This is a genomic window from Nocardia sp. NPDC004568 (assembly GCF_040609955.1).
Taxonomy (GTDB): Bacteria; Actinomycetota; Actinomycetes; order Mycobacteriales; family Mycobacteriaceae; genus Nocardia.
Genome location: NZ_JBEXLL010000001.1, coordinates 1 through 56,677, shown reverse-complemented (window position 1 = coordinate 56,677; position 56,677 = coordinate 1). Strand labels below are relative to the sequence as shown.

Genomic DNA, 56,677 nt, shown 5'->3' with positions numbered 1-56,677 from the left:
GTGTCGTCGCGGGCCTCTCCCGCGCACCGGTATCCCTCGGGCTGCTAGCGGTGATCTGGGTCCTCGCCGTGGTCACCGGAGCCTGGGCGACGGGACCGTCGCACGAGCTCGCGTCGCATGTCTCGCTCGGCCTCCCGACCCTGGACGCAGGATACGTCTGGACCCTGTGGACCTCGGGGCTGTTCGCCTCCGGGCCGGGCGGTTATCTGCTGGCGAGTGTGTTCGTCCTGACTGTCGCGGTGCCGGTGGAACAGCGCATCGGCAGCCGGCGCTTCGCGATCGCGGTATTCGCCGCGCAGGGCGCGGGCGCCGCGCTGGCACTCGTCGCGGCGAAGCTCGCGTCGGCGGTGCCGAACTCGTGGGGTCTGGAACTGCACGGCCACCTGACGGCGGACCCGCTGCCCTGGGTCTTCGGGGCGCTGCTCGCCGCCAGCGCGGCGATGCACACCCTGTGGCGGCGGCGGATCCGCGCGCTGCTGCTGGTGATCCTGGTGACCACGGCGCTGTTCGCCGGCCACCTACCGGATGTGACGCGCCTGTGTGTCGCGCTGGCGGGCCTGCTCGTCGGACCGCTGCTCTTCGGTCGCGCCGCGCGCAGCCCGGTCCTGGGTGGAACGATCCGGGAGCGCCGCACACTCGTCGCGCTCGTCGTCGCGGCCAGTGTGCTCGGCCCGATATTCGCCGCGTTCTCCCCGCACGCCATCGGACCGCTGTCATCCCTGCGTGAGCTGTTCGACCAAGTGCCCTACAGCGCGCGGGAGCTCGTGGACGTCTGCGCCGACCCGGCCCTGCACGACGAGTGCCGCAAGGGCCGGCAGGCACTGCGCCTGTCCGGTATCGGGCCGCTGATCATGAACCTCCTGCCGTCACTGCTGCTGCTGGTCGGCGCCGAGGGATTGCGGCGCGGCCGGCGCGCGGCGTGGCTGCTCTCGGTCGGCGGGCATATCGTGCTCCTCGGCCTCGCCGTCGTCAGCCTGATCGTGCGGACCATCGAACAGGACGAGGCGCGCTGGGTGCTCTACGGCATCCATCGGCACAGCTCGGTGTACCGGGATTTCGCGCCGCTGCTCGCGTTGATCGCGGTCCTGGCACTGCTGCTGGCGACCCGGCGGCTCTTCGATGTGCGCGCGGCGCGCGGGACCTATCGCCGGGTCTGGCTGGGGACACTCGCGGCGGCGGTCACCGCGCTCGCGGTCTATGTGGCGCTCGGGACATTGCTCGCCGACGGCTTCGATCGCGATCCCGGGGCCGGGACTCTGCTGCGTGATGCCCCGTTGCGGCTGCTACCGCCGACCTACCTCCAACTCTTCGAACCGTCTGTCCTGCCGCTGACCCCGGCGGCGACACTGTTGTCCGAGTGGATCGGCGTGCTCGTCTGGATGACGCTGTGCCTGCTGATGCTGCGCAGTTTCGTCACGCCGCCGGCCGGATACGACCTCGGCGGTGAGCGCCGGGTGCGGGAGTTGTTGCACGACCCGGGCGGCGGTTCCCTGTCATGGATGACCACCTGGGCCGGCAACAGGTACTGGTTCAGCGCGGACGGTCGGCACGCGGTGGCCTACCGTGTGCATTCCGGTGTCGCGCTGACCACGACCGATCCGATCGGTGAGCGCCGGGGTCTGGCGGAGGCGACCGACGAGTTCGCGGCCTGGTGCCTCGGCAACGGGTGGACGCCGTGCTTCTATTCCGTCGGAGCCGATACCGCGGCCCTTGCCCGGGAGCGCGGCTGGAGCTGCCTGCAGGTGGCCGAGGAGACGCTCGTCGACCTGGCCGATCTGGCCTTCAAGGGTAAGAAGTTCCAGGATGTGCGGACCGCCCTGAATCGTGCGGGCAAGGAGGGGGTCGAGGCGAGGTGGACGACCTTCGCCCAGGCCTCACTGGCGGTGACCGAGCAGATCGTCGAGATCTCCGAGGAATGGGCCGCCGACAAGGGGCTACCCGAGATGGGTTTCACGCTGGGCGGCCTCGCCGAACTGCACGACCCGGAGGTCCGGTTGCTGCTGGCGGTCGACCGCGACGACCATGTGCACGCCGTGACCTCGTGGCTGCCGGTGTACCGGGACGGTACCCTCGTCGGTCTCACCCTCGATTTCATGCGGCGCCGCTCCGACGGGTTCCGCGCGGCGATGGAGTTCCTCATCGCCTCGGCGGCGTTGTCCGCTCGGGAACAGGGGCTCGAGTTCCTCAGCCTCTCCGGAGCCCCGCTGGCCGCGGCCGAGACCAGCGAGCCCGACCTCGACCGGGGCGCGCTCGACAGTTTGCTCGAGTTGCTGGGCCGCACCCTGGAACCGGTCTACGGCTTCCGGTCGCTGCTCGCCTTCAAGGCGAAGTTCCAGCCGCGGCACCGGCCCATGTACATGGTGTTCCCCGATGCGGCGGCGCTGCCGACCATCGGTATCGCGGTCGGCCGGGCGTACCTACCGCATCTGTCGCTGGAGCAGAGCGGGCAGTTGCTGACCCACCTGCTCCGCCGCTGACCCCGGGAGACGGATCGGCGGTCAGCGGCGCAGAGGCGTCTCCTCTCCCAGCCGCGCGAGCTTGTCCGGGTTCCGGACCGCGTAGAGCCCGGTGATGAGGCCCTCGTCGATGCGGAGCGCGACGACGGTGTCGATCCTGCCGTCGAGTTCGACGATCAGGGCCGGATGACCGTTGACCCGGGCCGGACGCAGGACCGCGGCACCCGCGATCCGGCCGAGAACCTCGATGACCGTTCCGGCGCCCAGTACCGGCGTCGTCGCCGCCCGCACGACTCCGCCCCCGTCGGTCAGCAGTACCACGTCGGGGGCCAGGATATCGAGCAGGCGCCGCAGGTCGCCCGTGTCCACCGCCCGGTGGAAGGCGGTGAGGGCGGCGCGGGTCTCGGCCGCCGAGACCGCGCCGCGCGGTCGCCGCGCCGCGATATGGGAGCGGGCGCGGTAGGCGATCTGGCGGACCGCCGTCGGGGTCCGGTCGACGGCCTCGCCGATCTCCGCGTAGTCCAGGCCGAACACCTCACGCAGCACGAATACCGCACGTTCGACGGGGGCGAGCGTTTCCAGCACCAGCAGCATCGCCATCGATACGCTGTCGGCGAGTTCGATGTCCTCGGCCACATCGGGTGCCGTCAGCAGCGGCTCCGGAAGCCACGGGCCGATATAGGACTCCCGGCGGCGGCCGAGCGTACGCAGCCGATCCAGCGCCTGCCGCGTGGTGATCCGCACCAGGTAGGCACGGTGGTCCCGAACCGTGCCGAGGTCGACGCCCGACCACCGCAGCCAGGTCTCCTGGAGCACGTCCTCGGCGTCGGCGGCCGAGCCGAGCATTTCGTAGGCGACGGTGAACAGCAGGTTGCGGTGGGCCACGAAGAGTTCCGTGGCGGGGTCGGGGCCCGCGGCAGCGGCATCCTTCCCGGCCGGGGTCTGCGGTGAACCGTCCATGGGTGGCTCCTGCTTCCTCTCGACAGTGTCACCATCAGACGCCGCTCCCGGCGGCGCCGTAACACCGCGCGGCAGTGGTTCACATCACACCCCGGGTTGTGACGACCGTGCGGATCGACCTCGTCGCCGCGTGGCGCGAGGCCACGGTGTTCACCGCGGCCGACCGGCTGGGCGTGATCCTGCGCCGGAAAGGCGGTTTCCTGGAGGCCGGCACGGTCGCGACCAGGACGAAACCGATCGGGCGCCTGGTCCCGTCGCAGCCCGGGCTACCGGGGACCGAGCCGCGACGCCGCCACCTCGAGCACCAATTTCCCTGTAGTAGAGCCTGATTCGATGCGCCGGTGCGCTTCGGCAGCCCGGTCCAGCGGGAGGGCGGCCGTCCGCACGATCAGTTCCCCCGCGGTCACCGCGCCGACCGCACGCCGCAGCGCGGCACCGGTTTCCGCGGGATGGGCGGCGGCGAAGGCGGCCAGGTTGAACCCGGAGACCGTCTTGTTCGTGAACCACAGCTCGTTGGCGGACAGACCCACATCGGCGGCGCCGGAAGCATTGCCCATCACCACCATCCGGCCCATCGGCGCGAGCCGGTCCAGGCTCGCGCGGCGGGTGGCGCCGCCCACCATATCGACGACGATATCGAATTCGCCCGCGGCGGCGAGCTCGTCGCGCAGGATCACCTCGTCGTAGCCGAACTGCGCGGCGATCTCCCTCTTGCCGGGGCTGCCGACCGTGCCGACCACCCGGCCCGCGCCGAGGAGCTGCGCGGCCCGGCCGAGTTGGCTGCCCACTCCCCCGGCCGCCGCGTGCACCAGAACGCGCTCGCCCGGCTCGATCCGCGCGACCCGGTCCAGCACCAGGAACGCGGTCGTACTGTTGGACGGCACGGCCGCGGCCACGTCCGGGCCCAGCCGCGTCTCGTCGAACGGGACGACCAGATCGGCGTCGGTCACCACCACCTCGGCGTACCCGCCACTGTCCACGATGGTCAGGGCGACGACCGGATCGCCCACCGCCAGGCCCGTCACTCCCGGCCCCAGCGCGCGGATCCGGCCGGAGACCTCGATCCCGGGCACGAAGGGCAGCGCGACATCCACCACGCCCTGCCGGTACAGGATCTCGGCGAAGTTCGCTCCGGCGTAGGCCACCTCGACGGCCACCTGCCCGGGTCCGGGCTCCGGGACGGCGACGGCCGTCTGCCGCAACACCTCGGCCGGGCCGAACTCCGGGATGATCACTGCCCGCATCTGCTCATTGCTCATGACAGTGATCCTGCGTGCTCGGCGAAGCGACGGGCAGTGTCAGTTCATGGTGGGTGTGACACCACCAGGCTGGGAACGCATCAACTCGTCGAGCCGGTCGCCGGTGCCGGTCCCGGCGACCGGGTTGTGCAGGATCAGGTGGTGGCCCGGGAATTCGGGCAGCGGGAAGAGGGTGGCCTCGAAGGTCAGTGTCCCGGCTTCGGGATGTGCGACGGCCTTGATGGCGGTGGTGTGTTCGGCCGCGTCGTGGCGTGCCCACAGTTCGGCGAATTCCGGGCTGACCAGAGCCAGATCCCCGGCGAGGCGGTCCAACTCCGGGTCGTCGGGATAACGCGCCGAGTCGGCCCGGAAACCCGCTACGGCTTCGGGCGCGATGCGCTCCCAGTACTGGTTCAGCACCCGGAAACGCGCATTGGTGAAGAAGGAGACCAGGCAGTTGTGGTCGGTGTCCCCGTAGCCGAACACCACCCGTGCCGCGTCGTTCACCGCGGTGAAGTTCCAGTGCCGGTCCCGGATGTACGCCGGCCGGGGTGCCCAGGTCGCGAGCAATCGTTGCAGCTGCGGCGAGGGCGGGATCGAGGCGGCGGCCTGTCGTTGCGGCGGCTCGAGTCCGGCCAGGCGGTACAGATGGGCGCGCTCGATCTCGTCGAGCCGCAATGCTCGCGCCACCGCGTCCAGTACATCGTCGGAGACCTTGATATCGCGACCCTGTTCCAGCCACGTGTACCAGGACACCCCCACGCCGGCCAGCACCGCGACCTCTTCCCGGCGCAACCCCGGTGTCCGGCGCCGTCCCGTATCGGGCAGCCCCGCCGCGGTGGGGGTCAGCCGTTCGCGGCGACTGCGCAGGAACTCGCGGAGTTCGGCCCGCCGCCGATCACGTGCGGCCGGGCGCCGCGGCCGGTCATCGGTGCTCACGTCTCCACGATAGATCGGGCCGCAGTGGGGGCGGTGACACTGTCCCAGGCGTGCATCGCATGGTCCACCACCCGCTGAGCGTCCGCGCGCGAACAGCCGTCGCGGGTCCGGATCGCCAGACCGTGCAGGACGGTCAGATAGAACGAGGCCACGGCATCGATATCCGCTCCGGCCGGGATATCGCCGTCGGTGCGCCCACGCTCGAGCCGGGCGAGGAGTTCGGCACGATCCCGGGCCCGTAGTTCCGCGAGCATGTCCCGAACGTGGACGTTGTCCGGGGTGACGTTGGTGGCCGCGAGTACCACCATGCAGCCCAGCGGCGTCGCCGGGTCGAGGTTGGCGTCCACCCGTTGCCGCAGCATCGCCTCGACCGCTTCCCGGGCCGTGCGCAGCCGGTCCATGGGGCGCGGGGTGGCGCTCCCATAGAGCGCGACGGCCTCGCGGAACAACTCCTCTTTGGAGCCGAAGGCGGTGTAGAGGCTGCGCGCGCCGATACCCATGGCAGCGGTGAGGTCGCTGATCGATACGCCCTCGTGGTGACGGGCGGGAGCCGGGGCATCGGCGCCGCGATCGCACAGCGACTGGCCGCCGACGGCGCGGATATCGCGCTGACCTACAACACTGCGGCCGGACCCGCCGACGAGGTGGCCGCGCGGATCCGCGAGACCGGCCGGCGCGCGCTGGCCGTGCCGACGCCCGCCGCCGACCCGGCGGCGGTCCCCGCGGCGGTGGACCGCACCGTGGCCGAGTTCGGGAGGCTCGACATCGTGGTCAACAACGCGGGCATCTTTCCCTACGGCACCATCGACGAACTGACCATGGAACAGTTCGACGAGACGATGAACCTGCATGTCCGCGCCGTATTCGCCGCCGCGCGGGCGGCGAGCCCCCATCTGGGCGAGGGCGGCCGCATCATCAGCATCGGAAGCAACCTCGCCGGACGGGCCACCCGCCCGGGCCTGAGCCTGTACTCGATGAGCAAAGCGGCGCTCATCGGCTTCAGCAAAGGTCTCGCGCGCGATCTGGGGCCGCGCGGGATAACGGTCAATGTCGTGCAACCGGGTTCCACCGATACCGATATGAACCCGGCCGACAGCGCGCCCGCCGATGCGCAGCGCGCGGCCACCGCCCTCGGCCGGTACGCCGCGGCGACCGAAATCGCCGCCGCGGTCGCCTATCTGGCCGGCGACGGCGGCGATTTCGTCACCGGGAGCACGCTCACGGTCGATGGCGGGGCCAACGCCTAGCGGCGCCGGCGACGCGACCTCTACACGTCGGCGTCCGTCTGTTCCTCGATTCGGCCGAGCGCCTGATAGATCTCGCTCTCCAAGGCGAGCAGTTCGATATCGCCCTTGCGCCGCGGCCGCGGCACATCGATGGAGAACTCGCGGTACACCCGGCCCGGCCGCGGCGACAACAGGATCACGCGGTCGGCCAGGTACACCGCCTCCCCCACATCGTGGGTGACGAAGACGACCGTCCGGCGGCGGCTCTCCCACAGCGCCAGCAGATCCCGTTGCAACTGGATCCGGGTGAGGTGATCGACGGCGCCGAACGGTTCGTCCATGAGCAGGACCGCGGGTTCGGTCGCCAGTGTCCGGGCGATCCCGGCCCGCTGCCGCATACCACCGGACAGCTGGTGCGGATACTTGCGTTCGAAACCGGCCAGCCCGACCTGGGCCAGGTACTCCGCGGCGGCCGCGCGCCGCTGCGCGCGGGACACCCCACGGAACTCCAGGCCGAGTTCGACATTGCGGGCCACGGTGCGCCAGGGATACAGCGACGCGTCCTGGAACACCACACCGATCCGGCGGTTCGTCCCGGCGACCGGCTCGCCCTCGAACAGCACCTCGCCCTCGGTCGTGTCCTGGAGCCCGGACAGGATGTCGAGCAGTGTGCTCTTACCGCAACCGCTGGGGCCCAGAAGGACGACGAACTCGCCTTCGCCGATGGTCAGGTCGATCCCGTCGAGCGCCCGGACCGGCGGGTCGGTGGGGAATTCTTTGCCCACACCACGTACTCGGAAGGTTGTCACGGACATACCTCGCTGATCGTGTCGTGCTGTCGCGGGGTCAGCGCGCCGGCCGCGGGTAGGTGAAATCCTTCACGTACTCCTGCGGGATGAACTGGGTATCGATGTACTTGTCGGCGTCGTAGCGCACGTCCTGCAGACCCATTTCGATCTCGATGTCCTGGGTGTCGCGGATCGCCACCGGATCCACGGCCGGGTTGTTGTCCCAGATATCGTCTTCCTGCCGCAGGGCCAGTTCCACGGCCTTCGGATCAATGGTGCCGAGCTTGGATTTCAGCCACGGAAGGTACTCGTCGTAGTGCTCTTTCGCGTAGGTGTAGGCCTTGAAGTAGGCGCGCAGGCTCCGGCGCAGCAGGTCCGGATCGTTGTCGATCACGTCTTTTCCGGCGATGAGTACGCCGGTGTGATAGGTCGGCAGATAGTCCCAGCCGCGGGCCAGGGTCACCGATTTGCCCTGGAGTTCACCCAGCGCGGGGAAGGGCTGGTGGATGATGGTCGCGTCCACCTGACCACTGGTGAGAGTGCCGTAGGCCTGCTCGTTCACACCGTTGGCGACGAAGCTCACCTCGTCGGGATCGACACCATTGGCCGTGAGGATCTTGCGCGTGTAGGTCTCCATACTGCTACCGGCCGTGGCGATCCCGATGGTCTTGCCGCGCAGATCGGCGAACGATGTGATCCCGCGGCGCGCGATGAGGAAGAACGGCCCCTTGCTGCGGAACGCCGAACTGATGATCTCGATCGGTGCACCCTTCTCGGCCGCGCGCAGATAGTTGCTGGTCGGGCCGAAAGCGAAGGTCAACTCACCGGTCGCGACACCGGTCACCGCGTCCTGGACCTGGGTGAATTTCACATCGAGGTTCTCGGCGTCGAAGAAACCCTTCTCGACACCGAAGCGGATCGGCAACTGCGTGTAGGAGGTGCTGTCCTGCAGGGTCAGCACGCTGCGGCCGTCGGCGGCGGAACCTCCCTCACCCGCCAGCGATTCGACGGTACCGGAGCAACCGGTCGCGGCCAGGACAAGCGCCACCGCGCCGGCGAGAAGGGCCAGAGATCTCTTCTTGAACACAGTCGTTCCTTCGCTATGGGAGTCGGCGATGCCGGAGGTCAGGTGTACTTCCAGCGGAGAAGGACTTTCTTCTCCAGCAGATTCACGGCCGCGATGATGAGCACCGAGAAGACCGTGATGGACAGGACCAGCGCGAACAGGGTCGCGGTGTCGTAGACGCCGATAGCGCGATTGAGCATATTGCCCAGTCCCGCCTTGGAGGCGATGATTTCCGCGAACAGGGCCGCCACCAGCGCCGTGCCCGCCTCGATCCGCAGCGCCGCGACAATGCTGGGCGACGCGGACGGCAGGATCACCTTCACGATCGTCTGCCACCGGGAGGCCCCGTTGGCCCGGGCGACCTTGAGATGGCTCTCCTGGACCTGCTTGATTCCGGCGATCGTATTGAACACGAACAGGAAGTAGCCGAAGAGGAAGACGATCACGATCTTGTGGTTGACGCCCACGCCCAGATACAGGGTGAGCAGCGGGATGATGGTGACCTTCGGGACGGCCATGGCGCCACCGATGAACGGGTTGAGGAACCGCTCGGCGATCCGCGAAAGGCCCATATAGATCCCGGTCGCGACACCGAACACGGACGCAAGGGCCGTCCCGACGACCGCCTCGTACAGGGTGATCAGCAGATTGCCGAAGAGATGCTCCTCGGTGACGAGCCTCGGAAACACCCCGAGCACCTGCGTCGGTGAAGCCAGATAGATCGATTCCACCCGTCCCGAATCCACCAGCCACTGCAGGATCGCCAGCACCACGGCGACGACCGCGAGCTGGCCGGCGACGACGGCGAGATTCCGCGGGGACACCGCCGCCCGCAGCCGCGTGCCCGCGGACTGCTTCCGGGTCCGCACCGGGGCCGGGCGTACGACTATTGCCTCGGCTTGGTCGAGAGCCACCGTCATGGTCCTTTCAGTTCGGTTCCGACAGGAGCGGACGCCGGTTGTCGTGCCGGTTGCCCGGGCGTTCGAGACCCAGATGATCGCGGAATGTCGTGCCCGCGTATTCGGTGCGGAACAGGCCGCGCCGTTGCAGTTCGGGCACCACCAGTTCGGTGAACGCCTGCACCGAGCCCGGCACGAAATCGGGAAAGATATTGAACCCGTCGGCCGCGCCCTCCTCGAACCACCGCTGGATGTGGTCCGCCACTTCGACGGGGTTTCCGACCACGGTCCGCGAGCCGACGGTGATGCCGTTGATCAGGTCGAAATAGGTGATCGGCGGCGCGCCCGCGACGGTGCGCCGGGTCGTCTCGGTGATGCCGGCGAAGACCTTGCGGCCCGCGGGAGCCGAGGAATCGAACACCTCCCGGGACACCGGGTCGTCGATGCCGTATCCGGTCACGTCCACCCCGAGTACCTGGGAGACCGAGGCCAGATTGCGTTTCAAGCCCTGCCCGAGACCGCCGAAACGCACCGAATCGACGGTTTCGTGGGCGGGATCCAGCGGTACCAGCGAATTCAGCCGGTCATAGATCCGCACCGCCTCCGTGGTGGTGGGGGCCACCACCACGCTCAGCCCGGGCAGGATCTGGATCTCGTCGGCGGTGCGGCCGTACCGGGCCGCGCGCGCCTTCACATCGGCGTAGTACTCCTTGGCCGACTCCAGATCGGGCTGGCCGGCGAAGATCACATCGGCTTCCCGGGCGCCCAGTTCCCGCGATCGATCCGATGTGCCCGCGTGCAACAGGATCACCTGGCCCTGCGGGGGCCGCGCCACGTTCAGCGGTCCCTTGACCGAGAAGTGTTCTCCCACATGGTCGATGGTGTGCAGTTTGGTCTGGTCGATATAGCGCCCACCGGTCTTGTCCCGGGTGAACGCGTCGTCCTCCCAGCTGTCCCACAGCGCGCGCACCACATCCACGAACTCGTCGGCCCAGTCGTAGCGCTTCTCGGTGTCCCAATGGCCGTCCCGGCTGAAGTTGTACGCCGCGGCGCCGTCGGCGCCGGTCACCAGGTTCCATGCCGCCCGGCCCCGGCTGAGATGGTCCAGCGAGGCGGTGAGCCGGGCGACGGTGTAGGGGTCGTAGTAGGTCGGGTTCGCGGTGACCGCGATACCGATATGGGAGGTCGCGGCCGCGAGGGCGGAGGCGACGGTGAACGGTTCCATCCGCGACATCTGGGCCGGGTTGGTCTTGGCCAGTGCGGGATCGGTGGCCAGCCGGTCCCCGAGGAACAGGAAATCGAATTTCGCCGCCTCCACCAGCCGGGTCACCTCCTGGATGAAGCCGATGTCGAAGGCGCCGTCGGCCCGGGCGCCGGGATAGCGCCAGCCGGCGGTATGGGTGCCGGTGGCCCAGAACATGAGCCCCAGATGCAGTTCTCTGCGTGTGCCGGACATGGTCATCGCCCTCCCGCTCGGGTGTTCTCGTGGGCCCAGCGGTTGTCCGGCCGGTCCAGGCCGAGGTGTTCGCGCAGGGTCCGGCCGGTGTACTCGGTACGGAACAATCCGCGCCGTTGCAGTTCGGGGACCACGAGACGGACGAAGGTCTCGAACTGTTCGGTGAGGTAGGCGGACTGGATATTGAAGCCGTCGGAGGCGCCCGATTCGAACCACGCCTGGATGTAGTCGGCGATATCGGCCGGACCGCCCACCACCACGTGACCGCCCACGATATGGGTGTTGAGCAGATCCCGGACAGTCAGCGGATCCGTGCCGCCCACCGTGCGGCCGGTCCGAGCCGCGGTGGTGTTCAACAGCGCCCGGCCGGCGGGAGCGAATCGCGCGGCAGTCGCGTCGTCCAGCGGATCGGTGAGTTCCCGCGCGGTGAGGTCGACACCCACCCGCTGCGACAGCGCCCCCAGATTCCGCAGACCCGGTCCCTGCGCCTCGCGGGACGCGGCGCTGCCCACGCCCCACTGTCCGGGATCGCGGCCGCCGTAGCGGAAATCGTCGTCCAGCACGAGCAACTCGTTGAGCCGGTCGTAGAGCGCACGGGCGGCCTGCCGCGTCTCGGCGACGATCGGAGTGAGACCGGGCAGGATCGCGATCGACGACCGCGCCCGGCCGAATCCCGCCGCACGCTGCCGGATCTCCTCGGCGTAGGCCTTGCCCTGCTCGATCGTCGCGGCGGCGGCGAAGAGGACATCCGCCTCGCGCGCACCGAGATCACGCGAACGGTCGGAGGTACCCGCGTGCAGGACCACCAGCTGGCCCTGCGGCGGCCGCGCCATGTTCAGCGGGCCCCGGATCCGGAAGGACCGCCCTCGGTGGTTCACCGGGTGGATTCGGTCGGCGACCACGAATTCGCCGGTTTCCGCATTGCGGACGAAGGCGTCGTCCTCCCAGCTGTCCCACAGGTTCCGTACCACGCTGACGAATTCGTCGGCCCGGTCGTACCGCACCGAGGCGTCGCCGTGTTCGGTCCGGGTGTAATTGGCCGCGGCCCGATGGTCGGCGCCGGTCACGATATTCCACGAGGCCCGGCCCGCCGAGATGTGATCGAGCGAGGCGGTCAGCCGAGCCAGATTGAACGGTTCGTAGTAGGTCGGATTCGCGGTGACCACCAGGCCGATCCGGCTCGTCGCCGTGGCGATATAGCTCGCCGCCGTGAACGGTTCGATCCGCGCGAGCACCGAGGTGTTGGTGAATTCGTACTCCGGCCCGGTGGCGAGCCGGTCGCCGAAGAAGAAGAAATCGAATTTCGCGGCCTCCGCGAGCTGCGCCAGCTCGACGAGGTATCCGCCGTCGAAACCCCGGTCGTGCACGGCCTCGGGCAGGCGCCAGCCCGCCGGATGGGTACCGTTGGACCAGTACATATAACCGAGATGCAGGTGCCGGTCGGCGCCGGATTCGTCGGACATATCCGCCTCTGCGTGGATCGAAGTCTGCGTGGATCGAAGGGTGAACAGTGCTCAGGTCCGCGTCGCGGTACCGGTGACCTGCCCGGGCGCGCCGCTGAGGTCGCCGGCGAACAGCGCGGTGAGTTCGGCGAATTCGGCGGGCGTGGGGCGCCAGCGGGAGGCCGCGAGATTGTCGTCGAGCTGGTCCGGTTCGGTCACCCCGGCGATCACACTGGACACCGGGTCGTGGGCGAGCAGCCAGCCGAAGGCCAGCGCGGTCGGCGTGACCCCGCGGGCCCGGGCGAACTCGGTGTATCGCTCCAGCGCTGCCCACGGCGCGGCATCGAGCAGATGCTTCTTGAGGTTGGTGATCTTGCGGCCGGCCGGGACGGAATCACGCCGGTACTTGCCGGTGAGCAGTCCGTTCTGCAGCGGGAAGTACGGAAAGAAACCCAACCCGTACTTGCCGAGCGCGGGCAGCAGCTCCTTGGCCGGCTCCCGCCACAGCAGGTTGTACTCGTTGGTCGCCGAGATGAACCGGGTGTGCCCGTGGAGCCGGGCGAGGTATTCGGCGTCGGCCACCTGCCAGCCGGCGAAATTCGAGGTGCCGAGGTAGCGGACCTTGCCCTCCCGCACCAGATCGTCGAGGACCGAGAGGGTCTCCTCGATCGGGGTGACCGGGTCGGGGGTGTGGATCTGGTAGAGGTCGATCCAGTCTGTCCGCAGGCGGCGCAGCGACGCCTCCACCGCCAGCCGGATATACCGGCGCGAACCGCGTACTCCCCAGTCCGGGCCGTTGAGGCCGGACAGCCCGATACCGAACTTCGTACCGATGACCACCCGGTCACGCCGGTTGCCCAGCGCCGCGCCCAGCATGGCCTCGCTCTGGCCCGGCCGATCGCCGTAGACATCGGCGACATCGAAATAGGTGACTCCCAGCTCGACCGCCCGGCCGACGATCCGATCGACCGCCTCCTGCGTGTCGGCGATCATCCCGGTCCGGCCGAAGGTGCTCGCCCCGACCCCGACCTCCGACACCACCAGTCCCGAACGACCGACGCTGCGGAATCCCTCCGGCAGTGCGCTGCGCACCGGCGCGCCGGACAGAGGGGTACTGGTGACGGCTGTGGTCATGGTCTTCTTTCCCACGATCCGGAGCGCGGGCCCGGCGGCCCGAGAACTGGCCCGGAACTGACTTTTCGAACACCGTCACGCTAGGAGCGCAGACAACGTCGAGCAACAGATCTCGTTCCACAAAGCGGAATAGTTGACGGAGGCGAGAATTCGTGCTTTCGCAGGTAGATGTCACAAAAATCCGATTTCGCTTGCCTCCGACCCACAGCGACAGCGGCTAGTATTCCGATAATCGGAATTATGGCCCCTCCCTTTCAGGGTGGCCGACCGGAAAGGACACCACGTGGCGGTCAATCAGTCCGGGCTGCAGACGGTCTCTCGCGCGCTCGCGGTGCTGCGGTGTTTCCAAGGGGATGCCGAGTTGGGCGTCACCGAGATCGCCCGGGCGCAGAACCTGCCGATGAGCACCACACATCGGTTGCTGCAGGCGCTGCTCGAATCCGAGTTCGTCGAACAGGACGAGCGGACAGGTCGATACCGGCTCGGCGTCGCGCTGGCCGAGTACGGCCAGCTCGCCTATCGCCGTCACCTGGTCTACCTCGCCGAACCTCATATCGAGCAACTCGCCGCCGAGACCGGGACCGCCGTCTCGCTGGCCACCCGGCACGGCGGCGACGCCATCAACCTGGTGTTCACCCGCTGGCGCGAGGCCCACGGGCACAACCTCTCCGAGGTCCGCTTCCCCCTGCACGCGAGCGCCATCGGCAAGGCACTGCTCGCCTGGTCGCCGGTGACGCGGGCGGAACTCGAGGCACTTCCCTACCATCAGGGCACCGACCGCACGCCCGCCGACGCGGAGTCACTCACCGCCGAACTCGAGCTCGCCCGGAGAACCGGGTACACGATCAACGACGAGCAGACCGAATGGGGCTATCGCATCATCGGGGTCCCGGTCCTGGATCGGACCGGGACCGCGCGGTTCGCCCTCGGTATGCGGGGCACCACTCGACTCATGATCCCGGAGCGGATTCCGTTCCTCGCCGATCTCGCGCGGGTGACCGCCACCGCCATCGCCGCCACCCTGTTCCGCGACGCGGCGCCGACGCACTGACGCGTCACGACAGTCCGGACCGCCCCACGGCGGTCGGGCGTAGGCGTCCGGCCACCGTCGACCGACAGCCGCCTACCGGCGCGACAGGTGTCCGTGGGAGAGGCGAGGTCGGGGCGAACGCCGCGCTCGCCGGTCGGATCGGTCCGGGATATCGGACTTCGGTCACTGTTCCATGAACATGTGCCGCGCGAGAGCGGGCAGGGCCTTCATCCCACGGCGCCACCGGAAACCTCCACTCCCAGAGAAGATCCGGACCCGCGGGGCAGGCACGATGTCCGTCGCAGGCCCCTCAGCCGACGATCAACGGCGCGATATAGGTCCGGGCGAATTCGGCCAGCCGCTCCTCGGATTCGAGGTCCAGCGCGCTGACCGGCTGCAGGATCAGGGAGTGGACCACCCGGCTCGCGATCTCGACCCGGGTCGTGAGATCCGGGATCTCGGGGAGCCCCCGCTGCCGCATCGCCTCGGCGAGCAGTGTGGTGGCCACACCGACGGCCATGGTGAAGAAGGGCCCGCCCTCGGTGGTCACCTGGGGCAGCAACCGGCCGGGTTCGAGTGCCAGCACCCGCTTGATCATGCCGTGGGTTCGCCAGCGCGTGATCACCATGACGAACATGTCGGCGACAATGGCCTCCGGGCCGGCGTGTCGCGCGGGAATGCCCTCGAGTTCGGCGAGCAGAGCACCCACCTCGCGGGCGCTCACCGCGCGGACGAGATCGTCGCGCGAACCGATCCGCCGATAGATGGTGCCGCGATCGACCTCCGCCTGCCGCGCGACATCGCCGATGGTCGTCTTCTTCACCCCGAACGTCTCGAACTGCACGCGCGCGGCATCGAGGATGCGGGTTTCGATACCGTCGGCATCGGACCGGTTTTGCGAGGTAGAGGCAGGGGCGGACACAGGACAACGCTAGCAGCGATCCCTATTTCTGCAACAATCGGAAAGAATTTGTTGCGACAACATTGCAAGGCTATCTGTTGCATTGTACGGTCGTCGTATGGCTGACGACAGTGCCACCACGAGCACCTACCGGGACGAAGCCCACGCGATCCACGCCCGCGATGTGAGCTTCGACTTCTCGACGGTTCCCATGCACTACATCCCCGGAGAGGTGCTGGCGACCCACGTGACCAACGTGATGCACCTTGTCCTGCCGGAGGGCGAGCGGGCCATGGCCGCCTGCCTGGCCGAAGCGCTCCCCTCGATCGACGACGAACGCCTCCGCGAAGAGGTGACCGGGTTCATCGGCCAGGAGTCGATGCACGCCAGCAGCCACGAGGGCGCCCGCAAGCATCTGCAGTCCATCGGGCTCGATGTCGACTCCTATGTCGAGAAGATCGCCTGGCTGGTCGACCGGGTACTGGGCGAGCACGGCCTGAGCGGCCGGGCCGAAGAGGAATGGCTCAAGGAGCGGCTGGGACTGTTCGCGGGAATGGAACACTTCACCGCGGTGATCGGCGAATGGCTGCTCGAATCGGAGGTGCTCGAGGAACTCGGTATGCACCCGACGATGCTCGATCTGGTGCGCTGGCACGGCGCGGAGGAGGTCGAACACCGCAGCGTGGTCTTCGACGCCTATATGCACGTCGACGGCGGATACGCCCGGCGCGTACGCACGGGCCTGCTCGCCGGCGGGCTGCTGCTGCCGCTGTTCGTGATCTCCACGGCCTACCTGTACCGGAAGGATCCGAGCCCGGCCAAGGGGCGGTTCTGGGGTCAGCAGTTCGTCAGCGCCACCCTGCGCGGCGTGATTCCGAGCTTCACGACGTTCTTCACCGAGATGCCGCGGTACCTGCGGCCGAGTTTCCATCCCTCCCAGCTCGGGTCCATGGACAATGCCCTGCGCTATCTGGCGCACTCCCCCGCGGCGCGCTCGTGACCACCGCGCATCCCGCGCCGCCGAGTCTGCGGATACTCGGCCTGGCGGTGGACGTGTACAAGAAGGTCTTCACCAATCCCGCGCTCTCGCCCCCGAACCCGGTGCGCCGCACCGGCTTCGACCTCGATGTCGTCGTGGACGCGGTCCGGCGGGAGGCCCGCGATGTGGTCTCGCTGACCCTGCTCCGGGCAGCGGGGCAGCAGTTGCCGTCGTGGCGGCCCGGCTCCCATATCGATGTCTTCCTGCCGTCGGGGCGGCAACGCCAGTACTCGCTGTGCGGCGACCCCGCCGACCGTGACCGCTACCGGATCGCGGTGCGCCGGATACCGGAGGGCGGCGGCGGCTCGCTCGAGGTCCACGACCTGCGACCCGGTGACGCCCTGCGGATCCGCGGACCCCGCAATGCGTTCACCTTCGTCGATTCCGCGCCGTCCTACCTCTTCCTCGCCGCCGGTATCGGCATCACGCCCATCCTGCCGATGGCGCGGGCGGCCGGGGACCGCGGGCGACTGATCTATCTCGGCCGCTCCCGGGAAACCATGCCGTTTCTCGGCGAACTGCCGGCCGGCAGCGATATCCGTCCCGACGACGAGACCGGCCCACCCGATGTCCCGGCGCTCCTGGCGACCGCGGCGCCCGGTGCCGCGGTGTACGTGTGCGGACCGCCGCCGGTCCTCGAAGCCGCCCAGCGTTCCCTGTTCGCGCTGAATCCGGCCGGATCGCTGCATACCGAACGGTTCTCGGCACCACCGGTGCGCGACGGCCGCGAATTCGATCTCACCCTCGCCAGGTCCGGGCGTCACATCCGGGTCGGCGCCACCGAAACGACGCTCGACGCCATCCGCCGGGTCGAGCCCGATGTCGTCTACTCCTGCCGCCAGGGATTCTGCGGCACCTGCAAGATCGGCGTCGCGGCCGGTGCGGTCGATCACCGCGACCGTTTGCTGAGCGACAGCGAACGCGCCGGCCACATGCTCACCTGCGTCTCCCGGTCGGCCGGTGGGCCGCTGGTACTCGATCTCTGATCCCGAAAGGCTCACAGTCCCATGAGCGCACGATTCGCCCTGTCCCCGTCCGACGACGCCTTCCTGGACACCGCCGCCCACCGCTACACCCATATCGTCGATATCCCGGCCCCGGCGCCGCAGGTGTGGGACACACTGGTCGCCGACGACGCGCTGGTGTCGTGGTCACCGGTCGTCACGGCGGCGACGTGGACTTCACCGCGGCCGTTCGGTGTCGGCACCACCCGTGATGTCACACTCGGCGGCCTGATCCGGTTGGAGGAACGTTTCTACCGGTGGGACGAGGGTTCCCGGATGACCTTCACCGTGGACGCCGCCTCGGTGCCCGGGCTGAACCGGTTCGCCGAGGACATCACGCTGCTTCCGCTGCCCACAGGCACCAGGATCACCTGGACCTTCGCCCTCGAGGGCAGGGCGGTACTCCGTCCGCTGCTGGCCGCGGCGAGCCCGGTGAACCGTGTGGTCACCAAGACCATCGCCACCGGCACCGGTCGCCGTGTCCGTACCGAGACGGTGGGGGCGCGATGAACGACAGCACACCCGAACACCACAGCGTCGTCGTACTCGGCGCCGGATTCGGCGGAATCGGGCTGGCGATCAAATTGCGCGAAGCCGGTTTCGACGATTTGGTGGTGCTCGAACGCGCCGACGATCTCGGCGGAACATGGCAGGCCAACACCTATCCCGGCTGCGCCTGCGATGTCCCGTCCCAGCTCTACAGCTACTCGTTCGCGCCCAACCCGGACTGGTCGCGCACCTACGGTAAGCAGCGCGAGATCCTCGAATACCTGCGCCGGGTCGCCACCGAACACGATGTGCTGCGCCATATCCGGCTGGGCACCGAACTGACCGAGGCCCGCTGGGACGAGACGGCGCACCGGTGGCGGATCCGGACCTCGCGCGGCGCGCTCACCGCCGATTTCTTCATCTCGGCCGCCGGAGTCTTCGCCGAGGCGAAGTACCCCGAGCTTCCCGGGATCGACACCTTCGAGGGCACCGCGTTCCATTCGCTGCACTGGGACCACGCGCACGACCTCACCGGGGAACGGGTCGCGGTGATCGGCACCGGCGCTTCCGCGGTGCAGTTCGTCCCCGAGATCGCGCCACGAGTGGCCGAGCTGACAGTGTTCCAGCGGTCCGCGCCGTGGATCGTGCCACGGCTGGACCGCCCGACACTGGGCCTCGAGCGCACCCTGCTGCGCCGCGTCCCACTCGCGCAGAAAGCGATCCGCGGCACCTGGTACACCCTGATCGAAGGGTTCGGGCTGGTCGGGTTCGTCGACAATCGCTTCCGTCATCCGTACGAGATGCTCGGCCGGCTCCAGTTGCTGCGCCAGATCCGCGATCCCGAGCTGCGGCGCAAGGCCACCCCCGACTACATCATCGGCTGTAAGCGCGCGATCTTCTCCGACGCCTATCTGCCGGCGCTGGACCGGGACAACGTCGAGGTGGTCACCGACGGTATCGCCGAGGTGCGCCCCCACTCGATCCTGACCCGCGCCGGTGTGGAGATCCCCGTCGACACCATCATCTACGGCACCGGGTTCACTCCCATCCCCACCGCCTTCGAGCGGATCATCGGCCGCGACGAGCTCTCGATCGCCGACCTGTACCACAAGCGGCCGCAGACCTATCTGGGTGCGGCGATGGCCGGGTTCCCGAATTTCTTCTGCACGCTCGGCCCCTTCGGCGCGGCCGGCAACCAATCCGCCCTCTTCATGCTCGAATCCCAGATCGCCTACATCGTCGACGCGCTCGAAACCCTGCGCGCTCGCGGCGCCCGCCGGGTGGAGGTGCGGCAGGAGACCCAGGACGCATTCGTCGAGGAGATGGCCCGGCGCAGCGCGGATACGGTCTGGCTGACCGGCGGCTGCCAGAGTTACTACACCACCCCCGACGGCGGCAATGCGGGTCTCTACCCGAACTGGAGTTTCGAATACCGGCGGCGCACCAGGCAGTTCGATGCCGAATCCTATGAGGTGACCCGATGAAACCCACGCTCCCCGATCCGCTGGGCTGGTTCTCGCCTGCCGCGACGTTCGACGTGAAGGGAAAGACGGTACTGGTCACCGGTGCGGGCCAGGGCATCGGACTCGAACTCGTCACACTCCTGCACCGGCGCGGCGCGGTGGTGGTCGTGGTCGATATCGACGCGGCGGCGGCTCAGCGCACAGCACGCGCGCTGGGTTCGAACGCTCACGGTTTCGCCGGCGACGTCGCCGATCGCCGCCGGATGGAAGAGGTGATCGCCGAGGTCGCCGAGCGATTCGGTGGACTCGACGTGGTGGTCGCCAATGCCGGGGTCACCCCGGTACCCGCCACCATCCGGAGCATGGATCCGGCCGATTTCGACCGGGTCATGAGTATCAACCTCACCGGGGTGTTCAACACCGTGCATCCGGCGCTCGACCATATCGTCCGGTCCCGGGGCCACGTGGTCGTCGTCTCCTCCTGCGCCGCATTCGCGCCGGGTATGGGCGGCTCGCCCTATATGGTCAGCAAGGCCGCGGTGGAGCAGTTGGGCCGAGCACTGCGGGTGGAACTCGGCGCCTCCGGCGCCACCGCCGGGCTCGCCTATTTCGGGGTCGTGGAGACCGCGATGACCCATGACATGCTCGACGCCGACGATCTGGGCCGCCGGATCAACGATCTGCTGCCGTGGCCGCTGAACGTGCGTATCACCGCCGAACAGGCCGCCCGCACCATCGCCGACGGGATCGCCCGCCGCGCCGCGCGGACCATCGCGCCCAGCGGCTGGCAGCCCTACGCGCTGCTGCGCGGGGCGATCAACACCGTGCTGGACCGGCGGCTCGCCGCCGATTCGACAGTGCACGAACTGGTCCGCGCGATCGAGCGGCGCCGATGAGCGAACCGGCGCGCGGATCGCTGCGGGCCCGGTACGTCCGGCAACTGTCCGCGCTCACCGCGCGCCGTCTGGCGCAGTGCACGCCGGTCAACACCTACACCCTGCCCGCCGCCCGGGCTCTGATCGACCGGGCTCTGCGCGCGGCCGCACCCCCGCTCCGTGGCACCGCGGTCGATCGGGTCCGGCACGGCACGGTGGCCGGCGAATGGGTCCGTGGTCCGCGGGCGTCCCGGACCGACGCCGTGATCCTCTACATCCACGGCGGCGGATTCGTCGCCGGATCCGCCGCCGGGTACCGCGGCGTGGCCGCGCGGCTGTCCACCGCGACCCGGTTGCCGGTATTCACGCTCGACTACCGGCTCGCGCCCGAACATCCGTATCCGGCGGCGCCCGAGGACGTGGCCGCCGCGTTCCGGTGGCTGATGTCGCGCGGGCACCGCCCCGGCCGGATCGTGGTCGCGGGCGATTCGGCCGGCGGCTTCCTCGCTGCCGATTTCGCCCTCGCGCACGCGCGCGCCGGTTCCGCCCCGGCCGCGGGCCTGGTTCTCTTCTCCCCGATGACGGATCTGAGTCTCGCGCTCGCCGCCGGGTTCCCCGGGGCAGCGGCCGAGGGACTGCTGTCGCCGGGTCTGTCACGCCGTGCGGTCGCGCATTTCACCCCCACTCCCTACGATCTGCGACCTGTGCGCGGAATGCCGCTGCCTCCGGCGCTGATCCACACCAGCGATACCGAATTCTTCGGCGGCGACGGTGTCACCCTCGCCGACCGCTGGACCAGCGCCGGTGCCGCCTGCGAGCTGCGGGTGTGGCGCGATCAGATGCACGCCTTCCAGGTGCTGCCCGCACTCGTGCCCGAATCACGTCTCGCCTACCGGGAGGCGGCCCGTTTCGTCTCCTCGGTCCTCGATACCACCGCCGCCGCGGTCTGATCCGGAAAGGCCCCGCTGTGCGCACAGCTCGCTTCCCCACCCTCCCTGCCGCGTTCCAGCACATCGCCACCGTGCGACCCGCCGCGGTCGCACTGCGGACCCCCGGTGACGCGCAGACCTCGACCTGGTCCGAGTACGCCACGCGCGTCCGCGAGTTCGCCGCGGGCCTGGACGGACTCGGTGTGCGCCGCGGCGACACCGTCGCCCTGATGATGGGCAACCGGATCGAGTTCTACCCGCTCGAGGTGGCCGCACAACATCTCGGCGCGACCTCCTTCTCCGTCTACAACACCCTGCCCGCCGATCAGCTGAACCATGTACTCGGTAACTCCGGGGCCCGGGTGGTGATCTGTGAACCGCAGTACGTCGCGCGGTTGCGGTCCTGCGGAGTGGCGCTGGACCACATCGTCTGCCTGGACGACGCCCCCGCGGGAACCCTCGCGGTGGCCGACCTGGTCGCCGCGGCACGTGCCGATTTCGATTTCGAGGCCGCCTGGCAGGGCGTGCGGAGCGACGATGTGGCCACACTCATCTACACCTCCGGCACCACCGGCAGCCCCAAGGGCGTGGAGACGACCCACGCCAACCTGCTGTTCCAGGTCTACGGGATCGCCGAGGTGCTGGGTATCGAATTCGGCGACACCATCACCTCCTTCATGCCGAGCGCCCACATCGCGGACCGGCTCACCGCCCTGTATGTGCAGGAGGTCCTGGGTATCCAGGTCACCTGTGTCGCCGATCCCAAGCTCATCGCGCCGGCGCTGGCCGATCTGCGGCCGACCCTGTGGGGCGCGGTGCCCCGGGTCTGGGAGAAACTGCGCGCCGCCATCGAGTACAAGGTCGCCGCGGAACCCGACGCCGAGCGACGGGCGGCGCTGCGATGGGCCCTGTCGGTGGCCGTCGCCCGGGGCGACCACGAACTGGCCGGCACCCCGCTGCCCGACGACCTCGCCGCCGAATGGCGACGCGCCGACGATCTGGTGCTGCGTGGGTTGCGCACGGCGCTGGGGTTCGACCGGATGCGCTGGGCGCTCTCGGGCGCCGCCCCGATACCCCCCGCTACCCTGGGCTTCTTCGCCGGACTCGGTGTCCCGATCACCGAGATCTGGGGTATGTCGGAACTGTCCTGCATCTGCAGCGTCAGTCCGCCGGCCGAGGTACGGCTCGGTACGGTCGGCAAACTGCTGCCGGGAATGGAGTACCGGACCGCCCCGGACGGGGAGTTCCTCGTCCGGGGCCCGCTGGTGATGAAGAGTTACCGGGGGCAGCCGGACAGGACCGGCGAGGCGATCGACGCCGAGGGCTGGCTGCACACTGGCGATATCGTGACGGTCGACGAGGACGGATATCTGCGGGTCGTCGACCGTAAGAAAGAGATCATCATCAATGCCTCCGGCAAGAACATGTCGCCGACGCATATCGAGAACACCATCAAGGCGGCGACCCCGCTCATCGGCGCCATGTCGGTCATCGGAGACGGCCGCCCGTACAACACCGCGCTCATCGTGCTGGACGCGGAAACCGCCGGCCCGTATGCGAAACAACACGGCCTCACCGACGATTCGGCTGCCACCCTGGCCGCCGACCCGACGGTGATCGCCGCCATCCGGGCCGGCGTGGCCGCGGGCAACGCGCGTCTGTCCCGGGTGGAACAGGTGAAACGCTTCCTTGTGCTGCCGGTCTTCTGGGAAGCGGGCGGCGACGAGGTCACGCTCACCATGAAACTCAAGCGCAAGGTCGTCGCCGAGAAGTACGCGGCGCGGATCGCCGACCTCTACCGGGATCCACCCGGCGGTGATATCCGGGAACCCGCCGCCGGACCGCAGCTCGCCTCAGCGACCTGACGCGGGCGCCCGGCCCGGCTCAGACCTCGAGCTCCTCCTCGATCCCACGCAGCCGGTGCCGGGCCAGCGCCAGGTTCGCCCGGCTGCGGTCGAGGGCCAGATACAGGAACAGGCCCCGTGACTTGCGGCCGGTCATCGGCCGGATGAGGTGGTACTGGCTGCTGAGCGAGATCAGGATGTCCTCGATGTCCTCCTGCAGGCCGAGCTGTTCCATCGTGCGCAGCTTCGCCCGCACCACCTCGGTGTTGCCCGCGGCGGCCACGTTCAGGTCCAGCGCCTTGGAGCTCCCGAGCGTGCCCAGTGCCATACCACTGTTGTAGTCCACGACGGCCGCGCCCAGAGCGCCGTCGATCGACATCATGTCCTTGAGTGCCAAATCCATATCGGACACAGGTCGTTCCTCTCGATGGTTTTCGTTTACTGCGTTCTTCCGTTGCCGCCGGGGTCCTTGGCCACGGCGGAGAGATGTTCGGCGATCCGGCGCGCCACCGGCCGGGACTCCAGATGCAGCCGGCCGATATTCACCTCCGGGGCCGCGAGCACGGTCAACGACGCCCAGCCGGCCGCGTAGATCACCACATGGCCCCCGGTGCCGTCCACCACGACTTCCTGGAAACCGCCGCCCTGCGCCGTGTGCGCGAGCCGATCCGACAGCGACAGCTGAGCCGCCGCCAGCGCGGCCATCCCGGTCGGTTCGATATGCGCGGGGAGGTCGTGGGTCACCAGCAGTCCGTCGCTGGACGCCACGAGCGTCCCGGTCAACCGGGGTACTCGTTCGCGCAACGCACGAAGTTCCGCCGTCACCGCGGCGTGGGGATCGGACACCGTCATCGGCACCTTGGTAAGCCTTCCCATCAGTTCACCGAGCAGATTCTTACGCGCCGTCACGCGAGGTCCTCCAGAGCCGCCCGAAGCCGGGTGAGCAGTTCGTGATCCACCGGTTCCCACTCGTCTCCCTCGGGCACCGGTGTGGCATTACGGATCCGGCGTCGCAACGGCGGCTCCGCCGCGGCGGCCGGATCGGCGGTGGCGGCCGGATCGGCGGTGGCGGCCGGATCGGCGGCGGGCGAGCCGGCCGCGGAAGCCGGTGCCCCCGCCGGTGGTTCGATCAACCCCGCCACGGTCAGATCACGCACCGCCTCCAGACAGCCATAGGCGGTGCGGCCCAGGTCGCGGGCGATGCCGGTCACGCTGCGGCGATTGTCGGCCGCGGCCAGTACCTCGGCCTGGCTGCCGGTGAGCAGCACCCGGCGCCGCCGGATCCGGCGCACCGGGACGACCGCGGCACGGTCGACCAGTTCCGCCGGCCACGGACCCGAGTCCGGGTCCCCACGGCGAGCGCATTCGCGGACCAGCGCCCGGGGCCGGACGGTGCAGACCGCCGACAGCCAGTGGGCCGGCGCGGGCCGGAACTCCGGCTCCACCGGCGTGGGCAGCAGAAAATAGGCCGCGTCGAAAACGGCGAGCAGGGCCAGGGTTTCCAGCAGCGGCCGGTCCAGCAGGGGGCCCGGATCCCCGGTGCCCGCCCGCGCCCAGTCCTCGGCACTGGCCACCCCGGCCTCGACCACCAAGCGATCCAGCCCGGGGGTGCGCGCGCAGGTGGCGGACGCGATGGCGCCGTCGGCGAGGTGGAACTCCCCGTCGCCTACGCGCAGAACGCCGGTCCGGCCTTCGTCTTCCAATCGCTGCAACTCGTCCGCGAGCTCAACGCGCATGACCGTCCTCGGCCAGTTCGGCGAGGATGCCGCGTAGCCGGAACCGGGCCATCGCCAAATTGCCGGAATCCTCGTCGAACAGGACATGAACGAAGAGGCGACCGCCGAAATCGCCGTCCACCAGGTTGAGCAGGTGATATCCGCCGGTTCCGCAGACGATGATCTCGTCGACGTCGTCCCCGGTCGGGCCCGTGGTCAGCGCCGGACAGCCGAGCACCGCGCGCACCACATCGGTGGTGGTCGCCGCGTCCTCGTGCTGATCGACCACATGGTGCCGACCCGCCGCGGCGACCGCGAGCCCACTCGCGCCGTCCACCAGAGTCACGCTGCGTGCACCGGGGATGTCCATGATGCGTTCCAGACATCCATCGATTCCGCTCATGTGCCCCTGCCCGTTCATGCGTGTTTCAGATCCCTGGAGACACTACACACACACTGCGTTCGCCGCCGACTGAACGCATGACCGGATCGGGCACCCGGGCCGTCCACGCTCGAAACGATGCCGGAGCTGCGCCCGAGATATACGGCGCGACAGAGTAGTTGACACATTACCCCCGAGCCGGCGCCTACCGATCGATGATTTCTCAAACTTGCGCTCGCATGGGAAATATCGCCTGGATCCCGCGTCGGCGGGGAAACTACGTTCGACACATGACCGAGTTGTTTCCCGGACGGGGGCGCACGATGCTCGCCGCGGCCGCCACCGTCGTGCTGTGGGCATCGGCGTTCGTCGTCATCCGCATCGCGGGCGCGGAGTTCTCGCCGGGGGCGCTGGCCCTGGGCCGATTGGCCTCGGCGGCGGTGGTATTGGTGGCGCTGCTTTTGCTGACCGGCACCGGCCTGCCCCCGCGCTCGGCGCTGCGCGGGGTCATGGTATCCGGAGTGCTGTGGTTCGGGATCTACATGGTGGCCTTGAACTGGGCCGAGCAGCATGTCGACGCCGGCACCGCGGCGCTCGTGATCAACACCGGACCGCTCATGATCGCGCTGCTGGGCGGACTCTTTCTCGGCGAGGGTTTCCCGAGACGACTCATGGCCGGTATCGCGGTGGCGTTCACCGGCGCGGCCGTGGTGGGATCATCCAGTTCCGAGGGCGCGGCCACCCTACTCGGAGTCGTGCTGTGCGTGGTGGCGGCGGTCGCGTGGGCGGTGGCGGTGCTCGTCCAGAAACCCGCGCTGGCCCACGCTTCGGCGCTGCAGGTGACCACCGGCGGTTGTGTGGTGGGTACGCTCGCGTGCCTGCCGTTCACCGGACAGCTGGTCACCGAGGCGGCCGCGGCACCGCTGCCCGCCACACTCGCTCTCGTCTACCTCGGCGTGTTCCCGACCGCCGTCGCTTTCACCACCTGGGCCTATGCCCTGGCCCGGATGACCGCCGGACAGGTGGGCGCCACCACCTACGCGGTGCCGGCGCTCGTGGTCGTCATGTCCTGGCTCCTCCTCGACGAGGTGCCCGGCCCGCCGGCACTCGCCGGCGGAGTGCTGTGCCTGGCGGGCGTCGCCATCACCCGGTGGCGGCCACGCGCACGCCGGGGCGCGGCCGCGCGCCGCGACAGTGATCGGGAGGCGGATCCGGTATGACCTGCCGGGGGTCGGCCGGACCGCGGCGGAGTCGCCGGACCGGTGGCGATCGCGCCGATCGGCCGGCACACGGTCGCGGGTGTGCGCGCGGAAGTGCGTACGGTGAGATCAGCGCCGCCATCCGCCACGACGAACCAGGAGAGTGCGATATGCTCGCCGCCTTCTCGATCACCCCCATCGGCACCGGCGAAAGTGTCGGGGATCAGGTCGCCACCGCGGTCCGGGTCATCCGGGACAGCGGACTCGCGTACCGGACCGCCGCCAGTTTCACCGAGATCGAAGGCGAATGGGATCAGGTCATGGGTGTCATCAAGGCCGCGACCGATGCGGTACTGGCCCAATCCGATCGGTGCAGCATCGTCATCAAGGCCGATATCCGGCCCGGCCGGACGAATACACTGAACACCAAGGTCGAATCGATCGAACGGCGGCTCGCCGAGTGACCCCGCGCCACGCCCCCGCGACTACCGTGTGAGTGGCACCGGCCGCCTCCCCCGCTTCGCGTACCCGACGACCGCGAACAGCGGTTTGACCACCGTCCACTCGCCGAAGCGGTACTCCGCGCCGCGCACCAGGCGAACCGCGAGATCCGGGCGCATGACGGCCAGGTAGTGGCGGGCCTGCTCCGCGTGCAGCGGATTCGAGACGATCTTGATCCGGTCGGCGTCGCCGATCAGCGCGATGGCGTTCTCGATGTTCTCCCAGGTGCTCCGCGAGGTGGTATCCAACGCGACCGGTCCGGACCAGCCGTGTTCCCGGGCATAGGCGGCCATCAGTTCGGCCTCCGACCGCACACCCCCGACCGCGCCACCGCAGAAGACCATCCGGGTGTCGAGCCGGGGAGTGCAGGAGCGCAGCCCGGCGCGCACCCGCCACCTGTTCATCGCGTTGACCGTCGGCGCCGAATTGCGGAACCCGAGGACGACGACCACCTCGCTCGTGCCGATCGCGGAGCCGACCAGCCGCCGCGACGAGCGCCAGTTCACCCACTCGCCCCAGACCAGTACGGCCGCACCGGCCGCGAGCAGTATTCGTGACGTCCGCACGGGTACCGCAGCGTACCCGTACGCGCGCCTGTTCCGCACAACGCCGCGCGTCCCGGCGCCGTCTCGCTCCCGCGTGGCCGGCTACGCTCCCCGTTCGCCGTATTCGCGGACCGCGCACAGGTATTCGTTGATGGCGTCCCGGTTCCGCTCGAGGCAGCGGATCCGCTCGTTCATCCGATCCCGTTCGCCCTCGAGTGTCGCGAGCATCTCCGGCGTCGCGTCCGGGAAGTAGATGGACCGCGGCTTGTCCAGGCACGGGAGGATCTGTTTGATGATCCGGGTCGGCAACCCGGCATCGAGCAGTCCTCGGATCTGCAGGACGCGATCGACGAAGCGCTCGTCGTAGCTGCGGTACCCGTTCGCGCACCGCTGGGCGGCGATCAGTCCCTGTTCCTCGTAGTAGCGCAGCAACCGGCGCGCGGTGCCGGTGCGCCGTGACAGTTCTCCGATCCGCATTCCACCCACCTCGCTCGAAAGATTTGACCTTCACATCTGTGTGATGCTTCGACCATAGCCGAATGGACAACGAACTCTTCGACTACAGCGCCATCGTCGATCGCGATCCGATCCGGTGGCCCGGCGGTGCGCGCGTCGCGTTCTACGTGGGCCTGAATATCGAGCACTACCGGGTGGACCGACCCTCCACCAGTATCTTCGCCGGCACCGCCGGGCAGGTCCCGGACCCCCTCAACTACGGCTGGCGCGATTACGGCCCCCGGGTGGGATTCTGGCGGATCCTGGAATCGCTGGACCGGCACGGTATCCGGGCCAGCGCACTGCTCAACTCCGATGTGTTGCAGCGGTATCCGCGCATCATCGCGGCGGGCCGGGAACGCGATTGGGCCTGGCTCGCGCACGGCCGGAACAACTCCGTCCTGCAGGCCGAGATCGCCGCCGCGGACGAGCGCGCCTACCTCGCGGACGTGCTCACCACCATCGAACGCGGCACCGGGAAGCGACCGCGGGGCTGGATGGGCCCCGCCCTCTCCGAGAGTTTCCGTACCCCGGAATTGTTGCGCGAACTCGGCGTCGACTATGTCCTGGACTGGACCAACGACGACCAGCCCTATCCGCTGCGCGTTCCCGGCCTGTTCAGCCTGCCGTACTCGGTGGAGTTGAACGACAACACCCTGTTCCTCGGCACGGGGCTCACCGGACCCGATTTCGTCCGGATCGTGCGCGACCAGCTCGACCGGCTGTGGGCGGACTCCGAAACGAGCGGCCGAGTCCTCGCCCTGGCACTGCATCCCTTCGTCACCGGACAGGCGTTCCGGGCCCGGTACCTCGACGAGGCACTGGCCTATATCGTCGAACATCCCGGCGTATGGGTCACCACCAGCGACGAGATCGCGGCGCACTACGCGAGTACCCGGGCCGGGGAGACGGTCAGAAGTACGTCCCGCTGAACGGGTGCTCGTCCACCTCGAACAGCGCGTCCGCGGCCGCCGCGGCGCCGGGCCGGAGCTCGGTGACGCGGCCGGCGAGCGCCAGGTGGCGCCAGCGGGTGCCGCCGAGGTACGCGGACGCCAGGGCCGCCACGTCGGTGACGAGGTCCGCGGGCTCCTCCACCCGGGTGACCCCGCCGTCCTCGATCCGGTACGTGCCGGTGTTGGCGGGCAGGAGGGAATCGGTGACCGCGACGACCAGCGGCCGGCCGGGGCGATAGGTGCGCCGGGCCAGTGCCGCCTCGACGTCGACGAGCCGCAACCAGGTCTCGTCGTGCACCTCGGTGATCCGGGCCGCCCGCTCGTCGACCAGCAGTTGCCGCAGCGGGGTGTCGGGCGAGATCGCCGACAGCACGACCGCGTCGACGATATCGGCACTGAGCAGATGCCGGACGAGTCCGATGAAGGCGGCGGGAGTGGTGGCGACGAAATCGTCGACCACCACGGTCCGGCGTGGACCGCGCACCCAGTCCGGGGAATCGGCGGGTCGGTAGCGCACGAAACCGTCCTCCGCGCCGGGTTCCCCGTGCACGGCGACATGGCCCTGCGCCCGCAACAGCTCCTGCAACCGCCACCAGTACGAGGGGCGATCGATCGCCGCGGTCCACGTCACCTGCGCGGTCGCGTAGATCTTGGCGGGTACCTCCCAGCGTTCCGCGGGCGCGAGCAACCGGACCGGGCCCGCGACGGGCACGGTCTCACGGAAGCGGGCCCGGTGCACATCGATCTCGCAGCGCGCCGACGAGCCGGCGACGCCGTACCCGAAACGCTCGTAGATACCGCCCTGGGTGGCGCGCAGCGAGGCGACGATCTCCCCGCCTGCGGCGATCCCGATGAGCTGCCGGCGCAGCAGCGCGCCCGCGATCCCCTGCCGCGCGTGGGTGGGCAGGACGCCGACGTGCGTCACCGCGGCGTGCGGCAGACGCGCGCCACCCGGTGCGATCAGCCAGCTGGTGTAGGAATTGACCGTCCCGACCAGCTCACCGTCGACCCGGGCGCCGAGAGTGCGGCCGGGCTCGTTCAACCCGTCCGCGGCTTCCGCCGGGATCGGCGGGCCTCCGACCATCGCGGTACGGAAGACCTGTTGCGCGGCCCGCGCGTCTGCCGCATCGGTCAATATGTCGATTTCGACGGTCATCTCGGCTCACTCAGAGGTTCGGTATCGGGTTGCCGGCGACACCGGCCGGCACCATGTGATCCGAACCATCTTCACACGGCACGCGGTAGGTCACACCGCGCACGGCGCGCCGGCCCCGGTGCCCGATCCCCCGGTCAGGCCGGGGCGGGTCTCCGGAACCGGGTCCCAGCGGCCGCCGGAACAGGCGTAATCCCACTGCGGTCCGGTCTCGACCAGGGCCCGCACCGCATCGACCAGACGGTCCACGTCACCGGCCGTGGTGCCGAGCCCGATACTGGCGCGCAGCGCGGCGTCGAGCCCGAACCGGGCCAGCAGCGGGTGGGCGCAGAAGCGGCCGTCACGCACTCCGATCGCGTGTTCGGCGGACAGATAGGCCGCGACCCGGCCCGGTTCGAAACCGTCCACGGTGAAGGCGACGATTCCGACGCAGTCGGGGCTGTCGGCCCAGATCCGCAGGCACCGGACCCCGGTGATCCCCGCCAGCCCGGTGCGCAACCGGTCGGTGAGCACCCGTTCGTGTGCCTCGGCGGACGCGCCGAGTGCGATGAGAGCCGAGCAGGCGGCCGCCAGCGCCGCGGCACCCAGCACATTGGGGGAGCCGGCTTCGTGCCGATGCGGCGCGGCCGCCCAGTCCACGGTATCCGCGGTGACCGCGGTGACCGCGCCCCCGCCGGCCAGATACGGCGGTGCCGCGTCGAGCCAGTCGCGCCGCCCGGCGAGCACCCCGGCACCGTACGGTGCGTACAGCTTGTGCCCGGAGAAGACCACATAATCGATATCGGTGGCGCACAGATCGATACGCCGATGCGGTGCCAGTTGGGCCGCGTCCACCAGGATCCGCGCACCGTGGCGATGCGCGAGCGCGGCCAGTTCCGGCAGCGGTAGTACCTCGCCGGTGGCATTGGAGGCGCCCGTGACCGCGAGCAGGGCCGCGGGTTTCGCGCCGAGTTCGGCGGCGAGACGGTCGACGGTCTCGGTGAGCGTGCCGGCGGCGGGCACCACCCGGCGACCGCGGCCGGCCCAGGGCAGGAAGTTGGCGTGGTGTTCGATATCGAGGACCACGGTGTCGCCGGGCACGCAGGCGGCGAGCAGGTTGAGCGCGTCGGTGGTGTTTCGGGTGAACACCACCTCCTGGTCGGCGGCACAGCGCAGGAAGCCGCGCACCGTTTCGCGGGCCGACTCGTAGCAGCGGGTGGAGATACGCGAGGCGTACCCGGCACCGCGATGCACGCTCGCGTAGTAGGGCAGCAGATCGGCCACCCCCGCAGTGACCTGCGCGAGCGCGGGTGCGCTGGCGGCGTAGTCGAAATTCGCGTAGTCGCGGGTGCCGCCCTGCACCAGCGGTACCCGCAGATCGTCGCCGGAGACCCGGGCCGGGGCACAGGTGGGGTCGAGTACAGCGGTCATCACGTGATCCCTTCGATCGAGGGACTCCGGGTGTCGAACGAGCGGAGTCCGCGCTTGCCGCGCTCGGTCGAGCGGCGGCCAGGTCGTCACCCGGGGCACCCCACCGCGGAGGAGGGTTGCCGGCCAGCAAGCCGGGGCTCGATGCTGGCACTCATGACCTGGTGCGAGGGTGACAGACCCATCAACGGCTTGTCAACTCGACCCGTCGCGGACCGCGTCGCCGGGTCGGCGCGCACCGGCCCTCCCGGTGACCACCTGCCGTGCGCGGTCCCCTGACCCGCTGACTCGCGGTTCGAAACAGCGTCCCCGGCACCCGTTTCGAATCATCGTGATCCGGTCCGTGGCCCGGAGACGGTCAGGAGCGCAAGGTGTTCATCCGGGTGATCACCCCGGACGACCCGGTGCGCGCACCTGTCCCGATTCCCCGGCCCCGAACGGAGACTCTCGATGCCCGACCGAACAGGAGCCGCCACCCCGACGGCCGAATATCTCTGGTACATCCCGAATCAGGTGACTCCCGGGCATCGTGGTGACGCCGTCACCGCCGACCACAACAGCCTGGAAACGCTGACCACCCAGGCGCGCGCACTCGAGGAATACGGATGGCAGGGGGCGCTGATCGGCACCGGCTGGGGGCGGCCGGACACATTCACCGTCGCCACCGCGCTCGCGGCCCGGACCACGACCTTCGAACCGCTCGTCGCCGTCCGGCCCGGGTATTGGCGGCCGGCCCATTTCGCCTCCGCCGCCGCCAGTCTCGATCATCTCACCGGCGGCCGGCTACGGATCAATATCGTCTCCGGTAAGGACGACCTCGCGGCCTACGGCGAGGCCGAGGAAAGCCAGGCCGACCGGTACGCCCGCACCCGGGAGTTCCTCCAGCTGGTCCGGCGGCTGTGGACCGAGGAGAATGTCACCTACCGGGGTGCGCACTACCGGGTCACCGATTCCACCGTCACGCCGCGGACCGCCGTGCGCGCGGACCGCCCGCATCCGCTGCTGTACTTCGGTGGCGCGTCCGCCGCCGCAGAACGAGTCGCGGCGACCGAAGCCGATGTCCAGCTCTTCTGGGGTGAGCCGCTGGCGGGCGTCCGCGAACGTATCGAACGTTTGCGCGCGCTCGGTGACGAACTCGGCCGGGCGCTGCCACCGCTGCGGTTCGGCCTGCGCGTCACCACCTTGGTCCGCGACACCACCGAACAGGCGTGGGCCGATGCCGAGGCCAAGGTTGCCGAGATGGCGAAAACGCCCGACCGCGGCGCACCCCGGCGCGCCGCGGTCGGGCAGCAGCGCCTGCTCGACCTGGCGGCGCGCGGTGAAGTGCTCGACGACAACCTGTACACCACCCCGGGCACTGTCGGGGGTGGCGGCGCGGGCACGACGTGGCTGGTGGGTTCGGCCGCGGACGTCGCGAAATCAATACGGCGCTACCAGGATCTCGGCATCACCCACTTCGTGCTCTCCGATACTCCCTACCTGGCCGAGATCCGGCGCCAGGGCGCCCGGCTCCTGCCGCTGCTACGCGACTGAGCCGGGCGCACCGCGTCAGAGATCCAGCCCGGTTCCGTGGATGCCGTGCTCGTCGATGAGGGCGAGCTCGGCAGCGGTGAATTCCGGGAACTCGAGCGCCGCGAGATTGTGGTCGAGCTGCGCCGTGCTGCTCGCGCCGATCAGCGCCGAGGTGACCTCGGGCCGCCGCAGTACCCACTGCAGCGCGAGCTGGGCCAGCGACTGGCCCCGAGCCGCGGCGATCTTGTTCAGTTCGGCGGTGCGGCGCCGATAGGTCTCGTCGATGGCATCGGGCGACAGGAAAGTGCTGTCGGCCGCCCGGGCGCCCTCGGGGATGCGTTCGAGGTACTTGTCGGTCAGCAGCCCCTGCGCCAGCGGCGAATACACGATGGCGCCGAAGCCGTCCTGCCGCGCGGTGTCCAGCAGGCCGTTCTGTTCGGGACGGCGGTCGTAGATGGAGTACCGCGCCTGATGGATGAGCAACGGCACACCCGCTTCGCGCAGCAGTTCGGCGGCTCGGTGGGCGCGATCGGGCAGATAGTTGGAGATGCCGATATAGAGCGCCTTACCCTGCTGCACCGCGCCGACCAGCGCACCCACCGTTTCCTCCAGCGGAGTCCCGAGGTCGGGGCTGTGGTGGTAGAAGATATCGACGTAATCGGTGCCGAGATCGCGCAGGCTGTGCTCGAGCGAGGCCAGCAGTGATTTGCGGGAGCCGCCCCTCAGGTACGGGCTGGGCCCGATCGGGTTCCCGGCTTTGGTCGACAGGATGAGCTCGTCCCGGTACGGCGCGAGGTCCTTCGCCAGCACCCGGCCGAAGTTCTTCTGCGCGGCCCGATGCGGCGGACCGTACCGGTCGGCATTGTCGAAATGGGTGATACCCAGGTCGAAGGCGTGCAGGATGATCTCGCGCTGCGTCGCGAAGGGGTAGTCGGTGCCGAACTTCTGCCACAGTCCGAACGAGAACGCGGGCAGATCGAGGCCGGAAGCGCCGCTGCGCCGGTACGGGACCTTCTCGTACCGTTGCTCGGCGGCGGTGTAGGTCAGGTCGAAGGGGCCATAGCTCATCCGGACAGTGGATCATTCTCGCGGCGGCGGAGGCGATGGGTCGGCTCACGCTGATCGCAATGTGCGCCGGACCGAGCCGGTCAGGCGACCCCGCCGTTGACGTAGAGGACCTGTCCGTTCACCCACCGGGCCGGTCCGGCCAGGAAGGCCACCGTTTCGGCGATATCGGCCGGTTCGCCGAGCCGTTCCAGCGGAGACATCCGCGCAAGGCGGTCGACGGTGTCGGCGTCCTTGCCGTCGAGGAACAGCGGTGTCGCGGTCGGGCCCGGGGCCACCGCGTTCACGGTCACATCGCGGCCCCGCAACTCCCGCGCCAGGATGAGCGTCATCGCCTCGACCGCGCCCTTGGTGGCCGCGTAGGCGGCGTAGCCGGGCTGCTGGAGCCGGAGCACCGAGGTCGAGAAATTGATCAGCGCGCCACCGCGGTTCAGCGTGCGAGCGGCCGACTGCGAGACCACGAAGGTGCCGCGGACATTGGTGCGGTGCATCCGGTCGAACGCGTCGAGATCGAATTCTCGGCGCTGTGGCGGACTGCGACTGCGCGCCGCGGATACGCAGCCGGCCACACGCCCGTGGCGCGCCCCCGCTCGGGCAGGCAGTGGAAGATCGACTGCCCGACCAAGGCCGTACGGGCCTCCCCCACCGGCCGTCGCCGCTGACGGCCCGTATCCATCGGTGCGGTGGTCTCTCGGTGAGTTGCCGACCTTCGCCGGACCGGTTCCGGACAGCGCGATGTCGGCCGCACCGTCATTGCCGCCGGTCGAAGCCGACGGGTCAGTGCAGCGGGAAACCCTGGGCCGCCAGCGATTCACGCAGCCGGTCGCGCCCCTCGAGCGCTTCCGCCGTCCCCAGCCGGGCAAGGACCCGATCGATCCACGAATGCGCCAGATCCTGCTCGGCGTAGAACTGCGCGATGCGCTGCTCGTAGTCGTCGATATCGGCGAGCCCGGCGGGCGTGTAGGTCTCCTCGTGCAGCACCGCGGCCTGCGGCAGCCGCGGCTTGACGCGGGCGTTCTCGGCCGGATCGGGCCGGCCCACCACCAGGCGGACCAGCGCGTTCTGTGCGGCCAGCGCCGCGTCCAGGAACGCGACATAACTGGATTCCAGGTAGTCGGCCCCGTCCAGTGGCGCGCCGCGCTCGGCGGCCAGGCCGCGCAGCCGGGCGAGGTCCGCGGTCCACACCAGCAGCAGCGGGGCCTGCCGGATCTGTTCCTGGTCCCCGGCGAGCGCGGCGAGGCGGGCTTTGCGCTGCGGGTCACGGACCGCGACCACACTCCACACCTGCAGATTGGAGGAAGTAGGGGCGGACTGGGCGGCCGAGATCAGCAGTTCCAGCACGCCGTCCGGCAGCGGATCCGGCAGATAGCGGCGGATCGATCGGTGTTCGTGCAGCACCCGCAGCACCGGATTCCACTCGGCCGGCGCCGCCGGTGCGGGGGCACGGTAGCGCTGCGCCACCACCTGGTCCGGAGACGGTGCGGTCTGCGTCATGCTGCCATCGTCGCCGCCGCGGCGGCCACGGTCAGCGGTTGACCGCAGCTCGAGCCGAAACCCGGCCGCACCCCGGGCACCGTCGCTCAGGCTCCCGACAGATCCGCGGACAGATCCCTGGCCTCGACGCCCTCCGGCAGTTGCACCTCCTCGATCGGCTCCGGCCGATCGTCGTATTCGAGCCGCAGGGCCCGGCAGATCGTCGCGTGCATGTCGTACAGCGTGGTGATGTAGGTGAGTTCGAGGATCTCCTGATCGCTCAGCGCACCGCGCAGCACCTCGAACACCGCGTCGGGGACCCGGCCGCCGTCGTAGACGAGCCCGTCGGTGTAGGCCAGTACCGCCCGTTCGAGCGGGGAGAAGACCTCGCTGATCTGCCAGTGCGGAATGGCCGCGATCTTCTCCTCGGGCACGCCCAGCGAGCGCATCTGCTTGCAGTGCTGGGAGAAGACGAACTGACTGCCGCGGGCAAAGCCCGCCCGGCTCTGACCGAGTTCGCGCAGGGCCGGGTCCAGCGTCGCATTGCGGTAGACGGCGAAACCCCGGACCGCGTGCCGGAACACCTCGGGTGACTGGGCGAACACCGTCCACCAGTCGCCGGGCGTGGCATGGACGGTCCCGTGGTCGACGGCCGGATCCTTGTCCGGCCCGAAGAGCCGGTCGTAGTAGAACAGGATCCGCTCGTCGGTGACTTCGGCACGGGGTACTTCACGCAACCTGGGCACGGTGGCGCTCCTTTCGGCTCAGTGCGACGTGGGGACGCGGCGGTCGGCGGCGGTCTTCGGTTCGTGCGAGACGTCGGATTCGGTGAAGGTTCGTGTCCAGCAGGCGAATTCGAGCAGAACGCCGTCGGGGTCCTGGAAGTAGAACGAGCGCACGAAAGTGCCCGGATGCACCTCCCGGGAGACTCCGGCCCGGCTGTCGTCGTGATTGAGCACGCGACTGACCTCGATCCCCTCGGCCCGTAACCGCTCGTAGTACTCGTCGAACTTCTCCGGCGGCACGGCGAAGGCGACATGGTTCATCGAACCCACCGCGCTCACGAGTTCACCGGCGTCGGGCAGGCCCTTGGGTGCCGCCACGCCCGGCGCCGCGTCGGGTGCGTCGGCGAGCCAGAAGAAGGCGAGCGTATTGCCGTTACCGCAGTCGAAGAAGAAGTGCTGGCCCAGGTCTCCGGGCAGTTCGATGGTCTTGATCAGCGGCATACCGAGGACGCCCGTATAGAAATCGATGGTCCGGCGCATATCGGCGCACACGAGTGCCAGATGGTTGATCCCGCGTAGTTCGTACCTCGGGTCGGTGTCGTTCATCGCAGTCCTTCCTATGGGCGACAATGTCGGGTGCGCGGCCGTTCCGGCGGTCGCCGCAGGAGCAAAACATGACTTGACAGTCATGTCAGCTTCGGGAATAGTCTGTCCCGTGGCGAAGTCATCTGTCAACAGTTCCCCCGCCTCGGTCGACACCCTGACCCCGCGGGGACGCAAGACGCGTGACGCTCTGCTGGACGCGGCCCGCCGCGTCTTCGAGACGGTCGGATTCCTGGACGCGCGGGTCGAACTCATCGCCCAGGAGGCCGGGGTCTCCTACGGCACCTTCTACCGGTACTTCGAATCCAAGGACGATGTCTTCGGCGAACTGAGCAACCGGCTCTTCGAGGATATGCACCGGCGCGAGTCCGCCGCGGCCGATCTCTCCCCGGCCGAACGCCTGATCGCCTCGAACCGGTCCTACTACCAGGCCTACCGGCGCAACGCGCCCATGATGGCGATCATCGAACAGGTCGCGACCTTCAACGAGGAATTCCGCCTGCTCCGGCACGAGCACCGCCGCCAGCTGATCGATCGCACGGCCCGCGCGATCGCCCGCTGGCAGTCCGAAGGCCTGGTGCCCACCGGTCTCGACCCCGAACTGGCCGCCCGCGCCATGTCCGCCATGGTGGACCACACCCTGTACCTGTGGCTGATCCAGGGCGAGGACGCCGACGAGGAGGCGCTGCTCGCGACCCTCGACCAGATGTGCGTCGGCGCACTCCATCTCGACCGAGCGCCCTGACCGGCGCCGACGCGTCGTACCGCACGAACCCGGCCTCTTCGCGGGATATCCCGTCCGATCCGACACCTCGTTCGCTACGACAGCTCCCACCCCCTGCCGTTTCGAGGAGGCAAGCAATGACAACCGATTCGCGACCCGGCGCGGAGGCGCCGCCGCGCGGCCCACTCGAGGGCTATCGCGTCCTGGAACTGGGCACGCTGATCGCGGGGCCCTACTGCGGCCGGCTGCTCGGTGACCTCGGCGCGGACGTCATCAAGATCGAGGCGCCGGACCGGCCCGACCCGCTGCGCGAATGGGGTCAGGCCGAAGGAGGCCACCAGTACTTCTGGACGGTCCACGCGCGCAACAAACGCTGTGTCGGTATCGACCTGCGAACCGACGCGGGCCGCGAGATCTTCCTCGAACTGGCCCGCACCGCCGATGTGGTGGTGGAGAGCTTCCGGCCCGGAACCCTGGAGCGCTGGGGAATCGGCTACGACGTGCTGACCGCGGTCTCCCCCGGGCTCGTCCTGGCCCGGGTGTCGGGCTACGGCCAGACCGGACCCTACGCCTCCCGGCCGGGGTACGCGTCGGTCGCCGAGGGCATCAGCGGCCTCCGGTATCTCAACGGTTTCCCGGGCCAGGCCCCGCCCCGCATCGCCTTGTCGCTCGGCGACAGCCTGGCCGGGATGTTCGCCTTCCAGGGCGTTCTGGCCGCCCTGCTGGTGCGGGAACGCACCGGCCGCGGGCAGATCGTCGATACGGCGCTCACCGAGGCATCGCTGGCGATCCAGGAATCCACAGTGCCCGATTACCACAAGACCGGGCATATCAGGCAGCCGTCGGGCACCCGGCTGGACCGGATCGCGCCCTCGAACCTGTACCGGGCCAAAGACGGTCTGTGGGTCATCATCGCGGCCAACCAGGACACCGTGTTCGGGCGGCTGGCCGCCGCCATGGGCCGCCCCGAACTGGCGACCGACCCGCGCTATGTCGACCACACCGCACGCGGCCGCAACCAGGACGAACTCGACGAGATCATCGCGGCGTGGGCGGTGGACCACACCGCCACCGAACTCATCGACCTGCTGGCCGCGGCCGGTGTCGTGGCCGGACCGGTCAACACGGTCGCCGAGGTGATGGCCGATCCACAGTTCCTCGCCCGTGACCTGTTCGTCGATCACCGCGATCCCTCGGCCGAGCCCACCGACCCCGGCTACGACCCGGTACCGGTGAAAGGCGTCGGCGTGGTCCCCAGATTGAGCGAGACACCGGGCGGTGTGCGCTGGGGCGGACCCGCTCGCCCGGGTGCACACACCGATGCGGTCCTCGGCGAAATCCTGGGCTACACCCCGGAGCGGCTCGGCGAACTGCGCGCGCGGGGAACCATCGCATGACCACCCCGGCACAGGTCGATATTCGCGAGGTCGGGCCGCGCGACGGTCTCCAGATCGAGGCGCCCCTCACCACCGAGGCCAAACTCGAACTGATCGCGGCGCTGGTGGCCACGGGAGTCGGCCGGATCGAGGTCACCTCGTTCGTGTCCCCGCGCGCCATCCCGGCACTCGCCGATGCCGAATTGGTGGCGGCCCAGTTGCACCGCTGGCCGGACGTCGCGTTCTCGGCTCTGGTCGCCGGCCTCGGCGGCGTCCGGCGGGCACTCGCCGCGGGCGTGACCCGGCTCGAGTACGTGGTGTCGGCCTCGGAGGGGCACAGTGTCGCCAATGTCGGCCGTACCAGCGAAGAGTCGATCGCACTGATCGGCCCTGTCGCCGAGCTGGTCCATCGCGCCGGCGGCGACCTGGAGGTGATCATCGCGATCGCCTTCGACTGCCCCTTCGACGGCCCCACCCCGCCGCACCGGGTCGCCGAGATCGCGGCGCGCGCCCGGGCCGCCGGCGCCGACAGTCTGTCCGTCGCCGACACTGTCGGCACGGCCACCCCGCGCCGGACCGCCGAGGTCGTCGATCTCGTCCACGCCGCGGTGCCGGACGTGGAACTCGGCCTGCATCTGCACAACACCCGGGGGCAGGGTCTGGCCAACGCGTGGTCGGGTCATCTGCACGGTGTCCGCCGATTCGACGCCGCGGCAGGCGGTTTCGGCGGCTGCCCGTTCGCACCCGGTGCCAGCGGCAATATCGCGACCGAGGAACTGGTCTACCTGTTCGAGGACAGCGGGATCACCACCGGCATCGATCTGCCCGCCACCCTCGCCGCCGCGGCCCTCGCCGCCGATCTGCTCGGCCGGGCCGCCGACAGCAATCTCCTCCGCGCCGGGGGGCGCCTGCACCCCGTGCCCGCACCCGGGCGCTGAATACCGCCGGGCGGCCACGCCGATCGCCCGGTCATGCCGAAAGAAGAGGACATCCGATGAACGATCTGGCCGATCGTTTCTTCGCCGCCGTCAGTGCGGGCGATGAGGCGACTCTGACCGAGCTGTACGCTCCCGACGCCCGGATCTGGCACAACGACAAGGGCACCGAGGAAACCGTCACCGAGAATCTGCGGGTCCTGCACTGGCTCTCGCGCACGCTCGCCGATATGCGCTATGAGGACATCCGCCGGTACCCGCTGCCCACCGGCTTCGCCCAGCAGCACGTCCTGCGCGGCGAACTGCCCGGACACGGGCTGCTGGAAGTGGCGGCGTGCCTGTTCGTCGAGGTCCGCGACGGGCACATCGTCCGCATCGACGAATACGTCGACTCCGCGGCCACCCGGCCGCTGCGCGAGTTCGCCGCCGGACGGAAGGGGTGACCACGATGGACACCCGGCTGAGCGAACTCACCGCGCGGATGCGCGGATTCATCGACGACGAGGTCATCCCCCGGGAACCGGTTCTCGCCCGTGAGGACGACACCGCCCGGGAAGTGCTCGCGGGGTTGCGCGAACGAGCGAAGGAACTCGGTCTCTGGGCTCTCGGCCATCCCGCCGAAGTGGGCGGTGGCGGTCTGCCGTTCCTCGACTTCGTCCACCTCAACGAGATCATCGGCCGGTCCGAGTTCGGGCAGTTGGCGGTGGGCTCGGTCTCGATGCAGGACACCCTCATGCTGCATCTGCACGGCACCGAGGAGCAGCGCCGGCGCTGGATCCCCGGGCTGGTGTCCGGGGATCTCCTGCCCTCGGTCGGGCTCACCGAACCCGAGGTCGCGGGCTCGGACCCGACGCTGATCGAGACCCGCGCCGTGGTCGACGGCGACAGCTGGGTGATCAACGGGCACAAATGGTTCACCACCGGAGTGGCGCAGGCGGCCTTCTGCACCGTGTTCGCCCGCACCGAACCCGACAGCGCGCCCCGGCACGCCCGGATCAGCGCGATCATCGTGCCGGTCGAGACGCCGGGGTTCGAGATCGTGCGCTCGATTCCGACGATGGGGCACGACCCCAGTGATCACTACGAGGTCCGTCTCACCGACGTCCGCGTCCCCGTGGAAAACCTGCTGGGTGAGCGCGGCAAGGGCTTCGCGGTCGCCCAGGATCGGCTCGGTGCCGGCCGGATCTTCCACGGTATGCGCTGGCTCGGCCAGGCCCAGCGCGCCTACGAACTGATGTGCGCCCGGGCCGGCACCCGCTTCGCGCACGGGTCGCTGCTCGCGGAGAAGGGCGAGATCCACCGCTATATCGCCGAATCCGCCGCCCAGATCCACGCGGCACGGCTCATGACCCTCGACGCCGCGCGGGCGATGGATGCCGGAGAGGACTATCGCGTCCGGGTCGGACTGGTGAAGTTCTGGGGCGCCCGGATGCTGCACGATGTCATCGATCGCGCCATCCAGGTACACGGCGCGCTCGGCCTCACCGCCGACACTCCGCTGGAGCGGATGTACCGGCAGGCACGGTACGCGCGCGTCTACGACGGGCCCGACGAGGTGCACCGGATGTCCACCGCGCGGCGTCTGCTGCGCGATCCCGGGGCCGCGCCGTGGCTGTGACGACGCCGCCGGCCGCACTCGCCGAGGGGGTTCGGGCCGTCCTCGCCGCCGCCACCGGCACCGAACTCACCGGCGCCGACGTGCGCCGGCTCACCGGCGGCGCCAGCCGCGAGATCTACGCGGTGCGCGCCACCGATCGGGCGGGTCGCGAGACGACCGCCGTGCTGCGCCGGGATCCGCCCGGCCGGGGTGAGATCGATCGGATGCGCGCCGAAGTGGCGTGCCTGCGCGCCGCGGCGGCGGCCGGGGTACCGGTTCCCGAGGTACTCGCCAGTGGCGACACCGCGCCGGGTATCGACGCTCCGTACCTGGTGATGAACACCGTTCCCGGCGAGTCGATCCCGCGGAAGCTACAGCGCGATCCCGGCTTCGCCACCGTCCGGGCGCGTCTCGCCGAGGAGTTCGGTTACGTCCTCGGTCAGGTCCATCGCACACCGGTGACGTCGCTCACCGCGCTCGACGACCGCGACCCGTTGGACGCCATCGAAAAGACCTATCGCGACCTGGCCGAACCCCGGCCCGTGGTGGAGATCGGCCTGCGGTGGCTGCGGGACCACCGGCCGCCCGGCCGAGCGGCCTGTCTCGTGCACGGCGATTTCCGGCTCGGCAACCTGCTGATCGACGCCGACGGCATCCGCGGTGTACTGGACTGGGAACTCGCCCATCTCGGCAACCCCGTCGAGGACCTGGGCTGGCTCTGCGTTCGCGCCTGGCGCTTCGGCGCGGCGGCACCGGTGGGCGGGCTCGGCACGCGCGACCAGCTCCTGGACGGCTATCAGCGTGCCACCGGCGAGCGCCCGACGGCTGCCGAACTGCACTGGTGGGAAGTCTTCGGCACCCTGAAATGGCTGGTGCTGAGCCGTTTCCAGGCCGAACGCCATCTCGGGGGCGCCGAGCATTCGCTCGAACTCGCCGCCCTCGGCCGCCGGGTCTGCGAATCCGAGTACGACCTGCTCGACGTCCTCGGACTCCTGGAGGCCGGCCCCGGTGACCAGGCACGGGAGACCCCGGAGCGCACAGTGCACGACCGTCCGGAGCTCACCGAGATCCTGGACCTGGTGACGGAAACGCTGACCGGCGAAATCGGCCCGGCGCTGCCGGAGGACGCCACCGCGCAACGCTACCTGCTGCGTATCTGTGTCTCCCTGCTGCAGATCGGCGCGCGGGAACTGCGAGCCGGCGCCGAGCCCACGGACCGGGTGCACGATCTGCTGCGCGCCCTGGGCTGCCCGTCCGAAGTGGCCCTGGCCGAACGGCTGCGTTCGGGCGCTCTCGCCGGGCGGGACCGACGGGTGCGCGCCGCGGTGAACGCCGCTGTCGTGGCCAGACTTCGGATTTCGAACCCGCGCCGACTGGGCTGACGCACGCGACATGCTGCCGAACGGCGCCATCCCGGGTGCGTTCGGCAGCGCCTCGCCGGAGCGTCCCTCCCCCGACACTGCACGCCGAAGGATCCGGGCACGGTAGCTATCGTGCCCGGATCCTTCGTCGTTGTCAGCGTGCGGGGCCGCCCCCGATCACCGGCGCCACCCGGCCGGGCGGAGTCCGGCGCGCAGCAGGGCAACAGCGCCTTTCCGGGCACCGGATGAATCCCTGCAGCGGGGCCGGCCGGGCGGTCTGCCCGCCCGACCGGCCCCGTTCCCTCATCTCGCAGGCGAGAACCGCTGGCGTAGTTCTCGTTTGAGGATCTTCCCGGTCACGTTCTTCGGCAGCGCGTCCACGAACTCGACGCGCCGCGGCACCTGGAAACCGGCGAGATGTTCCCGGCAGCCGGCGATGATGTCGGCGGCGGCCACGGTCACTCCGGCCCGCGGCACCACGACCGCGCAGACCACCTCGCCCCAGGTCTCGTCGGGCACGCCGATGGCGGCGGCCTCGGCGACCGCGGAATGCCCGTACAGCGCCTGTTCGACGGTGAGCGAGGCGACGTTCTCCCCACCGCTGATGATGAGATCCTTCTTCCGGTCGACGATGTAGACGAAACCCTCGTCGTCCTGCCGCACCAGGTCCCCGGTGTGGAACCATCCGTCGGTGAACGCGGCCTCGGTCGCCTGCGGATCGTTCCAGTAACCGACCGTCACCTGATCGGCGCGGACGACCATCTCACCGATCTCCCCGACCGCGACGTCGGCGAATTCGTCGTCGACGATCCGGATATCGGCCAGCCGCATCGGTTTACCCGCCGACATCAGCAGCCCGGTCTCACCAGCGGCCGCCCGGCGATGCGCCGCGGCATCCAGATGCAGCACATTGCCGGCGAGTTCGGTCATCCCCATGCCCTGGTAGAAGTCACAGCCGAACCGCTGCAACCCCTCCCGCAGCACCGCCGCCGGAATCGCCGCCGACCCGTAACCGACCGCCTGCAGCGTGGTCAGGGCACTGGTGTCCAGCGCGGGATCCCGGAGCAGGAAGCTGATCATCGTCGGCGCCAGACCGGTCTGGGTGACCTGCCATTCGTCCACCAACCGGAGGAATGTGGCGTTGTCATAGGTCCGGAGGAATCCGACGGTGGCGCCCAGCAGATGGTTGACCAGTGTGACGTATCCGCCGACATGGCACAGCGGGAAGCAGAAGAGGAACACCGTGTCCTCGGGCAGTTCCCACTGCAACGCCGACGAGGTGACCCCGGCGAGCAGGTTGCGATGGCTGAGCATCACGCCCTTCGGGGTGCCGGTCGTCCCACTGGTGTACACCAGCCAGGCGGTATCGTCGACCGCCGGGCGGACCGGCGGCTCCACGGCCTCCGCCTCGCCCACGAATTCCGCCCACGACGTGGCCGTGTCGACGGAACCGCCGAGGGACACCACGGTGTGCACGGTGGGAATCTCCGCCCGTATCCGCGCCACCAGATCGGCGAATTCCGCGGCGACGATCAGCACCCCGGCGCCCGAGTGCCGCAGCAGCGCCGCCACCTGATCCGGATGGGACCGGAAGTTCAGGATGGTCAGCGCCATACCGGCCATCGGCACACCGTAGTAGCAGTCGAAGTACTCCGTGCAGTTGGCGGAGAGGACGGCGACCCGGTCACCCGGCGCGGCCACCCCCAACAGGGCGTTGGCCAGTTTCCGGCTGCGATCGCGCAGCTCCCGGTATCCGATCCGTTGGTCTTCGAACCGCAACGCGATACGGTCCGGATGTTTGCGTGCGCCGTATTCGACGATGTCACCGACCAGCACGGGTCCCGCTCCCTTCGCACCGCGGCGTCGCGATGGTGTTCATACCCGTCCTCATCTGATCGCCAGCGGATTGACCGGTGAGCCGATACCACGGGTGAACGGCAGGGGCGGGCCCGCGTAGAAGAAGTCGTAGCGGCCGTCGGCGGCACACGCCCGCGACAGTTCCTCGAAGTCGAGCATCTCGGCGAGTGTCAGGCCCATATCCCGGATGAGCACCATATGGAGTTCGAACGCGGAGCCCGGATTCTCGCCGGGCATCACCTCGACGGCCCAGTTGTCCGAGCCGACCACTGCCACGTCGCGCTCACGCAGCCAGGTCGCACAGTTCAGGCTCAGCCCCGGCTCCCCCGCCATGAACCCGGCGGCGTCGCGATCGGACAGGAATTTCTTGCGCCAGCCCGTCCGGATCAGCAGGATATCGCCCGCGCCGACCGTCACGCCCTGGGCCGCGGCGACCTCGTCGAGTTCCCCGGGGCCGATCGCGGTGCCGGCCTCGAGCCAGTCCACGCCGCGCGCCGTCGCGATATCGAGCAGGACGCCGCGCCCGGCAATACCGCCCGCCTGGGTGTGGATACCGCATCTACCGGCGCCCTTGACCGAGACGCCGTCCCCGGCGAAGCCGTTGTAGAGCTGGTCGTCGTAGTGCACATGGGCGAGCGAGTCGTATTGCGAGCCCGCTTGCAGCGGCATGAAGACGTAATCGTCGGCCCATTTGAATCCGCCGGGAAGCACCTGCTCCTGACCGTTCTCGGACATGAGCCGGATGGGATTGATACGCAGGCCACCGGGTTGCGGGCCGTCACCGTCCAGGGGGATCCCCAGCGGGAAGACCTCGCCGGTCCGGATCAGGCCGGCCGCGGCGGCGACCCGCTCCGGCGTGATGAGATTCGTGGTCCCCCGCTCGTCGTCGCTCCCCCAGCGACCCCAGTTGCTCACTTCTCGCCCGAGCGCGCGCATATCGGGAACTGCAGGCACCGATGCCTCCTGACTCACTGATACTGACGTGACAGTCATGTCAACTTCCGTGGCAAGTGTGATGGCTGACACGCCGCCTGTCAAGGGTCCGTCAGCGCCCGGCCGAGCACCGGACACCGCAGGTCCCGGCGGTACCACCCCGCACAGCACGACCGCCGGGAGGCTGCGTGGTCACCTCCCGGCGGTCGCCTGGTCATGCGGCATCGCGAACCCGGGGACCGGCCACCGGCCCCGGCGCGCTTACCCGGCGATACCCGGCCGGATCGCGCGCAGCCCGCCTACCAGCCCCCGATGTGCACGATCCGGTCGAGATCCGTCCGCGCGGCCGGCCTGAAATCGGTCCCCTTCGTATAGGCGACGGGGAGCAGCGCCCCTTGGGACACCGTGTCGTACGGAATCCCCAGGACTTCGGCGGCCTCGCGCTCGTAGCTCAGATGCAGCGTGGTCCACGCCGTACCGAGCCCACGGGACCGCGCGGCCAGACAGAAGCTCCACACCGCCGGGAACAGTGACGACCAGTGCGAGGCGCTCTGCGCGCCCGAGGCCCCGTCCACGCGCCCCTCGATGCACGGCACGAGCAGGGTCGGCACCTCGCCCATCCGCTCGGCCAGGTATGTCGCCGAACTCGCGATACGCTGCCGGGCCGCGTCTTCCGGGGAGCCCGCACCGGGCTGGTTCCCGGGGAAGTACTTCGACGCCGCGTACCGCTCGAAGGATTTCCGGTACAGCTCCCCCAGTGCGCGCTTGCGCTCGGTATCGGTCACCACGACCCAGTGCCAGCCCTGCCGGTTGGAGCCGCTGGGCGCCTGGACCGCCAGTTCGATACACTCTCGCACGACCTCGAGCGGGACCTCGCGCTCGAGGTCGAGACGTTTGCGCACCGCCCGGGTGGTGGACAGTAGTTCATCGGTCGTCAGGTCCAGCTCTATCGGCACATTCACCCTTTCGATCGGACCGGATACAGCACCCGGCTCGTATATTCGGTTCCACCCGAGGCTAAACGAGCCGTCCATCCGGTGAGTCGCGCCCGGACCGCCCGGAGCCGGTGTCCGATTTGCGATAGTTGATTACCGCAAGCAACTGATCTATTTTTAGTTAGCGTAGTGAACTAATCATCATTTGGAGTCACCGTGCCAGTCTCAGCGGACACCACCCAGAACCTCCTCGGTGAGATGTTCCTCATCGGCCGTGCCCTCCGGAGCACGCTGGCCCATTCCGACGCGGGCCGGCTGCTCCCCGGCGGGCTCGGTGTCCTGTCCACCCTCGAGACGGCGGGCCCCTGCCGGCAGGTGGGCCTCGCGGCCGACCTCCGCATCACCCCGTCGGCGATGAGCCGGCACATCACCGAACTGGCCGCCGCCGGATACATCAGCCGCGAGGCCGATCCCAGCGACGGCCGCGCCAGCCTGGTCCGGCTGACCCCGGACGGCCAGGATCTGCTGCACCGCGTCCGGGCGTTGCACACCCGGCATCTCCAGGAAACCCTCGGCGATTGGACCGAGGACGACGTGGAACAGGCCTATCAGGTGATGCGCCGCCTCCGGAATTCCCTCAACTCCCGGGACCGCTGTGGCACGGCGGACGAGAACCCGCAGGTTTCGAAAGAGAGAGCCGATGTCTGATACCGAGGCGCCAGCCTCTCGCGATCCACTCGCCATGAGCCATCGCGAAATCCTCGAAGCGATGACCGGTCTGCTGGCGGCGCTGTTCACCGCGCTGCTCAGCACGACCATCGTCGCCAACGCGCTGCCGACCATCATCGGCGATCTGCAGGCTTCGCAGACCGCCTATGCCTGGGTCATCACCACAGCTCTGCTCACCAACGCGGCCTCGACGCCGATCTGGGGCAAGCTGGCCGATCTGTTCAACAAGAAGACGCTGGTGCAGCTGGGCATCATCATCTTCGTGGTCGGCTCGGTGATCGCCGGTTTCGCCCACAATGTCGGATTGCTCCTGGCCGCTCGCGCCCTGCAGGGCGTCGGCATGGGCGGGCTGACCGCGCTGGTCGTCGCGATCATCGGCAGTATCATTCCGCCGCGCGAACGCGGGCGGTACTCCGGCTACATGGGCGCGGTCATGGCGGTCTCCATGACCGGCGGACCGATCCTGGGCGGCGTCATCGTGGACAGCCCGCTCGGCTGGCGCTGGTGCTTCTTCATCTGCATCCCGCTCGCCGTGATCGCACTGCTGCTCCTGCAGCGCACACTGCGGCTGCCGACGAAACGCAAAGAGGGCGTCAGCATCGATTGGCTCGGCGCCACCCTGCTCACCGCCGGCGTTTCGGTCCTGCTGATCTGGGTCTCGTTCGCCGGTAAGGCCGGGTACTACGAGTGGTGGTCCACCGAGTCGGCGCTCTACGTGGGCGGCGGTGTGCTGCTGCTGGCCTTGACGGTGCTGGTCGAAGCGCGGGTGAAGGATCCGGTCATCCCGCTGAAGATCGTCACCGAACGCACCACCGCGCTGGCCATCCTCGCCTCCGTCGCCGTGGGTGTCGGCATGTTCGGCGCCACCACCTTCCTCGGGCAGTACCTGCAGACCGCCCGGGGCTACTCCCCCACCGCCGCGGGTCTGCTGTCCTCGCCGATGGTGGCCGGTATGCTCGTCGCCTCGGTGGTCTCCGGTCAGCTCATCACCCGGTTCGGCAAGTGGAAACCCTTCGTCGTCGGCGGCGCGGCCCTGCTGGTGATCGGGTTCGCCCTGCTGTCCAGCGTCGACCACGCCACGAACATCTGGCTGATCGGCGGCTTCATCACCGTGACCGGCGCGGGCGTCGGCATGATGATGCAGAACCTGGTGCTGGCGGTCCAGAACACCGTGAGCGTGCAGAACATCGGCGCCGCGTCCAGCAGTGTCGCGTTCTTCCGCACCTTCGGCGGCGCCATCGGCGTCTCGGTCCTGGGTTCGGTGCTCGCGACCCGGGTGAGCGAACTGTCCACCGCGCGTTTCGCCGAACTGGGCATCCACACCACGTCGTCGGGCAGCGGCAATCTCGACCTGAAGGCGCTCCCCGCCCCCATCGCTGAGATCGTGCGCTTCTCCTACGGTGACGCCACCGGCCGGATCTTCCTGATCGCCGCGGTGACCTGCGTGGTCGCCCTCATCGCCGCGGCGCTGCTGCCGAACCGCCCGCTACGGCGCACGATCGATATCGAGCCGACCGCCGATCCCGCCGCCACCGATATGGGGACCGAGGACCGGGTGCCCGACGATCTGGCCGACCTCGACCGCACTCCCGCGGCGGCCGACCCCGTGGGCCGGCACCACGCCCCGGCGGCCGAGGAGGCCGGCGACCCGCGCACCGAACCGGCACCCGTACCGGTCGGCGCGTTGACCGCGCAGGCGCCGGCCGAGCAGAACGGGCACGGCGTGTACGGCCCGGCCGCGACCGCACAGGCGTCGCTGCCGACCACCGGTACTCCGGGACCGGCGACGAGAGCGGCTCCTTCCACGGGCACATCACCCGCGAGGACGGACGCCCGGTGCCCGGTGCGGCGCTCACTCTGATCGACCAGCGCGGGCACCAGGTCGCGCGGGCGAGCGGGTCCGGCGACGGCGGCTACACCGTCAACGCTCCCGGGCCGGGTAGTTATGTACTGATCGTCTCGGCGCCCGGACACCGGCCGACCGCGGTCAATGTCGCACACGCCACGCACCCGCAGCGCATGGACCTGACCCTGTCCGGACTCGGCGAGTTGTCGGGCACGGTCCGTTCGACGCGTGGCGATACGCCGCTGGCCGGCGCGACGGTCACGGTCACCGACCAGTACGGCGAGGTCGTCGCGTCGGCCGCGTCGGGCGAAGACGGTGCCTACCTGTGCCACGGCGTGGTTCCCGGCACCTACACCCTGGTGGCGGTCGCCGAGCACATGCGGCCGTGCGCGACCGCGCTCACCGTGCCCGACAGCGGCCGGCTGCGCCACGATATCGAGCTCGCACCGATGGCTGTGCTGACCGGTTCGGCCCGGGCCGACGGCGGGCGTCCGGTCACCGATATCCAGATCACCGTCCTCGACGCCACCGGCGATGTGGCCGCCACCGCGCGCACCGACGAGCAGGGCCGCTACACCGTGCCGGATCTCCCCGAGGGGCGGTACACGGTCGTGGCCCGCGGCTATCCGCCCGTCACCGGGCAGGTCAGCATCAGCGGCGAAGAGGTCGGCTACGACGTCGAACTCGGGTACGGGGCCGACGAACAGATGTAGTTCCGCTGGAGCGCCGAAGGGCCTGTCGCACTCCGTGCGGCAGGCCCTTCGGCCACGGCGGCCTCTCGATCGTCGCCATATTCGCCGGGGTTCCGGTAGCAACCGCCGAAAAACCAACGGATATGGCGTAGCCGCAGCTGGCCGCCGGTGAGGCCCGGTTCGGCCTGCGGCGGTGGCGGACTACTGGTTGGCTTGGCTCCCAGCGCTCTTGGTTGGTGTGGGAGGTCGGTTTCGTGGCGCGGGCGCCGGAAGTTCTTCGAGGAGGCCCCGACCGGGTTCGTGCAGGCGAAGCGGCGCGGCTATCTCGCCTCCCTGTCAGCGTCGGGTCGCCAGCACACCCTGGCCGCGGCCCTGAAGGAGTACGGGGCGCTGCGGCGCACCATCTACGCCGCGAAGTACCTGGCCGAGCCCGACATATGCAGAAGTTAGGACTTACTGCGTGCGAAAAGAATCGCTTGCTGAGCTTTCGCATCCGGGTCGAGCAACATTTGGGCCTCGACCACGAATCCGGCATCGTGCAGCCAGGATGCCACCCGGTCCGGCTGACGGCGGTGGACATGGACCTTCATCGGGTGACCGCCGTAGCCCTCCGTCTTCAACAGCGACTCGTCGCCGACGTGAAACAGCAGTTGCAACGGTCCGCCGGGACGCAATGCTCGGTGGAAGCGCCCGAATACAGTCGGCACCTCGTCGTCGGGGATGTGGATCAACGATTGCCAGGCGAGCAGGCCGGCCACCGAAGCGACGGGCAGGTTCAGTTCCGTCATCGAGCCCACCTCGAACCGCAGGCCGGGGTGGTCGCGCCGGGCCACGTCGATCATCGCCGGGGAGAGGTCGATACCGAAGGCGTCGACACCGAGCTCATGCAGGTGGGCGGTGACTTCACCGGGGCCGCAGCCGACGTCCGCGACCGGTCCGCCGCCAGCGGTCCGCACGCTGTCGGCGAACAACGCCAGAGCCGCGCGAAGGTACTGGTGTCCGGCGAGGGCGCCGCGCACTTGGTTGGCATAGCTGACCGCGACCGTGTCATAAGAGGTTCGGGTGTCGGCCAACCAGTCATCCGTGGTCATGACCGGCACGATATTCCATGATCGCGCCGCACTCGGCGCTACGTGCCTCCACCCGGCCGGGTGGAGCCACCGGTAGGCAGGACGGCATCGCTCATGGCGCGGGCCCCGAGAGACCTCGGCCGACTCTGTCATCCGGTGGCGTGGGCATCGGTGACTGCGGCGAACGGCGGTACGCGTCTGGCTGTGACCGCGCATCGATAGCGGTGATACCCCGGATAGTGGTCTGTTATCCGGGGTATCGTGAGACTCGACCTGCGGCGGACCCGCTCCACCGGGTACACGAACCGGCCCCGTTATCCGGGGCAAGGACTGACGAGGGGATCCGAGGGCCGCGAAGGTGGTCCGGCTGCGCACCGCCCCGCCGGCGCGCAGCCTGCGCACCGCCGCCGAAGCGTTCCTCGACACCATCGGCTCGGCGAACACCCGCCGCGCCTACGGCATCGCCATCGTCAGACCGTCGACCAGCTCGACGGCCGCCCGGACGGACTCACCGCCGCCAGCCGCGCCCTGGACTCGGTCACCGACACCCCAGGCCGAGAACCTGCGCCGCTACTTCAAACCCTCGCCGCAGGCGATCCGTGAGCTGACCTCGATCCTGGGCCCGGAGCCGAACGCCGACGCTGACCAGCAGCTACGCCATATCCGTTGGTTTCTCGGCGGTTACTACCGGAACCCCGAGTGCCGCGTTCGGTTGCGTCTACGCTGTCCTGCTCGGCCCATGGCTGCTCCGGTTCGGGGCGCAGGACTCACAGGGAGCGCTCGGGTACATGCGGCACCCGCAGCTTGCGGCTGCGACAGTGGCGGTGCTGGCCTTCGTGATCCCCGCCGGCGCTGCGGTGCTGTCGTTTGTTCGGCTGCACTGGGGTTGGCCCTTGGCTACTTGGGTCGCCGAACCCGATGCCAAGCCCAGCGCGTGGGATGTCAGCGCACCGTACTTCGCCGATTGCTTCGTTCGGATCCACACGGCAGACAACAGGTGGGTCGGCGGGTACCTGCCCGACGGTACGGCCTTCGTGTCCACGCATCCTGAGCCGAGGGACATATTCATTCCGGAGCCATGGCAGATGGGAGCGAGGGCGAGTTTCTCGATCCGGTAGAGGGAGCGCTCGGAATGTACGTTCCGCTGACCGGTGGCGAGCGTGTCCAGTGGATCCGGGAGCCATCGGCCCCTGCGCCGCGGCCGGCACAACAACAGCGCGAGTAACCCCAGACGGCGGGGGCGGCTACTTGGGCTTGCCCTCACCGGCGTTGCCGCCCGGTCGGTTCCGGTCCTTCGGGTCGGAGGCCGGGTGCGCGGTTGGTCGGGCCCCGTGTACACCATCCGGGCCGGAGACCTTGCGTGGTATCGCCCCTCTCTCCTCGATCTTCGCCTTCTGTGGTTGCTGTTTCTCTGCCATGTACTCCTCCTCGGCCGGTGGGTCGCCTGTTCCAGTGTCCCAGCCCCCGGGCCGGCTACCGGGAGGACCGTCCTCGATGGGTTCCATAAACGATCGTTGTCGCGAACCTTCGGTGCTGACGGAAACGCCCAGTTGGATGGGTTGCCCAACCCGATCTCGAGAGCATCGTCCGAATGCGGATCGGTCGACGGCGCGTGAAACAGCACGCGTTCGCTGCGCTGGGTTGATAGCATCACCGCACCCGTTCGAGTACCAGTTTTCGGGAGCTCTCGTGTACCCACCACGTCCACCCAGCACGGTGCGTGGGGCGGCGGTGATCATGTTCGCCGCGACGGTCGGCTGCGTGGTCTGCGCGGTCCTTCTCCTATTCGGTGACACCGAAGACGATGACATACCCCGCGGGTTGGCGCAGGTTTTCGGCGTCGTCGCCATCGCCCTGGCGGTCATCTGCGCAGCGATCGCAGTCCTTGTCTGGTCCGGACGAGAGGAGGGTCGAAATGCCGCGACCGGTGCGGCGGCGCTCATCTGCGCGAACGGTGTCGTTGCGATGCTGGATTCGGAGCCGGGATCGATCGGGGTGGGCGTTGCGGCACTGATACTCGCCGCCGCCATCGCCGGCCCGCTCTGGACCCCCTCGGCGCGGGCGTATTACTCCTAGCAGAACGACAGTCCGTCCAGCCGTCCTCACGAGTTTCGGACGGATAGGGTCCCCGTTGCCCGGGCACAGAAGTACAAAACCGTCGTGTACAGACCACCTGGCCGCGTGAGATCGGCGCAAGGCGGCGTTCATCAATCGGTGGCGGTCTCAAAGGGTCAGTGCATCACCGCTGTTCAGGTGTTCAGCGTAGACCTCGGCAGGGCCTTGCGGTATCCGTGGATCCTGCGGGGTCGATGGTTGAGTTCGCAGGCGATGGCATCGAGATCGGTCTGGTCGAATCGGCGCGGTTCAGCGCTCTTCGGTAGGTATTGGCGCAGCAGTCGGTTGGTGTTCTCGTTGGTGCCGCGCTGCCAGGGGCTGCGGGGTTTGCAGAGGTAGATCGGTGTCTGCGTCGCGGCGGTGATCGCTCGGTGGCCGGCGATCTCACGGCCACGGTCCCAGGTCAGGGTCCGCCGCATCGGTGCGGGCAACCCGAGTAGGACCCGGGTCAGGTGCGGTGTGACCTGCTCGGCTTTGATGCCGTCGGGCAGCGCCACCAGAACGGTGAAACGGCTGGTTCGCTCCACCAGCGTGGCGATCGCCGAGGGGCGCGAGCCCATCACCAGATCACCTTCCCAATGACCGGCGACCTGGCGGGTTTCGACCCCGGCCGGCCGCTCGCTGATGGGCACGAGTTCCCGGATCACGCCTCGCCCGTCGGGTTTGCGGGCCCGTTTCGGGTGTCGCATCGGGCGTCCGGTGCGTAACCGCTGGGTCAGGGTGCGGTCGATCGCCTTGCGCCGCGGGTCGAACAGTGCCAGGTAGATCGCTTCGTGCGAGATCCGCATCTTCGAGTCCTCGGGGAAGTGCCGGCGCAGCCACCCGGCGATCTGCTCGGGCGACCACAGAGATTCGAGCTTGTCCTCCACCAGCACTCGCAAGTCTGGATGGGCCGCGAGCTTGGCTGCTTTCGGCCGCCGCGCACGCTGATAGGCCAGCTGGTCAGCGGCCGCGGCCCGGTAAGCGTTTCGGCCGCCGTTGCGGGCGATCTCACGTGAGATCGTCGACGGTGAGCGCCCCAGCGACACCGCGATCATGCGTGCTGAGCAGCCCATAGCCAGACCCCGTGAGATCTCCTCGCGCTCGGCGAGTGTCAAATGCCGGCTCTGCCGAACTCGGGGCCGCTTTCGGACTCCTCCGGTCTGGGCCAGGAACCGTCGCACGTGCTGAAGCGGCATCCCGAGGGACCGCGACATCGAACTGAGCGACTCACCTGCCCGCCACCGTCTCCACAACTCGTCCTGACCAGCAGGTGACAACCCGTATCCCGCACCCAACCCTCCACGCCGACATCATCATCCACGCGGTGATGCAATGACCGATTGAGCCCAAGGTCGTTTTCTTGAACACCCGGGCCGAAACGGGCTCCAGCGCGGGAACGCCCAGGTCGACCGAAATCGGCGACTGTTCAACAAACGTGTCGTAAAGTTCAGCTGTTCAATAACGGAGCAGCACCCTTTTGTGTACGGTTGCGGGGTGACGGACACCAATGCGCTCGAACCGCTTTCCCTCGACGGCAATGCCCTGGACCCGATCGGCGGGGGAGGAGCGCTGATCGGGTACGCCCGCGTTTCGACCCGCGACCAGAATTTGGATCGGCAGACCCGCGCCTTGAAGGCGGCGGGGTGCAAGAAGGTGTTCGCCGACAAGAAGTCCGGTAAGGACGTCGAGCGCGAACAGCTGTCGGCATGCCTGGACTACATGCGCGCCGGCGACACCCTCGTGGTGGCCTCCTTGGATCGGCTCGGCCGCAGCCTGCAGGACCTGATCTCGATCGTGGCCGATCTGCGGCGCCGCGGGATCGGGTTCCGGTCCCTGCATGAAGCACTCGACACCACCACCCCCGGTGGGCGGCTGGTGTTCCATGTCTTCGCTGCCTTGGCCGAATTCATTCGCGAGCTGATCGTCGACGGGACCCACGAAGGCCTCGCCGCGGCCCGGGCCCGCGGGAAGCGCCTCGGCCGACCACCGGCCATGAGCGAGGAACAGGTCCGCCAGGCCCGCGCGCTGCTCACCCGGCCCGATGAGTCGGTGTCCTCGATCGCGCGATTGCTCGGGGTCTCGCGGACCACGCTGTACAAGTACCTACCCGAACTCGTCATCCGCGGCCGGTCGGTACTCGAAGAGATTTCCCAGAGATAGATCGCCGCCTGTCCGCTGACGCTGACGCTGACCACCGTGCCGGACACAAACTTCCAGTCGCCAACCTTCAGAAATACGCAGAAGGCGGTGGGGCAAACCCCTCCGGCCATACAGTGCTGTCGTCGTACGCGATTTCGGTGAGGTTCGCGCCGATCAGACTCGCCCCGGTGAGGTTCGCGCCAAACAGTCTTGCCCCGGTGAGGTTCGCGCTACCCAAACTTGCCCCGGTGAGGTTCGCGCCACCCAAACTTGCCTGGGTGAGGTTCGCGCCACCCAAACTTGCCCCGGTGAGGTTCGCGCCGATCAGAACTGCCTCGGCGAGGTTCGCGTCGTACAGTCTTGCCCCGGCGAGGTTCGCATCGCCCAGACCTGCCTTGGTGAGGTCTGCGCCGACCAGCTCTGCCCCGGTGAGGTTCGCATCGCCCATCCATGCCCCGGCGAGGTTCGCATGGAACAGACTTGCCTCGGTGAGGTTCGCATTGCCCATCCATGCCCTGACGAGGTTCGCATAGCGCAGATTTGCCCCAGTGAGGTCCGCGGCCTCCATCCTCGCCCAGGCGAGGCAGGACGCATGAAGATCGACGCTTGGGGCGGGCGGCGATAGTGCGCTGTACTGCACAATGACGGCCAGGGCGGCATTGATGTCGGCGGGCAATTCCCGGTTGTGAGGTCCGCAAGTACCGGAGGGGGCTTCGGTACGTACGAATGCTTCGAGGAGTCGACGGAGGGGGGACCGGTCGGGTTCGGAGTCCTGAGCGAGGCGTTCGAGCAGGTAGATACCACTGAGGCGGACACTCGTCTTGTCCGAGTCCAGTTGTTCTGCAGCTGATTTGATCTGTTCGGACTGCGCGGTCCGGCGTGTCAGACCGAGTTGTTCGTTGGTTGCAATCAGCGTGCTGTTGGTAAAGTAGAGCGCTCCTACCGCGGCGAGCGCGGCGATCAAGGTGCCAGCGGCGGTCGCTATCGCGGCTACCTTCGCCCACGTCGCGCCTGCCGGATCCCGCGGTCGATCCACTTCCGGTTGCGGTGTCGAAGCAGGTGGGGAGCTTGCGGGTTCTACGTCCGGCGGTGATCCGGACGATGCAGGCGGCGATCCCTCCGGGGCCGGAGTTTCCTCCCTGCCCCTTCTCTCGTCCGGTTCCGGGTGTGGTGCCTCGCTCGGATCTTCGATCGCGTGCTGCTCGTCACCCACCGTCACACCACATATTCTGCGCCAACCACGCAGAGCCGCAACCGATCATGCTGCCGTCAACCCTGCGCCCAGACCATCGACGCGAACGCTATCGGCGGTTACTACCGGAACCCCTTACTGCCCTGAAAGTGATGCCGGCGGTTCCAGCTCCGCCGACTGAGGTTCACGGCTTAAAGATCAGTTCAGAATGAGCTTCCGGAGGCATATGACCGAGCAGGCCAGGCTCAGTAGTGCTTGGTGGATGTCGGCGCGCCGTTCGTAGCGGGT

57 protein-coding genes and 1 riboswitch (1 of these 58 cut by a window edge) are annotated in these 56,677 nt (G+C 69.1%); of the genes, 27 read left to right on the top strand and 30 right to left on the bottom strand.

Annotated elements, in window-relative coordinates; all coding sequences use genetic code 11:
* A protein-coding gene (locus ABZV91_RS00285) for a DUF2156 domain-containing protein (protein ID WP_355233363.1) crosses the window boundary here: on the top strand, positions 1–2,477 show its 3' portion. The gene continues 10 nt to the left of window position 1, outside the view; 2,477 of the gene's 2,487 nt are visible here — the last part of the coding sequence; the start codon falls outside the window, past its left edge; it ends in the stop codon at positions 2,475–2,477.
* Between the two features lie 21 nt (positions 2,478–2,498).
* On the opposite strand, the gene ABZV91_RS00280 is transcribed toward ABZV91_RS00285, so the two are convergent.
* The 4 genes from ABZV91_RS00280 to ABZV91_RS00265 all read right to left on the bottom strand — a co-directional run bounded on the left by ABZV91_RS00280 (position 2,499) and on the right by ABZV91_RS00265 (position 6,093).
* Positions 2,499–3,416 (bottom strand): RNA polymerase sigma-70 factor, encoded by a 918-nt coding sequence (locus ABZV91_RS00280; protein WP_355233361.1) that lies wholly within the window; start codon positions 3,414–3,416, stop codon positions 2,499–2,501.
* 266 nt (positions 3,417–3,682) lie between these two features.
* Positions 3,683–4,675, bottom strand: a complete 993-nt coding sequence (locus ABZV91_RS00275) for a zinc-binding dehydrogenase (protein WP_355233359.1) — start codon at positions 4,673–4,675, stop codon at positions 3,683–3,685.
* A gap of 39 nt (positions 4,676–4,714) precedes the next feature.
* Positions 4,715–5,593, bottom strand: coding sequence for a helix-turn-helix transcriptional regulator (locus ABZV91_RS00270; RefSeq protein WP_355233357.1), 879 nt, complete (start codon positions 5,591–5,593; stop codon positions 4,715–4,717).
* Positions 5,590–6,093, bottom strand: coding sequence for a TetR/AcrR family transcriptional regulator (locus ABZV91_RS00265; RefSeq protein WP_355233355.1), 504 nt, complete (start codon positions 6,091–6,093; stop codon positions 5,590–5,592). Before ABZV91_RS00265 ends, ABZV91_RS00270 begins: the two co-directional genes overlap by 4 nt.
* Positions 6,094–6,129: 36 nt before the next feature.
* On the opposite strand from ABZV91_RS00265, the gene ABZV91_RS00260 reads away from it, so the two are divergent.
* The gene (locus ABZV91_RS00260) at positions 6,130–6,840 is read left to right on the top strand and encodes an SDR family oxidoreductase (protein WP_355233353.1); all 711 of its coding nucleotides are present in this window, start codon (positions 6,130–6,132) and stop codon (positions 6,838–6,840) included.
* 20 nt (positions 6,841–6,860) lie between these two features.
* Here ABZV91_RS00260 and ABZV91_RS00255 read toward each other — a convergent pair whose 3' ends face one another.
* Genes ABZV91_RS00255 through ABZV91_RS00230 form a run of 6 tightly spaced genes read right to left on the bottom strand, consistent with a single transcriptional unit; the run spans position 6,861 to position 13,604 of the window.
* Positions 6,861–7,628 carry an ABC transporter ATP-binding protein gene (locus ABZV91_RS00255; RefSeq protein WP_355233351.1) on the bottom strand — a complete coding sequence of 256 codons (768 nt, stop codon included), beginning with the start codon at positions 7,626–7,628 and terminating at the stop codon, positions 6,861–6,863.
* Positions 7,629–7,665: 37 nt separating this feature from the next.
* Positions 7,666–8,694: an ABC transporter substrate-binding protein gene (locus tag ABZV91_RS00250; protein ID WP_355233349.1), complete on the bottom strand. Its 1,029-nt coding sequence runs from the start codon at positions 8,692–8,694 to the stop codon at positions 7,666–7,668.
* Between the two features lie 38 nt (positions 8,695–8,732).
* The gene (locus ABZV91_RS00245; protein WP_355233347.1) at positions 8,733–9,587 is read right to left on the bottom strand and encodes an ABC transporter permease; all 855 of its coding nucleotides are present in this window, start codon (positions 9,585–9,587) and stop codon (positions 8,733–8,735) included.
* A 13-nt stretch (positions 9,588–9,600) separates the two neighbouring features.
* A complete protein-coding gene (locus tag ABZV91_RS00240) occupies positions 9,601–11,028 on the bottom strand; it encodes an LLM class flavin-dependent oxidoreductase (RefSeq protein ID WP_355233346.1) in 1,428 nt (475 codons plus the stop codon).
* 2 nt (positions 11,029–11,030) lie between these two features.
* Entirely contained in the window at positions 11,031–12,491 is a 1,461-nt protein-coding gene (locus tag ABZV91_RS00235; protein ID WP_355233345.1) for an NtaA/DmoA family FMN-dependent monooxygenase, read from the bottom strand.
* Positions 12,492–12,542: 51 nt separating this feature from the next.
* Entirely contained in the window at positions 12,543–13,604 is a 1,062-nt protein-coding gene (locus ABZV91_RS00230; RefSeq protein WP_355233343.1) for an aldo/keto reductase, read from the bottom strand.
* A 283-nt stretch (positions 13,605–13,887) separates the two neighbouring features.
* On the opposite strand from ABZV91_RS00230, the gene ABZV91_RS00225 reads away from it, so the two are divergent.
* Positions 13,888–14,655, top strand: a complete 768-nt coding sequence (locus tag ABZV91_RS00225; RefSeq protein WP_355233341.1) for an IclR family transcriptional regulator — start codon at positions 13,888–13,890, stop codon at positions 14,653–14,655.
* A 289-nt stretch (positions 14,656–14,944) separates the two neighbouring features.
* On the opposite strand, the gene ABZV91_RS00220 is transcribed toward ABZV91_RS00225, so the two are convergent.
* Positions 14,945–15,556 (bottom strand): helix-turn-helix domain-containing protein, encoded by a 612-nt coding sequence (locus ABZV91_RS00220; protein ID WP_355233339.1) that lies wholly within the window; start codon positions 15,554–15,556, stop codon positions 14,945–14,947.
* A gap of 97 nt (positions 15,557–15,653) precedes the next feature.
* On the opposite strand from ABZV91_RS00220, the gene ABZV91_RS00215 reads away from it, so the two are divergent.
* The 7 genes from ABZV91_RS00215 to fadD11 are packed head-to-tail and all read left to right on the top strand — an operon-like array spanning position 15,654 to position 23,199.
* Positions 15,654–16,535 (top strand): metal-dependent hydrolase, encoded by an 882-nt coding sequence (locus ABZV91_RS00215; RefSeq protein ID WP_355233337.1) that lies wholly within the window; start codon positions 15,654–15,656, stop codon positions 16,533–16,535.
* Positions 16,536–16,561: 26 nt separating this feature from the next.
* Positions 16,562–17,560 (top strand): PDR/VanB family oxidoreductase, encoded by a 999-nt coding sequence (locus ABZV91_RS00210; protein WP_355233603.1) that lies wholly within the window; start codon positions 16,562–16,564, stop codon positions 17,558–17,560.
* A 21-nt stretch (positions 17,561–17,581) separates the two neighbouring features.
* On the top strand, positions 17,582–18,088 hold the full coding sequence (locus ABZV91_RS00205; protein WP_355233335.1) for an SRPBCC family protein: 507 nt from the start codon (positions 17,582–17,584) through the stop codon (positions 18,086–18,088).
* Positions 18,085–19,551, top strand: coding sequence for an NAD(P)/FAD-dependent oxidoreductase (locus tag ABZV91_RS00200; RefSeq protein WP_355233333.1), 1,467 nt, complete (start codon positions 18,085–18,087; stop codon positions 19,549–19,551). Before ABZV91_RS00205 ends, ABZV91_RS00200 begins: the two co-directional genes overlap by 4 nt.
* On the top strand, positions 19,548–20,426 hold the full coding sequence (locus ABZV91_RS00195) for a short-chain dehydrogenase/reductase (RefSeq protein WP_355233331.1): 879 nt from the start codon (positions 19,548–19,550) through the stop codon (positions 20,424–20,426). The genes ABZV91_RS00200 and ABZV91_RS00195 overlap by 4 nt, the downstream gene beginning before the upstream one ends.
* Positions 20,423–21,355: an alpha/beta hydrolase fold domain-containing protein gene (locus ABZV91_RS00190; protein ID WP_355233329.1), complete on the top strand. Its 933-nt coding sequence runs from the start codon at positions 20,423–20,425 to the stop codon at positions 21,353–21,355. The genes ABZV91_RS00195 and ABZV91_RS00190 overlap by 4 nt, the downstream gene beginning before the upstream one ends.
* A gap of 17 nt (positions 21,356–21,372) precedes the next feature.
* The gene (gene fadD11 / locus ABZV91_RS00185) at positions 21,373–23,199 is read left to right on the top strand and encodes a fatty acid--CoA ligase FadD11 (protein WP_355233327.1); all 1,827 of its coding nucleotides are present in this window, start codon (positions 21,373–21,375) and stop codon (positions 23,197–23,199) included.
* Positions 23,200–23,218: 19 nt separating this feature from the next.
* Here the strand turns inward: fadD11 and ABZV91_RS00180 are convergent, their stop codons facing one another.
* The 4 genes from ABZV91_RS00180 to ABZV91_RS00165 are packed head-to-tail and all read right to left on the bottom strand — an operon-like array spanning position 23,219 to position 25,296.
* Positions 23,219–23,590, bottom strand: coding sequence for a hypothetical protein (locus tag ABZV91_RS00180; RefSeq protein WP_355233325.1), 372 nt, complete (start codon positions 23,588–23,590; stop codon positions 23,219–23,221).
* Positions 23,591–23,616: 26 nt separating this feature from the next.
* Positions 23,617–24,087 carry a roadblock/LC7 domain-containing protein gene (locus tag ABZV91_RS00175; protein WP_355233323.1) on the bottom strand — a complete coding sequence of 157 codons (471 nt, stop codon included), beginning with the start codon at positions 24,085–24,087 and terminating at the stop codon, positions 23,617–23,619.
* Positions 24,084–24,914 carry a hypothetical protein gene (locus tag ABZV91_RS00170; RefSeq protein WP_355233321.1) on the bottom strand — a complete coding sequence of 277 codons (831 nt, stop codon included), beginning with the start codon at positions 24,912–24,914 and terminating at the stop codon, positions 24,084–24,086. The genes ABZV91_RS00175 and ABZV91_RS00170 overlap by 4 nt, the downstream gene beginning before the upstream one ends.
* Complete coding sequence (locus tag ABZV91_RS00165) at positions 24,904–25,296, bottom strand: hypothetical protein (RefSeq protein ID WP_355233319.1); 393 nt, start codon at positions 25,294–25,296, stop codon at positions 24,904–24,906. Before ABZV91_RS00165 ends, ABZV91_RS00170 begins: the two co-directional genes overlap by 11 nt.
* 269 nt (positions 25,297–25,565) lie before the next feature.
* Between ABZV91_RS00165 and ABZV91_RS00160 the strand changes: the two genes are divergently transcribed.
* Complete coding sequence (locus ABZV91_RS00160; protein ID WP_355233317.1) at positions 25,566–26,495, top strand: DMT family transporter; 930 nt, start codon at positions 25,566–25,568, stop codon at positions 26,493–26,495.
* Positions 26,496–26,644: 149 nt separating this feature from the next.
* On the top strand, positions 26,645–26,938 hold the full coding sequence (locus ABZV91_RS00155; protein WP_355233315.1) for an MTH1187 family thiamine-binding protein: 294 nt from the start codon (positions 26,645–26,647) through the stop codon (positions 26,936–26,938).
* A gap of 21 nt (positions 26,939–26,959) precedes the next feature.
* On the opposite strand, the gene ABZV91_RS00150 is transcribed toward ABZV91_RS00155, so the two are convergent.
* A complete protein-coding gene (locus ABZV91_RS00150) occupies positions 26,960–27,541 on the bottom strand; it encodes a YdcF family protein (protein ID WP_355233313.1) in 582 nt (193 codons plus the stop codon).
* Positions 27,542–27,622: 81 nt separating this feature from the next.
* A complete protein-coding gene (locus ABZV91_RS00145) occupies positions 27,623–27,997 on the bottom strand; it encodes a MerR family transcriptional regulator (protein WP_355233311.1) in 375 nt (124 codons plus the stop codon).
* A 62-nt stretch (positions 27,998–28,059) separates the two neighbouring features.
* Between ABZV91_RS00145 and ABZV91_RS00140 the strand changes: the two genes are divergently transcribed.
* Positions 28,060–28,947, top strand: a complete 888-nt coding sequence (locus tag ABZV91_RS00140; RefSeq protein ID WP_355233309.1) for a polysaccharide deacetylase family protein — start codon at positions 28,060–28,062, stop codon at positions 28,945–28,947.
* On the opposite strand, the gene ABZV91_RS00135 is transcribed toward ABZV91_RS00140, so the two are convergent.
* Together ABZV91_RS00135 and ABZV91_RS00130 are read right to left on the bottom strand one after the other, a co-directional pair.
* Positions 28,928–30,124 carry a GNAT family N-acetyltransferase gene (locus ABZV91_RS00135; protein WP_355233307.1) on the bottom strand — a complete coding sequence of 399 codons (1,197 nt, stop codon included), beginning with the start codon at positions 30,122–30,124 and terminating at the stop codon, positions 28,928–28,930. The two genes, ABZV91_RS00140 and ABZV91_RS00135, sit on opposite strands and share 20 nt — an antisense overlap.
* A 90-nt stretch (positions 30,125–30,214) precedes the next feature.
* The gene (locus tag ABZV91_RS00130; protein ID WP_355233305.1) at positions 30,215–31,531 is read right to left on the bottom strand and encodes an aminotransferase class V-fold PLP-dependent enzyme; all 1,317 of its coding nucleotides are present in this window, start codon (positions 31,529–31,531) and stop codon (positions 30,215–30,217) included.
* A 45-nt stretch (positions 31,532–31,576) separates the two neighbouring features.
* Positions 31,577–31,690, bottom strand: a riboswitch (SAM riboswitch).
* A 288-nt stretch (positions 31,691–31,978) separates the two neighbouring features.
* Between ABZV91_RS00130 and ABZV91_RS00125 the strand changes: the two genes are divergently transcribed.
* A complete protein-coding gene (locus ABZV91_RS00125) occupies positions 31,979–33,061 on the top strand; it encodes an LLM class flavin-dependent oxidoreductase (RefSeq protein WP_355233303.1) in 1,083 nt (360 codons plus the stop codon).
* Positions 33,062–33,076: 15 nt separating this feature from the next.
* Here ABZV91_RS00125 and ABZV91_RS00120 read toward each other — a convergent pair whose 3' ends face one another.
* The 5 genes from ABZV91_RS00120 to ABZV91_RS00100 all read right to left on the bottom strand — a co-directional run bounded on the left by ABZV91_RS00120 (position 33,077) and on the right by ABZV91_RS00100 (position 36,909).
* Entirely contained in the window at positions 33,077–34,108 is a 1,032-nt protein-coding gene (locus ABZV91_RS00120) for an aldo/keto reductase (RefSeq protein ID WP_355233301.1), read from the bottom strand.
* A gap of 80 nt (positions 34,109–34,188) precedes the next feature.
* Positions 34,189–34,920 carry an SDR family oxidoreductase gene (locus ABZV91_RS00115; protein ID WP_355233299.1) on the bottom strand — a complete coding sequence of 244 codons (732 nt, stop codon included), beginning with the start codon at positions 34,918–34,920 and terminating at the stop codon, positions 34,189–34,191.
* Positions 34,883–35,599, bottom strand: a complete 717-nt coding sequence (locus ABZV91_RS00110) for a nitroreductase family protein (RefSeq protein WP_355233297.1) — start codon at positions 35,597–35,599, stop codon at positions 34,883–34,885. Before ABZV91_RS00110 ends, ABZV91_RS00115 begins: the two co-directional genes overlap by 38 nt.
* Positions 35,600–35,685: 86 nt before the next feature.
* The gene (locus tag ABZV91_RS00105; RefSeq protein ID WP_355233295.1) at positions 35,686–36,324 is read right to left on the bottom strand and encodes a carboxymuconolactone decarboxylase family protein; all 639 of its coding nucleotides are present in this window, start codon (positions 36,322–36,324) and stop codon (positions 35,686–35,688) included.
* Positions 36,325–36,342: 18 nt separating this feature from the next.
* Positions 36,343–36,909 (bottom strand): VOC family protein, encoded by a 567-nt coding sequence (locus tag ABZV91_RS00100; RefSeq protein WP_355233293.1) that lies wholly within the window; start codon positions 36,907–36,909, stop codon positions 36,343–36,345.
* A gap of 109 nt (positions 36,910–37,018) precedes the next feature.
* On the opposite strand from ABZV91_RS00100, the gene ABZV91_RS00095 reads away from it, so the two are divergent.
* The 6 genes from ABZV91_RS00095 to ABZV91_RS00070 all read left to right on the top strand — a co-directional run bounded on the left by ABZV91_RS00095 (position 37,019) and on the right by ABZV91_RS00070 (position 42,920).
* Positions 37,019–37,651, top strand: coding sequence for a TetR/AcrR family transcriptional regulator (locus ABZV91_RS00095; protein WP_355233291.1), 633 nt, complete (start codon positions 37,019–37,021; stop codon positions 37,649–37,651).
* 116 nt (positions 37,652–37,767) lie between these two features.
* Entirely contained in the window at positions 37,768–39,027 is a 1,260-nt protein-coding gene (locus tag ABZV91_RS00090; RefSeq protein WP_355233289.1) for a CaiB/BaiF CoA-transferase family protein, read from the top strand.
* A complete protein-coding gene (locus ABZV91_RS00085) occupies positions 39,024–39,944 on the top strand; it encodes a hydroxymethylglutaryl-CoA lyase (protein WP_355233287.1) in 921 nt (306 codons plus the stop codon). The genes ABZV91_RS00090 and ABZV91_RS00085 overlap by 4 nt, the downstream gene beginning before the upstream one ends.
* A gap of 56 nt (positions 39,945–40,000) precedes the next feature.
* Positions 40,001–40,384: a nuclear transport factor 2 family protein gene (locus ABZV91_RS00080; RefSeq protein WP_355233285.1), complete on the top strand. Its 384-nt coding sequence runs from the start codon at positions 40,001–40,003 to the stop codon at positions 40,382–40,384.
* Positions 40,385–40,389: 5 nt separating this feature from the next.
* Positions 40,390–41,559, top strand: a complete 1,170-nt coding sequence (locus ABZV91_RS00075) for an acyl-CoA dehydrogenase family protein (protein WP_355233601.1) — start codon at positions 40,390–40,392, stop codon at positions 41,557–41,559.
* Positions 41,550–42,920 carry a phosphotransferase gene (locus ABZV91_RS00070; protein ID WP_355233283.1) on the top strand — a complete coding sequence of 457 codons (1,371 nt, stop codon included), beginning with the start codon at positions 41,550–41,552 and terminating at the stop codon, positions 42,918–42,920. The genes ABZV91_RS00075 and ABZV91_RS00070 overlap by 10 nt, the downstream gene beginning before the upstream one ends.
* A 282-nt stretch (positions 42,921–43,202) precedes the next feature.
* On the opposite strand, the gene ABZV91_RS00065 is transcribed toward ABZV91_RS00070, so the two are convergent.
* From ABZV91_RS00065 to ABZV91_RS00055, 3 genes are all read right to left on the bottom strand, one after another.
* Positions 43,203–44,735, bottom strand: a complete 1,533-nt coding sequence (locus ABZV91_RS00065; RefSeq protein WP_355233281.1) for a long-chain-fatty-acid--CoA ligase — start codon at positions 44,733–44,735, stop codon at positions 43,203–43,205.
* A gap of 51 nt (positions 44,736–44,786) precedes the next feature.
* On the bottom strand, positions 44,787–45,692 hold the full coding sequence (locus ABZV91_RS00060) for a cyclase family protein (RefSeq protein WP_355233599.1): 906 nt from the start codon (positions 45,690–45,692) through the stop codon (positions 44,787–44,789).
* A 296-nt stretch (positions 45,693–45,988) separates the two neighbouring features.
* On the bottom strand, positions 45,989–46,639 hold the full coding sequence (locus tag ABZV91_RS00055) for a nitroreductase family protein (protein ID WP_355233597.1): 651 nt from the start codon (positions 46,637–46,639) through the stop codon (positions 45,989–45,991).
* Positions 46,640–46,840: 201 nt separating this feature from the next.
* Between ABZV91_RS00055 and ABZV91_RS00050 the strand changes: the two genes are divergently transcribed.
* The 4 genes from ABZV91_RS00050 (at position 46,841) to ABZV91_RS00035 (ending at position 50,341) form a co-directional block, all read left to right on the top strand.
* Positions 46,841–47,332 (top strand): MarR family winged helix-turn-helix transcriptional regulator, encoded by a 492-nt coding sequence (locus tag ABZV91_RS00050; RefSeq protein WP_063034379.1) that lies wholly within the window; start codon positions 46,841–46,843, stop codon positions 47,330–47,332.
* Positions 47,325–49,214, top strand: a complete 1,890-nt coding sequence (locus ABZV91_RS00045) for an MFS transporter (protein ID WP_355233279.1) — start codon at positions 47,325–47,327, stop codon at positions 49,212–49,214. Before ABZV91_RS00050 ends, ABZV91_RS00045 begins: the two co-directional genes overlap by 8 nt.
* Positions 49,190–49,912, top strand: coding sequence for a carboxypeptidase-like regulatory domain-containing protein (locus ABZV91_RS00040; RefSeq protein WP_355233277.1), 723 nt, complete (start codon positions 49,190–49,192; stop codon positions 49,910–49,912). The genes ABZV91_RS00045 and ABZV91_RS00040 overlap by 25 nt, the downstream gene beginning before the upstream one ends.
* Before the next feature lie 147 nt (positions 49,913–50,059).
* Positions 50,060–50,341, top strand: coding sequence for a Tn3 family transposase (locus ABZV91_RS00035; RefSeq protein ID WP_355233275.1), 282 nt, complete (start codon positions 50,060–50,062; stop codon positions 50,339–50,341).
* On the opposite strand, the gene ABZV91_RS00030 is transcribed toward ABZV91_RS00035, so the two are convergent.
* Complete coding sequence (locus ABZV91_RS00030; RefSeq protein ID WP_355233273.1) at positions 50,338–50,982, bottom strand: class I SAM-dependent methyltransferase; 645 nt, start codon at positions 50,980–50,982, stop codon at positions 50,338–50,340. The two genes, ABZV91_RS00035 and ABZV91_RS00030, sit on opposite strands and share 4 nt — an antisense overlap.
* 620 nt (positions 50,983–51,602) lie before the next feature.
* Between ABZV91_RS00030 and ABZV91_RS00025 the strand changes: the two genes are divergently transcribed.
* Together ABZV91_RS00025 and ABZV91_RS00020 are read left to right on the top strand one after the other, a co-directional pair.
* The gene (locus ABZV91_RS00025; RefSeq protein ID WP_355233595.1) at positions 51,603–52,079 is read left to right on the top strand and encodes a DUF6338 family protein; all 477 of its coding nucleotides are present in this window, start codon (positions 51,603–51,605) and stop codon (positions 52,077–52,079) included.
* Positions 52,080–52,692: 613 nt separating this feature from the next.
* Positions 52,693–53,037, top strand: coding sequence for a hypothetical protein (locus ABZV91_RS00020; protein ID WP_355233271.1), 345 nt, complete (start codon positions 52,693–52,695; stop codon positions 53,035–53,037).
* Between the two features lie 173 nt (positions 53,038–53,210).
* Here ABZV91_RS00020 and ABZV91_RS00015 read toward each other — a convergent pair whose 3' ends face one another.
* Entirely contained in the window at positions 53,211–54,173 is a 963-nt protein-coding gene (locus ABZV91_RS00015; protein WP_355233269.1) for an IS30 family transposase, read from the bottom strand.
* 379 nt (positions 54,174–54,552) lie between these two features.
* Here ABZV91_RS00015 and ABZV91_RS00010 point away from each other — a divergent pair, with 379 nt between their 5' ends.
* Positions 54,553–55,218 carry a recombinase family protein gene (locus ABZV91_RS00010; RefSeq protein WP_355233267.1) on the top strand — a complete coding sequence of 222 codons (666 nt, stop codon included), beginning with the start codon at positions 54,553–54,555 and terminating at the stop codon, positions 55,216–55,218.
* A 67-nt stretch (positions 55,219–55,285) separates the two neighbouring features.
* Here ABZV91_RS00010 and ABZV91_RS00005 read toward each other — a convergent pair whose 3' ends face one another.
* The gene (locus ABZV91_RS00005; protein ID WP_355233265.1) at positions 55,286–56,161 is read right to left on the bottom strand and encodes a pentapeptide repeat-containing protein; all 876 of its coding nucleotides are present in this window, start codon (positions 56,159–56,161) and stop codon (positions 55,286–55,288) included.
* Between the last annotated feature and the right edge of the window lie 516 nt (positions 56,162–56,677).

Coding starts and splice junctions, on each gene's coding strand:
- ABZV91_RS00170 (WP_355233321.1), bottom strand. CDS start 24,914: ATGCGCGTTGAGCTCGCGGACGAGTTGCAGCGATTGGAAGACGAAGGC.
- ABZV91_RS00215 (WP_355233337.1), top strand. CDS start 15,654: ATGGCTGACGACAGTGCCACCACGAGCACCTACCGGGACGAAGCCCAC.
- ABZV91_RS00125 (WP_355233303.1), top strand. CDS start 31,979: ATGCCCGACCGAACAGGAGCCGCCACCCCGACGGCCGAATATCTCTGG.
- ABZV91_RS00110 (WP_355233297.1), bottom strand. CDS start 35,599: ATGACGCAGACCGCACCGTCTCCGGACCAGGTGGTGGCGCAGCGCTAC.
- ABZV91_RS00155 (WP_355233315.1), top strand. CDS start 26,645: ATGCTCGCCGCCTTCTCGATCACCCCCATCGGCACCGGCGAAAGTGTC.
- ABZV91_RS00060 (WP_355233599.1), bottom strand. CDS start 45,692: ATGCGCGCGCTCGGGCGAGAAGTGAGCAACTGGGGTCGCTGGGGGAGC.
- ABZV91_RS00075 (WP_355233601.1), top strand. CDS start 40,390: ATGGACACCCGGCTGAGCGAACTCACCGCGCGGATGCGCGGATTCATC.
- ABZV91_RS00205 (WP_355233335.1), top strand. CDS start 17,582: ATGAGCGCACGATTCGCCCTGTCCCCGTCCGACGACGCCTTCCTGGAC.
- ABZV91_RS00045 (WP_355233279.1), top strand. CDS start 47,325: ATGTCTGATACCGAGGCGCCAGCCTCTCGCGATCCACTCGCCATGAGC.
- ABZV91_RS00135 (WP_355233307.1), bottom strand. CDS start 30,124: ATGACCGTCGAAATCGACATATTGACCGATGCGGCAGACGCGCGGGCC.
- ABZV91_RS00130 (WP_355233305.1), bottom strand. CDS start 31,531: ATGACCGCTGTACTCGACCCCACCTGTGCCCCGGCCCGGGTCTCCGGC.
- ABZV91_RS00240 (WP_355233346.1), bottom strand. CDS start 11,028: ATGTCCGGCACACGCAGAGAACTGCATCTGGGGCTCATGTTCTGGGCC.
- ABZV91_RS00230 (WP_355233343.1), bottom strand. CDS start 13,604: ATGACCACAGCCGTCACCAGTACCCCTCTGTCCGGCGCGCCGGTGCGC.
- ABZV91_RS00160 (WP_355233317.1), top strand. CDS start 25,566: ATGACCGAGTTGTTTCCCGGACGGGGGCGCACGATGCTCGCCGCGGCC.
- ABZV91_RS00190 (WP_355233329.1), top strand. CDS start 20,423: ATGAGCGAACCGGCGCGCGGATCGCTGCGGGCCCGGTACGTCCGGCAA.
- ABZV91_RS00120 (WP_355233301.1), bottom strand. CDS start 34,108: ATGAGCTATGGCCCCTTCGACCTGACCTACACCGCCGCCGAGCAACGG.
- ABZV91_RS00085 (WP_355233287.1), top strand. CDS start 39,024: ATGACCACCCCGGCACAGGTCGATATTCGCGAGGTCGGGCCGCGCGAC.
- ABZV91_RS00080 (WP_355233285.1), top strand. CDS start 40,001: ATGAACGATCTGGCCGATCGTTTCTTCGCCGCCGTCAGTGCGGGCGAT.
- ABZV91_RS00165 (WP_355233319.1), bottom strand. CDS start 25,296: ATGAGCGGAATCGATGGATGTCTGGAACGCATCATGGACATCCCCGGT.
- ABZV91_RS00090 (WP_355233289.1), top strand. CDS start 37,768: ATGACAACCGATTCGCGACCCGGCGCGGAGGCGCCGCCGCGCGGCCCA.
- ABZV91_RS00030 (WP_355233273.1), bottom strand. CDS start 50,982: ATGACCACGGATGACTGGTTGGCCGACACCCGAACCTCTTATGACACG.
- ABZV91_RS00275 (WP_355233359.1), bottom strand. CDS start 4,675: ATGAGCAATGAGCAGATGCGGGCAGTGATCATCCCGGAGTTCGGCCCG.
- ABZV91_RS00195 (WP_355233331.1), top strand. CDS start 19,548: ATGAAACCCACGCTCCCCGATCCGCTGGGCTGGTTCTCGCCTGCCGCG.
- ABZV91_RS00145 (WP_355233311.1), bottom strand. CDS start 27,997: ATGCGGATCGGAGAACTGTCACGGCGCACCGGCACCGCGCGCCGGTTG.
- ABZV91_RS00200 (WP_355233333.1), top strand. CDS start 18,085: ATGAACGACAGCACACCCGAACACCACAGCGTCGTCGTACTCGGCGCC.
- ABZV91_RS00235 (WP_355233345.1), bottom strand. CDS start 12,491: ATGTCCGACGAATCCGGCGCCGACCGGCACCTGCATCTCGGTTATATG.
- ABZV91_RS00265 (WP_355233355.1), bottom strand. CDS start 6,093: ATGGGTATCGGCGCGCGCAGCCTCTACACCGCCTTCGGCTCCAAAGAG.
- ABZV91_RS00100 (WP_355233293.1), bottom strand. CDS start 36,909: ATGAACGACACCGACCCGAGGTACGAACTACGCGGGATCAACCATCTG.
- ABZV91_RS00140 (WP_355233309.1), top strand. CDS start 28,060: ATGGACAACGAACTCTTCGACTACAGCGCCATCGTCGATCGCGATCCG.
- ABZV91_RS00280 (WP_355233361.1), bottom strand. CDS start 3,416: ATGGACGGTTCACCGCAGACCCCGGCCGGGAAGGATGCCGCTGCCGCG.